Genomic DNA, 56,012 nt, shown 5'->3' with positions numbered 1-56,012 from the left:
GGTCTGGCGTCCAAGCCCGCGCCCGACATGTTCCGCGCCGGCGCCGTGGCGCTCGGCGTCGACCCCGCTCGCAGCGTCGCCGTCGAGGACGCGACCTCGGGCGCGGCATCCGCATCGGCCGCCGGCTACGCGCACGTCGTCGGCGTCGACCGCGGCACCGGGGCCGACGCGCTGCGCGCCGCGGGCGCCACCGTCGTCGTCGACGACCTCGACCGCTTCCTCCCGACCACCCCGAACTCTGCACCGGAGACCACCGCATGATCGACCGCGACCGCTTCCCCGTCGACCCGTGGCGCCTCATCGAGACGCGCTACTCCGAGGAGGGCGTCGGCGAGACGCTGTTCTCGATCGGCAACGGATACCTCGGTCTCCGGGGCAATCACATCGAGGGCCGCGGGGCTCACGAGCACGGCACCTTCATCAACGGGCTGCACGAGACGTGGCCGATCCGTCATGCCGAGCAGGCCTACGGCTTCGCCGAGGTGGGCCAGACCATCGTCAACGCCCCCGACGCCAAGGTCATGCGCGTCTACGTCGACGACGAGCCGATCTCGTTCGACGAGGCGGATGTGCGCGAGTACCGCCGCACCCTCGACATGCGCACGGGTGTGCTCGAGCGTCTCGTCGTGTGGGAGACGCCGTCGGGCAAGCGCGTGCGCATGCGCGACGAGCGCATCGTCAGCTTCGAGGAGCGCCACCTCGCGATCCTGCGCCTCGAGGTCGTCGTCGAGAACTCCGACGCTCCCGTCACGATCAGCTGCCAGATCCTCAATCGCCAGGACGGTGCGGGCGTCTACGCCGGCACCCCGACCCAGGCCCAGAAGCCGGGCTTCGACCCGCGCAAGGCCGAGAAGATCGCCGATCGGGTGCTCGAGCCCGGTGAGCACTGGCAGGACGGCCTGCGCTCGGCGCTGTCGTACCGCGTCGCCGACTCCGGCATGACCGTCGCCGTCGTCGCCGACCACGTCCTCGAGACCGAGAACGAGTACAGCGCCCGCGCCCTCGTCGAGGCCGACATCGCGAAGAACGTCTTCCGGGTGCAGGCCAAGGCCGGAGTGCCGATCACCGTCACCAAGCTCGTGAGCTACCACACCTCGCGCGGGGTGCCTCCGCGCGAGCTCGTCGACCGCTGCCGTCGCTCCCTCGACCGCGTCGCCGTGGAGGGCGTCGAGACGCAGTTCCAGCGCCAGCGCGACTGGCTCGACGCGTTCTGGGAGCGCAGCGACGTGCAGATCGGCGGTCACGACGACCTGCAGCAGGCGACCCGCTGGTGCCTCCTCCAGCTCGCGCAGGCCGCGGCCCGCGCCGACGGCACCGGAGTCCCCGCCAAGGGCGTCTCCGGGTCGGGGTACAGCGGCCACTACTTCTGGGACACCGAGATCTACGTGCTCCCGTTCCTCGCGTACACGTCGCCGCAGTGGGCGCGCAACGCGCTGCGCGCCCGCGTGCTGATGCTGCCGGCGGCGCGTCGGCGTGCGGCCCAGCTCAACGAGGCGGGGGCGCTCTTCCCCTGGCGCACGATCAACGGCGAGGAGGCCTCGGCCTACTACGCCGCGGGCACGGCGCAGTACCACATCAATGCCGACGTGAGCTTCGCGCTCGGCAAGTACGTGCGCGCGACGGGAGACACCGAGTTCCTCCGCCGCGAGGGCGCCGACGTCGCGGTCGAGACCGCGCGCCTGTGGGCGACGCTCGGCTTCTGGCGCTCGGCGCAGGTCGTCGAGAACGCGGATGCCGCCGACGGTCTGCAGACCTTCCACATCCACGGCGTCACCGGTCCCGACGAGTACACGACCGTCGTGAACGACAACCTCTACACGAACGTCATGGCCCGCTACAACCTCCGCTTCGCGGCCGAGGTCGTGCGCGAGATCCGCGAGACGTACCCCGAGGACTACCGCGACCTCGTCGAGCGCACGGGCCTGTTCGAGGGCGAGGCGGAGTCGTGGGAGCGCGCTGCCGAGGCGATGTTCATCCCATACAGCGAGAGCCTGGGCATCCACCCGCAGGACTCCCTGTTCCTCGAGCGCGAGGTCTGGGACCTGGCGCACACGCCGTCGTCGCAGCGTCCGCTGCTGCTGCACTTCCACCCGCTGGTGATCTACCGGTTCCAGGTGCTCAAGCAGGCGGATGTCGTGCTCGCGCTGTTCCTGCAGGGCAACCACTTCTCGCCCGAGGAGAAGCGCGCCGACTTCGACTACTACGACCCGCTCACCACGGGCGACTCGACGCTCTCGGCGGTCGTGCAGTCGATCCTCGCGGCCGAGGTCGGGTATCAGGACCTCGCGCTGAAGTACTTCGAGGAGTCGATCTTCGTCGACCTCCACGACCTGCACAACAACGCGGCCGACGGGGTGCACGTGGCCTCCGCCGGTGGCGTGTGGACCGCGCTCGTGTGCGGTTTCGGCGGCATGCGCGACTACGAGGGCGAGCTGAGCTTCGACCCGCGTCTGCCCGCGGCCTGGCCCTCGCTGACCTTCCCGATGAAGTGGAAGGAGTCCGAGGTCACGGTCACGATCACGGCCCACGAACTGCGTCTGCGGGTTCGCTCCGGCGCACCGGTGCCGTTCACGGTGCGCGACGAGGCCTACATCGCGACCGAGGGCGAAGAGGTCGTCGTCCCGCTCGCCGACCAGGGCCCGCTGATCCCGGGTCGCCCGACGCTGCGCCAGTTCGCGGACGCCCGTCGCGAGGACGGAACGCGCCTCTCGGCATCCGTCCCGGTGATCACCACGTCGATCCCGGTGCTCGCACCGCCGGAGTGATCGCGCGCGGCAGGTGCGTCTCCGGCGACGCACCTGCCGCGATGTCCGTGGCACGCCGTAGGCTGTTCTGGTGACCACAGCCCTCTATCGCCGCTACCGCCCCGAGACGTTCGGCGAGATGATCGGGCAGTCCCAGGTGACCGACCCGCTCATGACCGCGCTGCGCGGCGACCGCGTCGGCCACGCCTACCTCTTCTCCGGCCCGCGCGGGTGCGGCAAGACCACGTCGGCGCGCATCCTCGCGCGGTGCCTGAACTGCGCCGAGGGGCCGACCGATGTCCCCTGCGGCACCTGCCCCAGCTGCGTCGAGCTCTCGCGCGCCGGTGGCGGATCGCTCGACGTGGTCGAGATCGACGCCGCGAGCCACAACGGCGTCGACGACGCGCGCGACCTGCGCGAGCGGGCGACCTTCGCCCCGAGCCGCGACCGGTTCAAGATCTTCATCCTCGACGAGGCGCACATGGTGACGCCGCAGGGCTTCAACGCGCTGCTCAAGCTCGTCGAGGAGCCGCCGCCGCACGTCAAGTTCATCTTCGCGACCACCGAGCCCGAGAAGGTGCTCGGCACGATCCGCTCGCGCACGCACCACTACCCGTTCCGTCTCGTGCCGCCCGCGGCCATGCTCGAGTACGTCGAGAAGCTCTGCGTCGAAGAGGGCGTCGTGGTCGAGCAGGGTGTGCTGCCGCTCGTCGTGCGCGCCGGTGGCGGCTCGCCGCGCGACACGCTCTCGCTGCTCGATCAGCTCATCGCCGGCTCCGACTCGCCCGCGGGCTCCGAGACGGTCACGGTCGCGTACGCGCGCGCCGTCGCCCTCCTCGGCTACACGCACGCGGCCCTGCTCGACGAGATCGTCGACGCCCTGGCGATCGCCGATGCGGCGACGGCGTTCCCCGCCATCGACCGCGTGGTGCAGACCGGTCAGGACCCGCGCCGCTTCGTCGACGACCTGCTCGAGCGCCTGCGCGACCTCATCGTGATCGCGGCCGTCGGCAACGGCGCCTCCGCCGTGCTCCGCGGCATCGCCGATGACGAGCTCGAGCGCATGCGCACGCAGGCGGCCGCCTTCGGCGCCGCACGACTCTCGCGCACCGCCGACGTCGTCAGCGCCGCGCTCGATGACATGTCGGGCGCGACCTCGCCGCGACTGCACCTCGAGCTCATGGTCGCCCGCGTACTGGCCGGGGGAGCGGATGCCGCGGCCGGAGTGGCGCCCGCTGCCGCTGCGCCCGCAGCAGCGACACAGCCGCACGCCGCTCCGCGACCGTCGGCTGCACCTGCACCTGCAGCAGCGCAGGCGCCCGCTCCGGCTGCTCCTGCTCCGGCCGCAGCTGCCCCGGCCGCGCCGGTCGCGGCACCCACCGCAGCCGCAGCCCCGACGTCCGTGCCGGAAGAGGTGGCTGCCTCCGCCGCGCCGGCTGCTGCCGTCGCCGAGCCCGCCGCCGAGCCCCTTGCTGCCGCCGCTGAGCCGGTTGCTCCCGCTGCCGCTGTCGCCGCCGAGCCTACGCCCGCCGCGGCACCGTCGGGTCCGGTGACGCTCGATCGCATCGTCGCCGCGTGGCCGACCGTGCTCACGCGCCTCGAGAGCATCAGCCGCTCGTCGTGGCTGGTCGTCACCACCGTGCAGCCCCTGGCGTACGACACCGAGTCCGAGGTCCTCACGATCGGTTTCGCGAGCCAGCACGATGTCGCGAAGTTCAAGGGAACGACGCCGGGCGCAGGCACGTCCGATCACCTGCGCACCGCTCTCCAGCAGGAGCTCGGTGTGGTCGTCAAGTACCGGCCGGCCCCGCTTCCGGCCGGCGGTGCCGCGTCGACCGGCGGCGCACCGCGTTCGGGTGGATCCTCGGGGTCCGCAGGCGGTGCCCAGGCGCCGGCCGAACCCGCCCCGACGGAGCCTGCCCCTGCGGGTTCCTCCCGACCACCGAGCCCGCGCCCCTCGTCCGCTCCCGCGCCCGCCGCGGTGACCGAGTGGGCCGTCGCCGCGATCCCGACGTCCGACGCCGCGCCCGAAGCGGTGACGACCCCGGTCGGCCCCGGATCCTCCCTGCCGGTCGACGACGAGCCCGAAGAGGTCGAGGCCGCGGCATCCGCGCCCGTCCCTCCGACCGACGGCACGATCGATCGCGACGAGCCGCCGCTTCCCGGCGACGACGAGGCGCCGTTCCCCGACGACGAGCCGCCGTACGACCCCTCGTACGAGCCCGCTCCGCACTCGGCCCCGCCGGCACCGGTCTCCGCCGCGCGGGTGCCCGCCGCGTCCGCGGCACCGGCACCTGCCGCACCTACACCCGCCGGCGCACCATCCTCCGCCGCACCCGCGAGCGCCCCGGCGCGGGTCGCCTCGGCCCACGCCGCTCCGCGCGTGACCGAGCGTGCGCCGGCGCCCGGGGGAGTGCAACGCTACGGCGAGGCCGTGATCCGCCAGGTGCTCGGCGCGACGTTCGTGCGCGAAGAGCCCTATGAGCCCCCGACGAGGTTCGCCTGATGTACGACGGAATCGTTCAAGAGCTGATCGACGAGTTCGGGCGCCTGCCCGGCATCGGTCCGAAGTCCGCGCAGCGGATCGCATTCCACATCCTGCAGACGCCGACGTTCGACGTCGCTCGACTGTCGGAACTGCTCAGCGACATCCGCACGCGCGTGCGCTTCTGCGAGGTGTGCGGCAACGTGGCCGAGCAGGAGCGGTGCGCGATCTGCCGCGACCCGCGCCGCAACCAGGCGCTCATCTGCGTGGTCGAAGATGCGAAGGACGTCGCGGCGATCGAGCGCACGCGCGAGTTCCGCGGGCTCTACCACGTGCTCGGCGGAGCGATCAGCCCGATCGCCGGCATCGGCCCCGACGATCTCCGCATCGCGCAGCTCATGAGCCGCCTCGCCGACGGCACGGTGCAGGAGGTCATCCTCGCCACCAACCCGAACCTCGAGGGCGAGGCCACCGCGAGCTACCTGAGCCGCTACCTCACCACGATGCAGATCACGGTCTCGCGCCTCGCCTCGGGGCTCCCCGTGGGCGGCGATCTCGAGTACGCCGACGAGGTCACCCTCGGCCGCGCCTTCGAAGGGCGGCGCGTGCTGTGACGGCCCCTCGCGCGGTTCGACGATGAACGCGCAGCACACCGGATTCTCGCGACGCGGATGGCTGCTCTTCGGGGCCATGGCTCTGCTGTGGGGCGTGCCGTACCTGTTCATCAGCATCGCGGTCGAGTCGTTCTCGCCGCCCGCGATCGTCGCCGGGCGCACGCTCATCGCCGCGCTCCTGCTGCTGCCCTTCGCGCTGCGCAACGGCGCGTTGAAGGCGGCATGGAAGCACTGGCCCTGGGTGCTCGCCTTCGGCGCCGTCGAGATGGCGGGCCCCTTCCTGCTCCTCGGGCACGCCGAGATGACGCTGCCCTCGGGCATGACCGGCCTCCTCGTCGCGACCGTGCCGCTGTTCGCCGCGCTCATCGCGCTCGGCGGCGGCGATCGCGGAGTGCTCAAGCCGGCGCGATCGATCGGACTGCTCGTCGGTTTCCTCGGTGTCGCGATCGTCGTCGCGGGCCCCGGCCTGTTCGGCGGCGAGGTCAGCCTGCTCGCCGCCGGCGAGGTGCTGCTCGTCGCGGTGCTGTACGCCACCGCCCCGTTCATCGTCGCGCGCAAGCTCGCCGACGTGCCCTCCCTCGGAACGATCACGCTCTCGCTCCTCATGATCGGCGTCTTCTACCTCCCGATCGGCCTGCTCACCCAGCACGAGGTGCCGACCCTCCCCGCGATCGGCGCCCTGCTCGCTCTCGCGGTGATCTGCACCGCGGTCGCGTTCCTCGCCTTCTTCGCGCTCATCCGCGAGGTCGGTCCCGTGCGCGCCCCGCTGTTCACCTACGTGAACCCGATCGTCGCGATCGTGCTCGGCGCGATCGTGCTCGCCGAGCCGCTCACCCCCGGGTTGCTGATCGGCTTCCCGCTCGTGATCGCCGGATGCTGGTTCGCCGCCACCGGCGGACGGCTGCGGCCGCCGGCATCCGCTCTCCCTCCTCCCGCGGTGCCCTGACGACCGGCCCCCGACCGACATCGTCCGGCCCCGGCTGCGGCGTCACATGCACAGCGGAGCATATGGCGCGATCGTAGAATGAGCGGTGGGCGGATCCGCCCGACATCCCCGGGAGTGAACGTGGCCCTCATCGTGCAGAAGTACGGCGGCTCATCCGTCGCCGACGCAGAGAGCATCAAGCGCGTCGCCAAGCGCATCGTCGACACCCGTCGTGCCGGTCACGACGTCGTGGTCGCCGTCAGCGCGATGGGCGACACCACCGATGAGCTCCTCGACCTCGCGAACGAGGTGGCGCCGATCCCGGCACCGCGCGAACTCGACATGCTGCTCTCGAGCGGTGAGCGCATCTCGATGGCGCTGCTCGCGATGGCGATCCACTCGATGGGCTTCGAGGCTCGCTCCTTCACGGGCAGCCAGGCGGGCATGATCACCGACTCGCAGCACGGTGCCGCACGCATCGTCGATGTGACGCCGATCCGTCTGCGCGAGGCTCTCGACGAGGGCGCGATCGTGATCGTCGCCGGATTCCAGGGCTTCAACCGCGACACCCGCGACATCACCACGCTCGGCCGCGGCGGCTCCGACACCACCGCCGTCGCCCTCGCCGCCGCCCTCAAGGCCGACGTCTGCGAGATCTACAGCGACGTCGACGGCATCTTCACCTCCGACCCGCGCGTGGTGCCGGGTGCGCAGAAGCTCGACCACGTCTCGAGCGAGGAGATGCTCGAGCTCGCGGCCAACGGGGCGAAGGTGCTCTACATCCGCGCCGTCGAGTACGCACGCCGCCACGGCGTGCTCATCCACGCCCGGTCGTCGTTCTCGTCGGCCGAGGGTACGTACGTTTTGGGCGAGGGCATGAAGAACCCCCGCGAAGCCGAGGGAGCAGCCATGGAAGAACCGATCGTCGCCGGCGTCGCCACCGACCTCAGCCAGGCCAAGATCACCGTCGCCGGTGTGCCGGACGTGCCGGGCAAGGCGGCGGAGATCTTCAAGATCGTCGCGAAGTCGGGCGCGAACGTCGACATGATCGTGCAGAACGTCTCGGCCACCGGACGCACCGACATCTCGTTCACCGTTCCCAAGGCGGATGCCGCGGCGGCGCTGAAGGCCCTGGCCGGCGACCAGGCCGAGGTGGGCTTCCAGAACCTCGTGCACGACGACCAGATCGGCAAGCTCTCCGTCGTCGGCGCGGGCATGCGCACGCACTCCGGTGTCTCGGCCGTGCTCTTCGAGGCGCTGTCGGCCGGCGGCATCAACATCGAGATGATCTCGACCTCCGAGATCCGCATCTCGGTGGTGCTCCGCGGCAGCGACCTGCTCGAGGCTGCGCGCACGGTGCACACCGCCTACGGCCTCGACGGCGACACCGAAGCGGTCGTCCACGCCGGCACCGGTCGCTGACCCGGCGCCCGGCCGTCCGGCTGAGCGATAGACTCGCCGGAACCCTGACATCGGCGCCAGGCGCGGCATCCGCATCCCGACGCCGCGCCTTGCGCCTCGTACGCAGTACCGCACGACGCCAAGGAACATCATGACCCGCATCTCCGACTCAGGACTCTCCGTCGCCATCGTGGGCGCCACCGGCCAGGTGGGCACCGTGATGCGCGAGATTCTCGCCGAGAGGTCCTTCCCGATCCGCGAGCTGCGCCTGTTCTCGTCGGCCCGGTCGGCCGGCACGTCGATCGAGTACGGCGGCACGTCGGTGATCGTCGAGGACGTCGAGCAGGCGGATGCCGCGGGCATCGACATCGCCCTCTTCTCGGCCGGCGCGACCGCCAGCCGCGCCTACGCGCCGCGCTTCGCCGCCGCCGGGGCCGTCGTGGTCGACAACTCGAGCGCGTGGCGCATGGATCCCGAGGTGCCGCTGGTCGTCAGCGAGGTCAACCCCCACGCGATCGACGAGCGCCCCAAGGGCATCATCGCGAACCCCAACTGCACGACCATGGCCGCGATGCCGGTGTTGAAGGCGCTGCACGCGGAGGCGGGCCTCGAGCGCCTCATCGTCTCGACCTACCAGGCGGTCTCGGGCTCCGGCCTCGCGGGTGCGCAGGAGCTCCTCGGCCAGGTCGAGGGCGTGCTCGCCCAGGGCGACACCCTGCGCCTCGTGCACGACGGTTCGTCGATCGACTTCCCCGAGCCCGAGAAGTACGTCGCCCCGATCGCTTTCGACGTCATCCCCTTCGCGGGCAACCTCGTCGACGACGGCGACAACGAGACCGACGAGGAGAAGAAGCTCCGCAACGAGAGCCGCAAGATCCTCGAGCTGCCCGACCTGCTCGTTGCGGGCACCTGCGTGCGCGTGCCGGTCTTCACCGGGCACTCGCTCTCGATCCACGCCGAGTTCGCGAACGACATCACCCCCGAGCGCGCGACCGAGCTGCTGTCGGCTGCTCCCGGCGTCGTGCTCGACGAGGTGCCGACGCCGCTGCAGGCCGCGGGCAAGGACCCGAGCTTCGTCGGTCGCATCCGCGCCGACCAGTCGGCTCCGGCGGGCAAGGGCCTGGTGCTCTTCGTCAGTAACGACAACCTGCGCAAGGGCGCGGCCCTCAACGCAGTGCAGATCGCGGAGATCCTCGCTGAGCGACTGAGCGCCTGAGCGCCTGAGCGGGTCCGCGCGCGATAGCGCGACGGCATCCCCGCGATGCGGAAGCGGTCTGATCGGGCCGGCCCCGGTGGTCGGCCCGGTCGCGTCCGCGAACTAGACTGTCGTGGTGACCGAAACAGTCGATGTCGTCCTGATCGGCGGTGGCATCATGAGCGCCACCCTGGGTACTCTGCTGCACGAGCTGCAGCCGGAGTGGAAGATCGTCGCCTTCGAGCGACTCTCGGATGTCGCCCAGGAGAGTTCGAACCCCTGGAACAACGCCGGCACGGGGCACGCCGCCCTCTGCGAGCTCAACTACATGCCGCAGGGCACCGGACCCCTCGATCCCGCCAAAGCCGTCTCGATCAACGAGCAGTTCCAGCAGAGCCGCCAGTTCTGGTCGTCGCTCGTCGACAAGGGCGTGCTCGACGCTCCCTCCACCTTCATCAACGCCACGCCGCACATGACCTTCGTGCGTGGTGAGAAGGACGTCGCGTACCTCAAGGATCGCTACGAGGTGCTCAAGAAGCAGCCCCTGTTCGACGGCATCGAGTACAGCGAGGACTCGCGCGTCATCAACCAGTGGGCGCCGCTGCTCATGCAGAAGCGCCGCAAGGGTGAGCCCTTCGCCGCGACGCGCGTGCCCGCCGGCACCGATGTCGACTTCGGAGCCCTCACCCACCAGCTCTTCGACCACCTCACCGATTCGGGCGTCACGCTGCGCACGAACCACGAGGTGCGCTCGCTCAAGCGCCAGAAGGACGGCACCTGGCTCGTCAAGTACCGCACGACGATCGGTCGCACCCCGAACGAGGTCAAGGCGAAGTTCGTGTTCGTCGGCGCCGGTGGATGGGCGCTCAAGCTGCTGCAGAACGCAGGGATCCCCGAGATCAAGGGGTACGGAGTCTTCCCGATCGGCGGACAGTTCCTGAAGACCAGCAACCCGAAGATCGTCGAGCAGCACAAGGCGAAGGTCTACTCGCAGGCATCCGTCGGTGCACCGCCCATGTCGGTGCCGCACCTCGACACGCGCGTGGTCGACGGCGAGGCCTCGCTGATGTTCGGGCCCTTCGCGACGTTCAGCCCCAAGTTCCTCAAGAACGGTTCGATGCTCGACATCGTCTCGCAGGTACGCACGCACAACCTGTGGCCGATGCTGCGCGTCGCCTTCGCGAACCCCGACCTGATCACGTACCTCGTCGGCGAGCTCATGAAGAACCACCGCAAGAAGGTCGACAGCCTGCGCACGTTCATGCCGACGGCGAAGGACGAGGACTGGACGCTCATCGATGCGGGTCAGCGCGCGCAGGTCATGAAGAAGGACCCGAAGAAGGGCGGCATCCTGCAGTTCGGCACCGAGGTCGTCGCCGCGGGCGACGGCTCGATCGCCGGGCTCCTCGGCGCCTCGCCCGGTGCCTCGACGGCCGTGCCGATCATGCTGAACCTGCTGAAGACCTGCTTCCCCGACGACTACGTGGCCTGGGAGCCCAAGCTGCGAGAGCTCATCCCGACGTTCGGCGAGCAGCTCAACAAGGATGCCGCGCTGGCGAAGGAGTCGACGACGGCGACGGCGGCGACCCTCGGCATCAACGTCTGAGGTCGGCCGGTGGCGAAGCTCTACTTCCGCTACGGCGCGATGAACTCGGGCAAGTCGACCGCTCTTCTGCAGGCGGCCTACAACTACGAGGAGCGCGGGCAGCGGGTGCTGCTGGCCAAGCCCGCGATCGACACCAAGGGCGCGTCCGAGATCTCGAGCCGTCTGGGGATGACGCGGGAGGTCGACTTCCTCATCGCTCCCGGCGACGATGCGAAGCAGCTCTTCCTCGCTCGCCGGGACGATGCGCGGGCGCATGCCGATGACATCGCGTGCCTGCTCATCGACGAGGCGCAGTTCCTCACGCCGGAGCAGGTCGACGACCTCTTCCGCATCGCGGTCGAGGAGGGCATCCCGGTGCTCGCCTACGGCATCCGCAACGACTTCCTGACGCATGCCTTCCCCGGGTCGGCTCGCCTGCTGGCGATCGCGCACTCGCTCGAAGAGCTCAAGACCATCTGCCGTTGCGGCCGGAAGGCCGTGTTCAACGGCCGGGTGATCGGCGGGCGCTTCGTGTTCGACGGAGACCAGGTCGCGATCGACGAGGGGGCCGACGGCCAGGCCGCTCCCGAGGTGACGACCTACGAGTCGCTGTGCGGCACCTGCTACCTGCAGGAGTCCGGCGGGCGCCTGGGCTGAGCCCGCCTCCTTCCTTCGCTCTTCCGGAGCGGTGATTTCGCGTACCCGCGTTGCGTGGTCTGACCACACGACGTAGAGTGTGGTCAGACCACAGCGCGGACCACAGATGGCCGCGCGCGGTGCGACCCAGGAGAGAGCGGATGGCGGAGCAGCCGGTGCGCGCGTGGAGAGTCGTGCTCGACCACATCGAGCGCGACCTCCTCGAAGGGCGTCTGAACCCGGGCGACCGGCTCGCCTCCGAGCGCGACCTCGCCACCGACCTGGGTGTCGGCCGCTCCAGCGTGCGCGAGGCGTTCCGCGTGCTCGAGGTCATGGGCCTCATCCGCACCGCGACCGGTTCCGGGCCGCAGGCGGGCGCGATCGTCATCGCGACGCCCACCGGGGGCATGTCGCAGCTCCTGCGCCTGCAGGTGGCCGCGCACGGCTTCCCGCTGGCGGATGTCGTCGCGACCCGACTCGTGCTCGAGGACGCCACAGCCCACGCGCTCGCGACGGCGCACGACCGCGACACCGCCGCCGCCCATCGGATGCTCGCCGCCATGGACGCGCCCGACCTCACCCCCGAGGAGTTCCTCGCCCTCGACGCGCAGCTGCACCTCGCTCTCGCCGAGGCGAGCGGCAACACCGTGATCGCTGCGATGATGGCGGGCCTCCGTTCGTCGATCGAGTCGTACGTGCAGGCCGGCGCCGCGTCGATCCCCGACTGGGACGACATGGCCTCCCGCCTGCGCGAGGAGCACCGCGCCCTCGTCGCGGCGATCGACGCCGGCGACGCGGCATCCGCTCGCGCCCTCGTGCATGCGCACATCACCGGCTACTACACCGCCGCGGGCCTGACCCGCACGGCCTCGACCGACACGATCCCCGACAGCACCCCCGACAACTGAGAGGACCACCATGGTTCAGCGCCAGGTGCCCAAGCCCGCCGAGCTCTTCGACCTGATGAAGTTCAAGAAGCCCGAGTTCAACGGGCGCAAGCGTCGCCTCGACGCCGCGCTCACGATCGACGACCTGCGCCTGATCGCGAAGCGCCGCACTCCGAAGGCCGCGTTCGACTACACCGACGGTGCGGCCGAGGGGGAGCTCTCGCTCACCCGCGCGCGTCAGGCCTTCCAGGACGTCGAGTTCCACCCCGGCATCCTGCGCCCGGCACCGACCGTCGACACGAGCGTCGACATTCTCGGTGGCCCCTCCGCGCTGCCGTTCGGCATCGCCCCGACCGGCTTCACCCGTCTGATGCAGACCGAGGGCGAGTCCGCCGGTGCCGGCGCCGCGGCCGCTGCGGGCATCCCGTTCACGCTGTCGACGCTCGGCACGACCTCGATCGAGGGGGTGAAGGCCGCCACCCTTCGAGAGCCTCAGGGACAGATTCCCGGAAGGAACTGGTTCCAGCTCTACGTCATGCGCGACCGCGAGATCTCCTACGAGCTCACCCGTCGTGCGGCCGCCGCAGGATTCGACACCCTCCAGTTCACGGTCGACACCCCGGTCGCCGGGGCCCGTCTGCGTGACAAGCGCAACGGCTTCAGCATCCCGCCGCAGGTCACCCTCGGCACGATCATCAACGCGATCCCGCGCCCCTGGTGGTGGTACGACTTCCTCACCACCCCGAAGCTCGAGTTCGCCTCGCTGAGCACCACGGGCGGCACCGTCGGCGAGCTGCTCGACGCCGCCATGGACCCGACCATCAGCTACGACGACCTCGCCGTGATCCGCGACATCTGGCCCGGCAAGATCGTCATCAAGGGCGTGCAGAACGTCGAGGACTCCGTGCGCCTGCGCGATGCGGGTGTCGACGGCATCGTGCTCTCGAACCACGGCGGGCGCCAGCTCGACCGCGCCCCGATCCCGTTCCACCTGCTGCCGAGCGTGCGCCAGGCGGTGGGTGAAGACTTCACCGTCATGATCGACACCGGCATCATGAACGGTGCAGACATCGTGGCCGCCGTGGCCCTGGGCGCGGACTTCACGCTCATCGGCCGGGCGTACCTCTACGGTCTGATGGCCGGCGGACGCCAGGGCGTCGACCGAACCATCGCCATCCTGCGCAGCGAGATCGAGCGCACGATGCGTCTGCTCGGCGTCTCGACGCTGGCCGAGCTCGAGCCCGGACACGTCACCCAGCTGCAGCGGCTCATTCCGGTGGCTCGCCCCGCTGCCGAGGCAGTCGTGCGCTGAGGCGCATCCGTTCTACCGAACGACGAAGCGCCGTCGTACCCCGCTCAGGTCTGGGGTGCGACGGCGCTTCGTCGTGGCGCCCAGGGGACGAGCATCGAGGTGGTGCGGCGGTACTCCGCGTACGCGGGGTACTTCGCGGCGGTGATCGACTCGGTGAAGATCGTCGAGCCGATGAACAGGAGCGAGAGCAGCACGGCTCCGACGATCGTCGGGTTCAGGACGCCGCCGACGAGTCCGGCGCCTCCCGAGACGGCCGCGCTCGCGCCCAGCGCGTAGAACGCCCACCACTGCGCCTGCTCGAAGAAGAAGTTGGGGTGGCGGCTGTAACGGAAGAGCCCGGTGGTCGCGAAACCGGGGGAGAGCGTGCCTCCCGCCGCCTTCTTGCGCTGGTGGAAGACCCACTGCTGCTGGTCGGCGATCGTCTCACCGACGAGGAAGGCGAGGAAGGCGGCGATGAAAAGCACGTCCCAGCCGGTCATCGCGGACGGATGCCGGGCGGCCACCATCGCCGGGAGCGTGATGAGTACGAGCAGCGTCATCTGGTAGGCGATGATGAAGAACAGGTTGAAGAGCTGGAACTGCCAGGGGCGCATGCGTCCGCGCAGGATCGCCCAGCGGTAGTCCTCCATGCCGGTGTAGCCGCCCTTGCGGGCGAAGTTGAACGTGAGGCGCGCGCCCCAGGCCGTGGCGAGCAGCCCCATCGCGACGAGCCGCGCCGATCCGTCGCCCTCGGCGAAGGCGACGCCCACGAAGATCCAGACGTAGGCGACCGGGACGATCGACCACGCGCGATCGACCCAGGAGGTGTCGCGGGTGATCAGCGACAGCACCCAGCAGACGAGGCTGGCAGCGGCCGCCACGATGATGACGATGAGCAGAGCGTCCATGCCGCCATGCTAGGCCCGGAGCGGGCGCGAGCGGCGGATGCTGCGAAAGGTCGATCAGAGCGTGGGGAGGAGGGCGTCGAGCTTGTCGGCCGTGTCCTCCCAGCCGTCGACTGCGACCGAGGGCACTCCGATCGCGAGCACGGGGTAGTCGTTGCCCGCCTCGTCGAGACGGTCGCCGAAGAACAGCATGTCGGTGAGGGGGATGCCGGTGAGGTCGGCGAGGCGCGTCATCCCGAACGCCTTATCGATGCCGGCACGGGTGATGTCGATCGACGTCGACCCGCCCGAGCGCACCTCGAGGCCGGGGAGGCGGGCGGCGACGGCGTCACGCAGCGCGGCGCGCTTCGCGCCCGTCGGATCCCACGCGTGCTTGGCGTCGCTCGGCGCGCGCTGCCCAAGGGCCGAGAAGGTGATCTGCGAGCCGCGGTCCTCGAGGATCTCGCCCCAGGGCTCCGCCTCCCACAGATCGAGGCGTTCGGCCTCTTCCCGCAGAGCGGTGAGGGCGGCGGACTTCTCGTCGTCGGTGAGGTCGTGCGCGTAGACGGTGGCGAACTCGGTGCCGTCGTGACGCAGGTACCGGGTGCCGCAGGTGGGCAGGAGGTGCAGTCGGCCGAGCGCGGCGGCATCCGCATCCGTCAGCTGGGCGATCACCTGGGTGCGGAACTGCGTCTCGTTGCCGCCCGAGATGATCGCGACGTCGACCCGATGCAGCAGGGCCTGGAGCAGGGAGGCGATGCGTGGCGTGATCGCCGCCTTCGATGTGGCGAGCGTGTCATCGAGGTCGAAGGCGACGAGGGAGGGCGCGGTCATGATGCTTCCAGCCTACGAGAGGGCGAGGGGCCGGAGAGCACGGCGACGAGGAGTGTGGACAACACGGCGAGGACGACGCCGATCGTCGCTCCGGTCGAGTTCGCGATCACGTCGGAGACGGTCGCCGCGCGGTGCGGAAGCGCCAGACGCTGGAACACCTCGATGCCGATCGAGATCGCGGGACCGACGAGGAAGGCGAGGCCCCAGACCGGGCGGGGGAGCAGCACGAACGCGAGGATTCCCACCGGAACGAAGACGAAGACGTTCGCGAGGATCTCGAGGCGGGTGAAGTCGAGTGACGCCCAGCCGAGACGGTGCGCGGTCGACAGCACGAGGTCGAGCAGGTTGGGCAGACGCTGTTCGACGCGCGACGGCGTGAGGGTGAGCGCGACGAGTCCGGCGAGGAACGGGATGCCGAGGCCCAGAGCCCAGGCGCGCGTGCGGCGACGCGGCGGGGGGAGGAGCGAGCTCATGCCGTCCCTTCGATCCGCGGTCGGGGTACAGAGAAGGCCGCCCCGCAGGGCGGCCTTTCCGGTGTTACTGGTCGGGGTGACAGGATTTGAACCTGCGACCTCTTCGTCCCGAACGAAGCGCGCTACCAAGCTGCGCCACACCCCGTTTTGCAACCCTCCGAGTCTACAAGGAAAAGTCGCGAGCGCCCAATCGAGCGCTCAGGCCCGCGCGGTGAGCGTGAGCAGCGTCGCCTCCGGGCGGCAGGCGAAGCGCACGGGGGCGTAGATCGAGTGCCCGCAGCCCGCGCTGACGTTGAGCGGCACGGCGCGGTCGCCGTGCGTCCAGGTGCTCAGCCCCTTGGCCTGCTTCAGGGGGATGTCGCAGTTCGCGACCAGAGCGCCGAAGCCGGGGAGGCACACCTGGCCGCCGTGCGTGTGGCCGCCGAGGATCGCGTCGGCGCCGAGGTCGATGAACCCATTGAGCACCCGCTGGTAGGGCGCGTGCGTGACCCCGAGCACCGGCGTGCCGGCGGGTGCCGGGCCGAGCGCCGCGATCGCGTCGGGCAGGTCGTCGAGGCGGTCCCAGTCGCGGTGAGCGTCGTTCACGCCGAAGAGGTCGATGTCTCGCCCGGCGACCGAGAGTCGCGCGGCGGTGTTGTTGAGCCCCGTCCACCCGAGTTCATCGGTGAAGTAGCGGTCCATCGCGTCGGTGTCGAGCAGGCGCGGGGCGCTCGTGTGCTTCGACGGCCCGGTGAAGTACTTGAACGGGTTGCGCGGCGAGGGCTCGTTGACGTCGTTCGAGCCGTGCACGAAGACGCCGGGGATGCCGACGAACGGATCGAACGCACGACGGATGCCGTCGAGCCCCTCGCGATGCCCGAGGTTGTCGCCGGTGTTGACGATGAGGTCGGGCTTCAGCTGGGCGAGCGAGGCGAGCCAGTCCTGCTTGCGGTGCTGCCAGGGCGCCATGTGAGCGTCGGACAGGTGCAGGATGCGCAGGGGAGCGGAGCCGGGCGGCAGAGCGGATGCCTCGACCTCGCGCACCGTGAACAGGTAGCGCTCGATGCCGATGCCCCAGACCGCCGCCGCAGCGCCCACGGCCCCCACCGCGCCGAGCGCGATGAGGGCCGGGTGCACCGAAGAGCTGCGGGTCACTCGCAGACCACGGTCACGGTCGTGGTCTTGCTCGCAGCACTGCCCGGGGCCGGGTCGGTGCTGATCACCTTCTTGCCTCCGCCGTTGCAGGAGGCGTCGAACTGGAGCGACTCGAACCCGGCGGCGAAGAGGGAGGCCTGGGCGGCGCTTCGCGACTTACCGATCAGGTCGGCCGGGACCGTCGTGGCCTGTCCGTTGCTGGGCGAGATCGTGACGTTCGCGCCCGTCGGAGCCTGACCGGACGGATCCTGCGCGGCGACGATGTTGGTCGCTTGCGAGCCGTCGACCGGCGCTCCGACCGAAACCGCGAATCCGGCACCTTCAAGGGCGGCGGTCGCCTCTTCGATCGTCATCCCGACAACGCTGGGCACGTCGGTGAGGATCTGGCGGGAGAGGTTCGGGTCGGGCTGTGGGAAGGCGTTACCGCCGTAGATGTCGTTCGCGGCGGCCTGCGCCGCCCTCGCGATGGGGTAGCGGATCTCGTTGAGAAGTCCACCCTTCTGCGAGGGCACCTGGAAGATGTCCGCCTCGCCCTGCCAGCGTCCGGCCCATACCGCGGTCGTGACGTTGGTGCTCGACTCGATCATCATGGTCCCCGAGCGGTTATGGGTACCGGTCTTGCCGATCATCGGCGTTCCGTCGAAGGGGTTGGCCCGTGCACCCGTACCACCGCTCGCCATGACACCCTGCAGCGCGAAGGCGGCGGTCGCGGCGACCTCGGGCGTGAGTACGCCCTCCTTGCAGGCCACCGGCGGAATCGCATGCTCGGTGCCGTCGGCGTTCAGCACCTTCTCGATCGCACGCGGCGCGCAGTAGGTGCCGCCGTTCGCGACGGTCGCGTAGGCCGCGGCCATTGCCATCGGCGAGATGTTCTTCGGCCCGAGCACGTCGTACGGGACGTTCGAGTCGGTGACCTTCTCACCCGTGCCGTACGTGACGCCCATGCGGTCGGCGACCTTGTTGATGTCGCAGATGTCGAGCTTCGCGGCCATCGCGAAGAAGCCACTGTTGAGCGACTGTGCGGTGAAGTTGAGCACGTTGCTCGTGTATCCGCGGTTCCCGCCGAAGTTGCCGATCTCCGCAGTGTTGATCGTCTGCGTTCCGCCGCACACGTTCATCTTGAGGCTTCGCTGCACGGATCCGTTGAGCGTCTCTCTCACCGAGTGCCCCTTCTCGAGCCAGTCGATGAGGGTGAAGATCTTGTACGTCGATCCGACCGGGAAGCCGGTCGAGTTGCCGTGCGTCTTGTCGCCCGCGAACACCAGCGAGGTGAACGCCTGATCGTCGGTCTTCGTCTCGCTGAACGTGGTGTTCTGCGTCATCGCGATGATGTTGCCGTTTGAGGTGTTGAGCGAGACGCCGGCGGCACCGAAGTACTGGTTGTCCATGTTGCCCGGGGCGTTGTCGGCCATGGCCTGGGCGGCCGGTCCCTGCACGCGCAGGTCGAGCGTGGTGTAGATCTTCAGGCCGCCGCGGCGCAGCAGCTCGCTGCGGTCCTGGCGGGTCTCACCGAAGATCGGATCGTTCTCGATGATCGACTTGGCGTACTGGCAGAAGTACGCGTTCTGGCCGGCGGTGGCGCATCCCTGCACGGTTGGGGTGATCTTGGGCTCGATGGGCGAGGCCTTGGCCTCGTCGTGCTCGGCCTGCGTGATCTTGCCGTCGGCGAGCATGCGGCCGAGCACGTAGTCGCGGCGGTTGAGGGTGTCGGCGTAGCCGTCGGCCGCGGAGTTCTCGCCCTCGGTGCGGTCGATGCGCAGGTTGTTCGGGTTCTGCACGATGCCGGCCAGCGTCGCTGCCTGGGCGATCGTGAGGTTCGACGCGGATGCCGAGAAGTAGTACTTGGCGGCGGCCTCGATGCCGTAGACGGTGCCGCCGAAGTTCGCGATGTTGAGGTAGCCGAGCAGGATGTCGTTCTTCGACGACGTCTTCTCGATCTGAATGGCGTAGCGCATCTCCTGCAGCTTGCGCTCGATGCCGTCAGCGCCCTTGGCGTTGGTCGCGTCGAGCCAGCACTGCTGCAGGTCCTCCGAGTAGGTCTCCGAGGCGGCGTCCGCCTTCTGCTCGCACTCCTGGATCTGCACGTTCTTCACGAACTGCTGCGTGATCGTCGACGCACCGCGGCTCGACGTCTTGCGCAGGTTATCGATGACGGCCTTGACGGTGGCGCCGAGGTTGACGCCGCCGTGACTGTAGAAGTTCTTGTCCTCGCTCGAGAGGATGGCGTTGATGAGCGTCGGCGACAGCTGCTCGTACGTCACCGGCACGCGGTTCTGCTCGTAGAACGAGGCGAGGGCGATGTTCTCACCCGTGTTCGGGTCGGTCGCGTAGATGGTCGACTGCTCCATCGGAGCGTTGACGTCGAGGTTCGCGGGGAGGTCTTCGAACAGCGTCACGGCGCTGTTTCCGGCGATGCCGGCCATCGCGAGGACGGGCGTGACGCTGGTGGTGACAAGAAGGCCGGCGACGGCGCTCAGACCGACGAGCCCGAGCAGACCGCCGAGCACGCCTTTCACCGTACGGTTCTTTTGAGGCATACGCTTGATCGTAGGGGAGTTCCCTGAATACCGCCTTTGACGGGCCCGCGTTCGTCCGCTGCGCCCGCACGACGATCCGATGGAGTGCCATGACCACGTGGGAATACCTCACCACGCCGCTGCTGATCCACAACACCGCTGCGATCCTCAACAACTGGGGCAAGCAGGGCTGGGAGCTCGTCCAGGTGGTGCAGGGTCCCGAGGGCGGACTCGTCGCCTACTTCAAGCGCCCCGTCACGCAGGACGGATCCAACGAGACCGGTCTCGCGGCCGCCGCCCAGGCCGCCCGCCAGTTCGAGGGCGGTGCCGCGTGAGCATCTCCGCACGCCTCGCCGAACTCGGCATCGAGCTGCCCGCCGTCGCCGCCCCGGTCGCCGCCTACGTACCCGCCGTCGTCCACGCGGGGCTCGTCTACACCTCGGGCCAGCTCCCGTTCACCGATGGTGCTCTTCCCGCGACCGGCAAGGTCGGCGCGGCGGTCGACGCCGCCGACGCCCAGGCCTACGCCCGCACCTGCGCGCTGAACGCGCTCGCCGCCGCGGCGGATGCCGCCGGCGGTGTCGACCGGATCGCCGGGGTGCTGCGCGTCGGTGGGTTCGTGGCATCCGTTCCCGAGTTCTCGGGCCAGCCCGGCGTCATCAACGGCGCGAGCGAAGTGCTCGGCGAGATCTTCGGCGACGCTGGCCGTCACGCCCGCGCCGCCGTCGGCGTGCCCGTGCTGCCGCTCGACAGCCCCGTCGAGGTCGAGGTCACCTTCCTCCTCGCCTGATCGGCCCGCGGCATCCGCCTCTCTCCCTACCGGGAGGCGAGAGCGTGGCCGCAGCAGATCGATGGCGAGCGCAGCGATGCCCCTGCGCCGGGCGATCGGGGTGCAGGGGTCCCCGTCTCGACCGGCGTAGGGGCATCTCGGAGCGGACCCCGAGAAACTACTTGACCTGCGACGAGATGATCGTCATCACCGCGGTGTCGGCCAGCGTCGTCGTGTCGCCGACCTCGCGACCCTCGGCGACGTCGCGCAGCAGACGGCGCATGATCTTGCCGGAGCGGGTCTTGGGCAGCTCGCCCACGATGTAGACATCGCGCGGGCGGGCGATCGCCCCGATCTGCTCGCCGACCCACAGGCGCAGCTGCTGGGCGAGACCCGCCGGGTCGTGCGCTGAGAGGTAGCTCTCCTTGATGATGACGAAGGCGACGACCGCCTGGCCCGTCGTCTCGTCGGACGCGCCGACCACGGCCGCCTCGGCGGTGGCCTCGTGGGCGACGAGCGACGATTCGATCTCGGCCGTCGAGAGGCGGTGGCCCGAGACGTTCATCACGTCGTCCACGCGCCCGAGCAGCCAGAGGTCGCCGTCGTCGTCGAGGCGTGCGCCGTCGCCGGCGAAGTAGTAGCCCTGGTCCTCGAACTTCTCCCAGTAGGTCTCGCGGAAGCGCTCCGGGTCGCCCCAGATGCCGCGCAGCATGCTCGGCCAGGGTTCGGTCACCACGAGCAGGCCGCCGTTCCCGTTGCCGACCTCTTGACCCTGCTCGTCGACGACGTCGATGCGGATGCCGGGGAGCGGCACCTGCGCCGAGCCCGGTTTCGTGGCGGTGACGCCCGGCAGCGGCGAGACCATGATCGCGCCGGTCTCGGTCTGCCACCACGTGTCGACGATGGGGGCGCGGTTCCCGCCGATGACCTCGCGGTACCACATCCACGCCTCGGGGTTGATGGGCTCTCCCACCGATCCGAGCACCCGCAGCGACGAGAGGTCGAACTTCTGCGGGACGCTGCGTCCGATCTTCATGAACGACCGGATGGCGGTCGGGGCGGTGTAGAAGATCGACACCTTGTACTTCTCGATGATCTCCCACCAGCGGCCGGGGTGCGGGGCATCCGGGGTGCCTTCGTAGATGACCTGCGTCGCTCCGTTCGCGAGCGGGCCGTAGGTCACGTAGGAGTGCCCGGTGATCCAGCCGATGTCGGCCGTGCACCAGTAGACGTCGCTGTCGGCGTGCAGGTCGAAGACGTACTTGTGCGAGTACGCGGCCTGCGTGAGGTAGCCGCCGGACGTGTGCAGGATGCCCTTTGGCTTCCCGGTGGTGCCCGAGGTGTAGAGGATGAAGAGGGGGTTCTCGGCGGGGAACGCCTCGGCCGTGTGCTCGGCGGATGCCGCGGGCACGGCCTCGTGCCACCAGACGTCTCGACCGTCGACCCAGTCGACCTCGTTGCCTCCGCGACGCACGACGAGCACGTGCTCGACGGTGAGCTGCTCGCCGTCTCCGCGGTCGCTCAGCGCTTGGTCGACGGCCGGCTTGAGCGCCGAGACGCGACCCTTGCGGTAACCGCCGTCGGCGGTGATGACGACCTTGGCGCCGGCGTCGTCGATGCGCGCCCGCAGGCTGTCGGCGCTGAATCCGCCGAAGACCACCGAGTGGATGGCGCCGAGACGCGCGACGGCGAGCATCGCGGCGACGGCTTCGGGGATCATCGGCAGGTAGATGGCGACGCGGTCGCCCTGGCCGACGCCGAGATCGGCGAGCACGTTGGCCGTGCGCTTGACCTCGTCGGTCAGCTCGGCGTAGGTGATGCTGCGGCTGTCGCCGGGCTCGCCCTCCCAGTGCAGAGCGACGCGGTCGCCGTTGCCCTGCTCGACATGGCGGTCGAGGCAGTTGTAGGCGACGTTGAGCTCGCCGTCGTCGAACCACTTGGCGAACGGCGGGGCGGACCAGTCGAGAACCCGGGTGAACGGCGTGTGCCAGTGCAGCAGTTCGCGCGACTGATCGGCCCAGAAGCCCTCGCGGTCGGCGGCGGCGCGCTCGTAGAGCTCGGGGGAGGAGATCGACTGGGCGACGAACTCCTCGGACGGCGGGAACTGGCGGTTCTCATCGAGAAGGTGGTCGATCTGACTGCTCATCGGCAGACGCTCCTTTGCGGCTGGGGTCGATCCCGGCGGTGCCTCCGGGACAGGGCGAATCTAGTCTCGCGCACGGGGGATCAATACTGCCGAAAGTCGGTAGTCGCGTCGGTTTTGTCAGGACGGTTGCCTTGCGTACACTCGACCTCAGCCGAATACTCATTCCGGCCTTGGCGCGCCCGATTCCCCCGATCGGTGCCCGCCCCGGGCGGCACCTCATTCCCCCCGTGAGGTGCCGCCTTTCTCGTTACCGGCGAGGCGCTGCGATCGGTTCTGCACGGCGCGGCGATGCCGTGGGTTCTGCACAGCGACCGCATCCGGGGACGGGCGGGGTCCCACCCGTTGCCTAGCGTCGGGGCATGGCCGATCCGTTCATCCTCCAGCCCCGGGGCACCGAGAGCCCGCACGGCGCTTCGGTGCCGATCCCGCCGGCCCCGCTGCGGATCGACCCCGCGTTCGGGATGCTGGCCGAACACTGCGCCGACGACGCCGTCACCGATCTCTTCGTCAACGGCGACGGAGGGCTGTTCCTCGATCGGGGCGAGGGCGCCGAACCCGTCTCGGCGTGGCGGGCATCCGAACGCGAGGTCCGCGATCTCGCGGTCGCCCTCGTCGGACTCGGAGGGCGCCATCTCGACGACCAGTCGCCGTGCGTCGACGTGCGGCTCGACTCCGGCATCCGCGTGCACGCCGTGCTCGCACCCGTCGCGGCCAGCGGCACCGCCATCTCGATCCGCATCCCCCGGGTGCGCGCCGCCGACCTCGATGCGCTCGCGGCGCTCGGCTGCTTCGACGCACGGATGCAGCGGTGGCTGACGAGCCTGGTGCACGAGCGGGCGAATCTGCTGATCACCGGAGGCACGGGCACGGGCAAGACGACGCTGCTCTCCGCCCTGCTCTCGGAGGCGGCGGACTCCGAGCGCCTCGTGACGATCGAAGACGTCGCCGAGCTGCGGCCGCGGCATCCTCACCACGTCGCCCTCGAAGCGCGGCAGGCCAACCTCGAGGGCGCGGGAGGGATCAGCCTGGCGCGTCTGGTGAGGGAGTCGCTGCGCATGCGGCCGGATCGGCTGATCGTGGGCGAGTGCCGCGGTGAGGAGATCCGAGAACTGCTCACCGCGCTCAACACCGGACATGACGGCGGCGCCGGGACCCTGCATGCGAGTGGGCTGACCGATGTGCCGGCGCGACTGGAAGCACTCGGGGCACTCGCGGGGATGGATGCCACGGCGCTGGCGCGGCAGACCGTGAGCGCCTTCAGCACCGTGCTGCATCTCGTGCGCGATCCCGGCGGAACCCGGCGCATCGCGCAGGCGGGGGTGTTCGCGCTCGCGGACGATCGGCTGACGATCGAGGAGGTGCGGCCATGGTGAGGCGGCGAGTGCGGGATGTGACGCACGATGCGGATGCCGCGACCTCCGTGCAGACGCTGGCCGTGCTGTTGCAGGCCGGAGCCATGCCGACGGTGGCCTGGCGGCATCTCGCAGAGACCGGTGACCGGCACGCGATCGCCATCGTGTCGCGCATCGACGCGGGCGAGCCCATCGCCGCCGCGATCGAAGCGGAGGGCGGGGTGTGGGTCGATCTCGCAGCCGCCTGGGAGATCGCGACCACGGTGGGCGCACCGCTCGCCGAGGTGCTGCGCACGCTGGCCGAGACCCTTCGCGACGCCGCCTCCGCGGGCGATGACGTGCGCATCGCCCTCGCCGAGCCCGCCGGCACGGCGCGCCTGCTGCTGTGGATGCCGCTCGCCGGTCTGCTCCTGGGGTTCGCGCTGGGCTTCGACACGATCGGGGTCATCATTCGGAACCCGATCGGCGCCGCCTGTGTGCTCGCCGGGGGAGGGCTCGTGCTCCTCGCGCGGGTCTGGACGGCGAGCCTGCTCCGGCGTGCGCGGCCGTCACCGGGAACACCGGGCATGCGTGCCGAACTCGTCGCGGTGGCCCTGGCGGGCGGAGCCTCGATCGACCGGGCTCTGGGGCTCCTCGACGCGGTCGGATCGATCGCGCACGGGGGAGAGGACCGTGTGCCCGCCGTGCTCGAACTGTCGCGCGCGGCGGGCGTCCCCGCCGTGGAGCTCCTCCGCGCGTCGGCTGCCCAGGAGCGCCACACGTCGCGGGTCGAGGGCAGGTTGCGCGCGTCGCGTCTCTCGACACGGCTGCTCCTCCCGCTCGGCGTCTGCACGCTCCCCGCCTTCCTGCTGCTGGGCGTCGCACCGATGCTCCTCAGCGTCCTGACCTCCACACCGCTCCCGATATGAGCGGAACGACGACGCGACCGCGTCACACCAGAAAGAAGGAACACCATGCACGCACTTCCTCCACTCGACCGGCGTCGGGCCGCATCGCTGTTCGGCGACGAAACCGGAGCGGCGACGGCCGAGTACGCGATCACCACGATGGCCGCCGTGGCCTTCGCGGGTCTACTCGTCGTCATCATGCGCTCCGACGAGGTGCGCGGCATCCTCACCGACCTGGTGCGCCGGGCGCTGACCGTGGCGTGATGCCGCGATCCCGATTCACACGGCTCGGCGGCGACCGGGGATCGGTCGCCGCCGAGTTGGCGCTCGCGCTGCCGGCGGTCGTCCTCGTGCTCGCCCTCGGCGTCGGGGCGCTCGGTGCCGCCACGCGTCAGGTGTCCCTGCAGGATGCGGCGGCCGATGCCGCCCGCCTCCTCGGGCGAGGCGAAGACACGGGGCGCGCCGCCGATGCCGTGGCGCGCGCGGCGCCGGGTGCCACCATGTCGTCCGCGAACTCCGGCGACCTCGTCTGCGTGACGGCGCGCACGGAGGTGGCCGTCGGCAATCTCCTCACCGTGCCGCTGCAGGCATCGAGCTGCGCCCTGGCGGGCGGTCTCTGATGGCCGGATCCGCGCTCGCCACCGGCGTTCTGGTGACAGCGGCCGGCCTCGCCCTCGGGCTCGCCGCGGTCGGCGGCGCCGCCGTCACCGCGCAACGGGTCGCCGGCGCGGCCGATGCCGCGGCGCTCGCCGCGGCGGATGCCGTCAGCGGTGCCGTCGTCGTCGCCGACGAGCCCTGCGCCGTCGCCGCGCGGGTGGCCGGGGCTGCGGGTGCGACCCTCACCGGATGCGCGATCGAGGGCTTCGTGGCGACCGTGCAGGTGGAGTCGGCGTACGCTGGAGTCGTTGCCGTCTCCCGAGCCCGTGCCGGGCCACCCGAGGGCGAATGACGGCAGAACGTACCTCCTCACTGCGACACACCCGGATAGCAGGGGTGTGTATGGTGTGCTTCGAAGAAAGGACGCACCCTTGGCTGAAGGCAAGAAGCTCGTCATCGTCGAGTCTCCGACGAAGATGCGGTCGATTCAGGGATACCTCGGCGACGGCTACGAGGTGCTCAGCTCCGTCGGCCACATCCGCGACCTCGCTGACAAGCGGGACATCCCGGCCGCCGACAAGGAGGCCTACGGGAAGTACTCGATCGACATCGAGAACGGCTTCGACCCCTACTACGTCGTCTCCGATCGCAAGACGAAGACGGTCGCCGAGCTCAAGCGCGCCCTGAAGACCGCCGACGAGCTCCTGCTCGCCACTGATGAGGACCGCGAGGGCGAGGCGATCGCCTGGCACCTGCTCGAGACCCTCAAGCCCAAGGTCCCCGTCAAGCGCATGGTCTTCCACGAGATCACCAAGGACGCGATCCAGGCAGCCGTCGGCAACACCCGCGAGCTCGACCACGCGCTCGTCGACGCGCAGGAGACCCGCCGCATCCTCGACCGCCTGTACGGCTGGGATGTCTCGCCCGTCCTCTGGTACAAGGTCAAGACCGGCATCTCGGCCGGCCGCGTGCAGTCCGCTGCCACCCGTCTGATCGTCGACCGGGAACGCGAGCGCATGGCGTTCGTCTCGGCCGAGTACTGGGACGTCGACGCCGCTGCGGCCGCGACCGGAACGTCGTTCCGCATCCGCCTCGTGCGCGTCGACGGCGGGCAGCTCGCCCGCGGCACCGACTTCGACGACCGCGGTGCCCTGAAGAAGGCCGTCGTCGTCCTCGACGAGGCCAAGGCGCACGCCCTCGCCCAGGCCGTCGAATCGGCCGGGGCCGGTACGGTGACCAAGGTCGAGGCCAAGCCCGGCACCCGCAGCCCCTACGCCCCGTTCACCACCTCCACGATGCAGCAGGAGGCGGGACGCAAGCTCTCGATGGGGGCGAAGCAGGCGATGAGCGTCGCCCAGCGCCTCTACGAGAAGGGGTACATCACTTATATGCGTACCGACTCGACGTCGCTGAGCACCCAGGCGGTGCAGGCTGCGCGGAGCCAGGCGGTCGCGCTCTACGGCGACTCCGCGGTGCCGCTCAAGCCCCGCGTGTACAAGTCGAAGAGCAAGAACGCGCAGGAGGCGCACGAGGCGATCCGTCCCTCGGGCGACAACTTCCGCACCCCCGCGTCGCTCTCGTCCGAGCTCGACCGTGACGAGCAGCGCCTCTACGACCTGATCTGGAAGCGCACTGTCGCCAGCCAGATGGCCGACGCGAAGTACGAGACGACGACCGTCACGATCGCGGTGAACGCCGCTGGGCAGGTCGCGGAGTTCACGGCATCCGGAACCGTCTACACCTTCAAGGGCTTCCTCGACGCGTACGAAGAGGGTCGCGACGAGAAGCGCGGCGATGCGGATGCCGCCGAGAACCAGTCGCTCCCGGCCGTCGCCGTGGGCGATGAGCTGTCGGTCGCCGAAGCCGAGGCCAAGGGGCACCGCACGACCCCGAAGCCGCGGTACACCGAGGCATCGCTCGTGAAGGTCCTCGAGGAGAAGGGCATCGGGCGTCCGTCGACGTTCGCGACGATCCCCGAGACGATCCTCGATCGCGGCTACGCGGTCAAGCGCGGCCAGGCGCTCGTGCCGACGTGGCTCGCCTTCAGCGTCGTCCGCCTGCTCGAAGAGCACTTCGCCGAGCTGGTCGACTACGACTTCACGGCCTCGCTCGAGGACGACCTCGACACGATCGCACGCGGCGAGCAGGACCGCGTCGAGTGGCTGAAGGGCTTCTACTTCGGTTCCGACGCGCACGTCGGCCTGCGCAAGGTCGTCGACAACCTCGGCGAGATCGATGCGCGAGCGCTCAACTCGACACCGATCACCGACACCGCGACCCTGCGCTTCGGCAAGTACGGCCCCTACCTCGAAGTCGCCGACCCCGAGAACCCCGAGGCCAAGCCGCGCATCGTCAACGTCCCGGAAGACCTCGCGCCCGACGAGCTCACGGCCGAGAAGGCGCAGGAGCTCATCGACGCTCCGGTCGCCGGCGACCGCGTTCTCGGAGAGAACCCCGAGAACGGCAAGATCGTCGTCGTCAAGGACGGACGCTTCGGCCCGTACGTGCAGGAGAACGACCCGGTGTCCGAGGACGCCGCGGTCGACGAGACGACCGGTGAGGTCGTCGAAGCTCCGAAGAAGCGCGGTGCCAAGAAGGAGACCGCGCCCAAGCCGCGCACCGCATCGCTCTTCAAGTCGATGTCGGTCGACGCGATCGATCTCGACACCGCCCTGCAGCTGCTCACCCTGCCTCGCGTCGTCGGCGTCGACCCCGAATCGGGTGACGAGATCACCGCCCAGAACGGCCGCTTCGGTCCGTACCTGAAGAAGGGCGCCGATTCGCGCTCGCTCGAGAGCGAATCGCAGATCTTCGACGTGACCCTCGAGCAGGCGCTCGAGATCTACACGCAGCCCAAGTACGGTGCCCGACGGGCATCCAGCGCGCTCGCCGAGTTCGACGCCGACCCGGTCAGTGGCAAGCCGATCCGCATTCGTGACGGTCGATTCGGCGCCTACGTGACCGACGGGGAGACCAACGTCACGATCCCGCGCGGCCAGAAGCCCGAGGACATCACCTTCGAGATCGCCGTGCAGATGCTCGCCGACAAGCGCGCGAAGGGCCCCGCTCCCAAGCGCGGCTCGCGTGCGGCGGCCAAGAAGGCTCCTGCCAAGAAGGCTCCTGCCAAGAAGGCTCCTGCCAAGAAGGCTCCTGCCAAGAAGGCTCCTGCCAAGAAGGCTGCAGCGAAGAAGGCTCCGACGGATGCCGAGAAGGCGGCCGCACGCTCGGCTGCGGCGAAGAAGGCGGCCGCGACGCGCGCCGCGAACGCCGCCGCGAAGAAGGCCGGTTCGTGACGGAAGGCCGCGGTCGCTGGATCACGCTCGAGGGCGGTGACGGCTCGGGCAAGACCACGCAGTCGGATCTGCTCGCCTCCTGGCTGTCGGAGACCGGCAATGAGGTCGTGCGCACGCGCGAGCCCGGCGGGTCGGAGGTCGGCCAGCTGATCCGCGACATCGTGCTCCACCACCGCGGGGACATCGCGCCGCGTGCGGAGGCCCTGCTGTACGCGGCGGACCGGGCGCATCACGTCGCGACCGTCGTGCGCCCCGCGCTCGAGCGGGGCGACATCGTGCTGCAGGATCGCTACCTCGACTCGTCCGTCGCCTACCAGGGCGCAGGCCGGGTGCTCGATGCGACCGAGATCCGCGACCTGTCGCTCTGGGCCGCCGAGGGAGCACTGCCCGACCTCACGGTGCTGCTCGACCTCGACCCGCAGACCGCCCGCACCCGGCTCGACTCGGCCGACAAGCCCTTCGATCGGCTCGAGGCGGAGAAGGCTGAGTTCCACGGTCGCGTGCGCGATGCGTACCTTGCGCTCGCCGCCGCAGAACCGGAGCGCTTCCTCGTGATCGACGCCTCCTCGCCGGTCGACGTGATCGCCGGCGAGATCCGTGCGCGGGTCGCGTCGTTCCTGGCCTGAGCCCGCTCCTCTGCACAGCGCCACGACCGCATGCGGTCGGCGTCGGTGGTGCCGATTAGGCTGAGTGCATGCCTGAGACCATCGCCGCCCCTTTCCCGTGGGCCGATGTGTGGGGGCAGGATGCCGCGGTCGAGACTCTGCGCGACGCGGCATCCGATCCGTCGGCGCTGTCGCACGCCTGGTTGATCACCGGTCCGCCGGGGTCCGGGCGTTCCACCCTCGCTTACGCCTTCGCCGCGGCGCTGGTCGCCGACCGGCCCGATGACGAGGCGACCATGCGGCAGGTTCTCGCGGGCACGCACCCCGATGTGACGGCGCTGCGCACCGACAAGGTCATCATCACGATCGCCGAGGCGCGCGCCCTGGTCGAGCGTTCGTACTTCGCTCCCTCGGCCGGGCGCTACCGCGTCATCGTCGTCGAAGATGCCGATCGCATGGTCGAACGCACCTCGAACGTCCTGCTGAAGGCGCTCGAGGAGCCGCCGGAGAAGACCGTCTGGATCCTCTGCGCCCCCAGCGAGGCCGATCTGCTCCCGACCATCCGTTCGCGCGTGCGTTCGCTGCGGCTCCGCGAACCGGACGTCGCGGACGTCGCGCGGTTGATCAGTCTGCGCACGGGCGTCGACGAGGTCGTGGCCGAACAGGCCGCCCGCCACTCCCAGCGACACATCGGCATGGCGCAGCGACTCGCCACCGATGAGGCCGCCCGTCGTCGGCGCGACGATACGCTCCGCTCGGTGATCGGCGTGCGCGGTGTGGGCGATGCCGTCGAGGTCGCCGGGCGCATCATCCAGGCCGCCACCGAAGACGCGAAGGCCCTGACCGCCGAGCGCGACGCGGCCGAGCGGGCGAACCTGCTGCGCATGGTGGGCGTCGCCGAAGGGCAGGCCGTCCCCCCGGCACTGCGCTCCCAGCTCTCGGCCCTGGAGGACGACCAGAAGAAGCGCGCCACCCGCAGCCTGCGCGACGGCATCGACCGCGTGCTCACCGACATGCAGTCGCTCTTCCGCGACGTCGTGATGCTGCAGTTCGGCCGCACCGACGAACTGATCAACCGTGAGCTCCGGGCCGAGCTGAGCGCGCTCGCCGAAGCCTGGCCCGAGACCCGTACGCTGGTCGTACTCGACCACCTCGCCGACACCCGGCAGGCGCTGGAGCGAAACGTCGCACCGCTGCTCGCCCTCGAGAGCTTGCTCGTGACCATCACGAGCGGGAGGACACCGTGAACATCCGCAAGACTCCCCGCCTCCGCCGTGCCGCCGCACTCGTCGCCGGCCTCGCCGTCGCCGCCGTGGCGCTCTCCGGCTGCCTCTACTCGATGATCCCCGAGGAGACGGCGACGCGCCCGTCGGCGACCAGTGCGCCCGACACCGACGGGGTATCCGAAGAGCTCCTTCCGTTCTACTCGCAGGAGCTGACCTGGGAGTCCTGCGGCAGCGCCGGCTTCGACTGCACGACGGTCACCGCACCGCTCGATTGGGAGAACCCCGCAGAGGGCGAGATCGAGCTCTCCATCATCCGGCACCAGGCCGAGCAGACGCCGATGGGCTCCCTGCTCACCAACCCCGGCGGCCCCGGCGCCAGTGGCGTCGCCCTCATCCGAGACAGCCTCGACTACGCGGTCGGCGCCGACCTCATCGAGAACTACGACGTGATCGGCTTCGACCCGCGCGGCGTGGGCGAGTCGACGGCGGTGCGCTGCTTCGACGCGGCCGAGATGGACGCCTACCTCTACGACGTCCCGACCTCGCCCCGCGGCAGCGCCGAGTGGGAAGCCGAACTCACCGAGCGCAACACGGCGTTCGCCGAGGCGTGCGACGCGAACAGCGACGGCATCCTGCCGTACATCACCACCATCAACGCCGCACGCGACATGGACCTGATCCGTGCCGTGCTCGGCGACTCGCAGCTGAACTACCTCGGTTACTCCTACGGCACCTTCCTCGGCGCGACCTACGCGAACCTCTACCCCGAGAAGGCCGGCCGCCTCGTGCTCGACGGTGCGATCGACCCGTCGGTACCCGGGCTCGAGGTCGGTGCGACGCAGGCTCTCGGATTCGAATCGGCGCTCCGCGCGTACATGCAGGACTGCCTCGATTCCGGGAGCTGCCCCTTCAACGGCTCGGTGGACGACGCCATGGCGGATCTCGGTGCGCTGCTCGCGAGCGTCGATCGCACGCCGCTCGAGAACGGCGACGGACGGATGCTCGGTGCGGATTCCCTGATGACGGGAATCATCGCCGCGCTCTACTCGCAGGACAGCTGGACGTTCCTCACGCAGGCGCTCGACCAGGCGCTGCAGGGCGACCCGTCGACGGCGTTCGTGCTGGCGGACTTCTACAACGGCCGCGAGGCCGGTTCGTACACCGACAACTCGACCGAGGCGTTCCGCGCGTACAACTGCATGGACTACCCGGTCGAAGACGACCCCGCCGCCGAAGCCGCGACCACGAAGAAGATCGAAGAGGGTGCGCCGACCATCGCGCCGTACTGGACCGGCCCCGACTCGTGCGAGGTGTGGCCCTACCCGCCCACGGGAACGCGCGGGGAGATCACGGCCGAGGGTGCCGGACCCATCCTCGTCATCGGTACGACCAACGACCCGGCCACGCCCTACGAGTGGTCGGAGGCGCTCGCGGATCAGCTCGACGAGGGCGTGCTCATCACCCGCGTGGGCGAGGGGCACACCGGCTACAACAAGGGCAACGGATGCGTCGACAACGCCGTGGAGGCGTTCTTCCTCGACGATGTCGTGCCCGAAGACGGCCTCCGCTGCGAGTGACGTCCGCGACTCACGCGCGTGACACGCGCGTGAGTCGCGCTCGATTCGCGAGCGAGCGCGAGACAGGGTAATATCGGTGATCGCGCCGGTTCGTCCGTCGCACGCCGCTTTAGCTCAGTCGGCAGAGCATTTCACTCGTAATGAAAAGGTCGTCAGTTCGATTCTGACAAGCGGCTCCGACAGCCCCCGTGATGCGAAGAACATCACGGGGGCTTTCCTCTTCCCGGCGGCGTAGTCTCGAATCATGAGCAGAGCGCTTCTCATCGTCGATGTCCAGAACGATTTCACCGAGGGCGGTGCCCTGGCGGTCGCGGGCGGTGATGCGGTCGCCGCCGCGGTCTCGGCATACCTCGCCGCCCACGCCGGCGACTACGACGTGATCGTCGCCTCGCGCGACTGGCACGACGCCGAGGGTGACAATGGCGGGCACTTCGCCGAGAGTCCCGACTACGTCGACTCCTGGCCGGTGCACTGCGTAGCGGGCACGCCGGGCGCCGAGTACGACCCGCTGCTCGAGACGGATGCCGTCACCCACCACGTGCGCAAGGGGCAGGGGCTGCCCGCCTACTCGATGTTCGAGGGTGTCACGGATTCCGGCGAGACGGTCGGAGCCGTGCTGACGGCGGCCGGGGTGATCAGCGCCGATGTGGTGGGGATCGCGACGGATCACTGCGTCCGGGCATCCGCTCTGGACGCCGTCGCCCACGGGGTGCGCGTGCGGGTGCTCACCGATCTGGTCGCGGGCGTCGGTGCCGAGTCGAGCGAGGCCGCGCTGATCGAGCTCGCCCACGCGGGCGCCGAGCTCGTCGTGAGCGCCGAGGTGTGAGCCGCAGCGTCCTGCTGCTGCGGGCCGTGAACGTCAGCGGTCGCAATCGCGTGCCGATGGCCGAGCTGCGTTCGGCGCTGAACGATGCCGGGGTGCTCGACGACGTCTCGACGTACATCGCGAGCGGCAACATCGTGTGTCGGCATCCGTCCGATCCGGTCGCGGCCTGCGCGCGCGTGCGGTCGCTCATCCATGACGAGTTCGGAGTCGACACTCCGGTGATCCTGCGCACGCACGATGCGCTCGCGCGAGCCCTCGCGTCGCAGCCGTTCGTCGATCCGGTCGAGAACCTGTTGCACGCGATGTTCCTGGAGGGCGCTCCGCAGAAGGGTGCGGTCGCCGCGCTGCGTGAGCGTCTGGTGCCGGGGGAGGAGATCGCCCTCGTCGGGCACGATCTGTGGATCTCCTACGCCGAGTCCGGAGTGCATGCGTCGAAGCTCACGAAAGCCGTTCTCGATCGCGCGCTCGGGGTCGCGGGCACGGCGCGGAACCTGCGCACCGTGAGAAAGCTCACGGAGCTCACGGCCTGACGTTCGGCGACTCTCCGATGCTGCGGCTCATCGCGATCGGCGGCAGAGAGGTCGACGGCGCAGCGCTCGAGGGGCGCAGATCGATGCGACGTGCGGTGCACGCCCCGCACCGCACGTAGACGACGATGCCCTCGCTCGTCGAATGGCGGGACTCTGTGAGCCAGAAGTGCTCGTGCGCCGTCGGGGCAGTGGTCGGTCGGGGGATCGGGAGGATGTCCGTGGAGGTCATGACACCAGCGTGATGTAATGGCCTTATGCATCTCAACCCTTACGGAGAGTACGCGGTCCTCCTGGCGACCTCGCTCGCCAACGACTGGCCCGCCGACCGTGCCGGGATCGAGGAGCGCACGATCGAGATGGGCATGACGATGACGTTCCCGCCCGCCGCCGAAGACCACGCCCGCGTGCGCGACGTCATCGACGACTGGCTCCGGATCGTCGACGAAGCCGACCCCGACGCGCGTGCAGAACTCCTCAATGCCCAGCTCGCGGAGGCGGCCGCGTACCCGCGGCTCACGAATCACGACGGAGAGGGCTGGCACCTGCACTACCGCGACGACGTGCCCTCGCTTCCGTATGTGCTGCGGGCGATCATCAACCTGGGCACCTCGCTCCACCTGGTCACTCGTGGCATGAGCAGGCTCGGCCGCTGCGCGGCATCCCCCTGCACGAACGTGGTCGCGGACGTCACCCGGAACGGCCGCCAACGATTCTGTTCGGTGCGATGCGCGAACCGGGCCGCGGTACGACGGCATCGTGCCCGGGGAGGTGCCTGATCCTGCCCCGGGCGCGATGGTGATGCGGGTCAGGCGGTCTGGCCCTCGTGGCGACCCTCGCCGATCTCCTCGACGACCTTCGCGTTGAACGCCGGCAGGTCGTCGGGGGTGCGGCTCGAGACGAGGCCCGCGTCGACGACGACCTCCTCGTCGACCCAGGTCGCTCCGGCGTTGCGCAGGTCGGTCTTGAGACTCGGGTAGCTGGTCAGCGTGCGCCCGTCGACGACATCCGCCTCGATGAGGATCCAGGCGCCGTGGCAGATGACTCCGACGGGCTTGTGCTGTGCGAAGAACTCCTTCGCGAGGGCGACGGATGCCTCGTCGAGCCGCAGGTGGTCGGCGTTCACCACGCCGCCCGGCAGAACGAGCGCCTCGAACTCATCGGCGCTCGTGTCGCCGGAGATGAGGTCGACGGCCTGCTCGTGTCCGTTCTTGCCGGTGATGCTGCCCGCCGCCGGGGCGATCAACGTGGCGCTCGCACCCGCGGCCGTCACCGCCTCCCACGGGCTGGTCAGCTCGCTGTCCTCGAAGCCGTCGGTCGCCAGGAATGCCACGCGGTTTCCGGTGAGAGTCGCCATGGTCGTCGTCCTTTCAGGAGGGGGAAGTGGATGCTCCGACTCTGCCGCGAGGGGCGGATGCCGTGAAGGGGGTGGCCAGTGCGCGGCAGGGGTGATAGCGGCCGCGCCGCTAGGCTCGCACCATGTCGACCCCCGCGCCCGTCTCCGCCCTCGCCGACCGTCTGCTCGTGCCGCCCACGGCGGCGTCGGAGCGTGCGCTGGAGGTCGCGCGGCAGTGGTGCACGCCCGCCGTGCTGAACCACTCCCTCCGCTCGTGGGTCTGGGCGAAAGCCCTCGCCGACTCGCGGGGCCTCGAAATCGACGAGGAACTGCTCTTCGTGGCATCCGTCCTGCACGACGTCGGGATCGTGCCCGCTTTCGACAGCCACACGGTGGCCTTCGAAGATGCGGGGGCGGCAGTCTCGGAGGTCTTCGCTGCCGGAGCCGGGTGGTCGCAGCACCGCCGCGAGCGGCTCGGCCAGGTGATCCAGCGGCACATGTGGGTGAGCGTCGACGTCGACGAGGATCCCGAGGGCTACCTGCTGGAGGCGGCGACCAGCCTCGATGTCGCGCACGCTGCGGCAGATCTGTGGGATGCGCAGCTCATCGCCGAGATCGTGCGGCGGGTGCCGCGGTTGACGTTCGCCGAGGAGTTCTCGGCCGCGATCGCCGACCAGGCGGCGCGCAAACCCGCGACGGCCGCAGCGAGGCTCAACGCCTCGAAGCGAATCGCCACGGGTGAGGATGCGTGGAAGGTCTCTCCCGACCGATGAACGGCGAGGGGAATGCGGTGGGCCCCGTGGGGCTCGAACCCACGACCCGCGGATTAAAAGTCCGATGCTCTGCCAACTGAGCTAGAGGCCCGTGCTCCCAGTCTAGGGCGCAGAAAGAGGGCCGTTGACGACACAGCTATCGTCAACGGCCCTCTTCAGCCCCGCGTCATCCCTCCCCGGATGACGGAGGTCGTCGTGCCGAGGTCCCCATCGGCACTATCCCGCTCTTACTCAGCCGGGGGCATCAGCACCGTGTCGATGAGGTACACGGTGGCGTTCGCGGTCTGGACACCGCCGCAGATGACGTTGGCGCCGTTGACCTGCAGCTCGTCGCCGCTACCGGTGACCTCGAGGTCGGCTCCGTTGACGGTCGGGTGCGTGCCCACGATGTCGTCCGGCGTGATCTGGCCGGGGACGACGTGGTACGTCAGGATCGAGCTCAGCGTGGCGCTGTCGGTCTTGAGGGCGTCGATGGTGGCCGGGTCGATCTTCGCGAAGGCGTCGTCGACCGGTGCGAAGACCGTGAACTCGTCACCGTTGAGCGTGTCGACGAGGTCGACGTCGGGGTTGAGCTGTCCGCTGACCGCTGCGGTGAGCGTGGTGAGGATCGGGTTGTTGGATGCCGCGACCGCGACCGGGTCCTTCGACATGCCCTCGACCGAACCCGCTCCGTCCGGAACCTGCTCGGCGTACGCCGCGCAACCGGGGCCCACGAGGTTGGCCGCGGGGTCCATCTCCATGGGCTCGGACGACTGCGAGCTCTCCGGCGCCATGGGCTCCTCGGATTCGGTGGTGCTTTCGCCGCTGCCCATGGAACATGCCGAGAGCAGGAACGCGCTCGCCACCGTGAGCGTCAGTGCTGCGGTGACCTTCTTCTTGGTGCTGAACATTTCGAGCTCCTTCAGATGAACTACCACCACGGCCTCTCCGTGGCGTTGACAGGTGTTCGGAACCCCTCGCCGATCGGATGGGAAGAATTCGAGATTTCTTCGAGATCCGTCTCGAACGGCCCCGCCAATCCGATCGGCGTACCAGCACGAACGACATCCGACGGAAAAGGAGCACGCGCGCGAGCGTGACGCGATCGTGATGCGGGGCGCGGGCCGCGGAATCTTCGAGAATTCCGCGAGGAATCAGCGGATATCGGGCGTCGGATGCAGAGCAGGAGGGGTGGAATACGGCATGCTTGTGGAGATGGTCATCGATGGGATGGATGTTCCCGAGGACGGCGCGGCGCGGGATGCCGTCGCCGACCTCCTCCTCGCCATCGCCGCCGGCGACCAGCGCGCCTTCGCGGAGCTCTACGACCTCCTCTCCTCCCGCGTGTTCGGGCTCATCCTCCGAGTCCTCGTGAACCGCTCGCAGAGCGAGGAAGTGCTCCAGGAGGTCTTTCTCGAGATCTGGCAATCCGCTTCGCGCTTCGCTCCGAACAAGGGGCAAGGACGAACATGGATCATGACGATGGCGCACCGCCGGGCGGTGGACCGCGTCCGATCCTCGCAGTCCAGTTCGGATCGAGATGTCCGGGCGGGACTGCGGGACATCGGGGTGGCCCATGACAGCGTGGCGGAGCAGGTCGAGTTGAGCATGGAAGGTGAGCGCGTCGTCGGCGCACTCTCCGGCCTACCCGAAGCTCAACGTGAAGCGATCGTCCTCGCCTACTACGGCGGTTACAGTCAGAACGAGATCGCGGCGCTCCTGGGGGCGCCGCTGGGGACGATCAAGACACGGATGCGGGATGGACTCACCCGGCTCCGGTCGGCGATGGGGGTGATGGCATGAACGAGAAGGACTTCGCAGAGCTCGCGGCTGGCGCCGCCCTGCACGCGCTCTCTCCTGAGGACGAGGCGCGCTTCCGTCGTACCCTCGACGAGCACCCCGAGTGGGAGCGCATCGTCGAGGCGGATGCCGCCACCGCCGCTACCCTCTCGGCCCCGTTCACCGGTGAAGTGCCCCGGCCCGACATCCGCGCCGCGCTGCTCTCGCAGATCGCGCAGACGCCGCAGGTGCAGGGCGCGCAGACGCCGCAGGACGGCCGCACGGACGACGAGCAGGCCGCGCCTGCCGCAGCGTCCTCCGAATCGGCTGATACCTCGACGGTCGACAGCATCCGCCCGCCCCGCCGCTGGTCACGGGCGATCTTCGCGCTCGCGGCGTGCCTCGCACTCCTGGTCGGCGTCGGCATCGGCTCCGTCGCGCTGAACGATTACCTCAACCGCCCGGCGAGCGTCGTGGCCCTCGAGCAGATCACGGGAGCGTCGGATGCCGCGCAGGCGAGTGTCACGCTCGACGACGGCACCACGGCCACGGCCCACTGGTCGGCATCGCTCGGCTCCGCCGTGCTCGTGACCGACGGTCTCGCGGCTCCGGCCGACGGCAAGACGTACGAGATGTGGTTCGTGCGCGGCGAGACCCCGGTTCCGGCCGGTGTGTTCGACGCCGATGGCACGACCGCCACCGCCGTGCTCTCCGGCTCGATGCACGAGGGCGACGTCATCGCCGTCACGGTCGAGGAAGAGGGCGGCTCGCCGAGCGGCCTGCCCACGACCGACCCGATCATCGCGATCCCCACGGCCTGAGCGTCACCGATCGCGCGTACCCTGGTGGGATGCCCGAGCAGCACCACCGCCCCGTGCGACGCCCCTCCGCCTCCTTCGATAACCTCGTCGGGGCGCACGATCCCGCCGAGGAGACGCGCATCGCTCACGCCACGGCATCCGCCCTGCTGGCGCGGGTGCGCGCCGACGAGAGCGGTGCGAGTGCCGATCGCCTGGTGGCGTTCACGGCCGAGCACGGAATCGACGAGATCGCGGAACTGTGGTCCAAGGCGCCCTCGCGCACGCTTCCCGGTGCGCTCTGGCGGCTGTACCTGCTGCAGCTGGCGATCCACACCGATCCGCAGACCTCGGCGCTGCTGTACGAGCGCGGACGGATCGAGCTTCCCTCGGTCGACGCCGCCATCGCCGGTGCTCCGGCCCCGGCGAGCCCGGAGGAGATCGTCGCGCTGGTTGACACGATCCTGCGCGGAGCGTTCCGCGGCGACTTCGCGGTGGCGCTCGAGCGCGCGGCCGCGTTCTGCCGCGTACAGGCGTCCGGAGCGACGCATACGGCCGACGACTACGAGGCGACCGAGCCGGGGCGGGCCAGTGAACTGACGACCCGAGCGCTGCGACTGAGCAGCTATGCGCAGGACCTCTCCGCGGCGAGTGTGCTGTGGCGGTCGGGCGCGCTGGCCTGAGCGGACGAGTGCGGCCCGGAGGGAGAAGTCCGGGCAAGAAGTCCGGGCAAGAAAAAAGACCGGGCCGCAAGAACGCCTCTCGGCGGAAGGCCGCTCGCAGCGGCGAAAAATGGAGCCCGGGGTTATGCGGCCCGGCCTGTACCAGTGTAACGCGAGACGAGCGAAGGTATTCCCGGCACTCTAGGCTCGGATCATGAACCGGCGCTTCGCACTCATGATCGATCCCGTCACCGCCGACGAGCAGCGTGCCGACTACGGTGACACGTTCACCCACGTCGACGCGGCGGCTCCCGCCCTCAGCGTGGGCGAGTTGAGCACGCAGCGCGGCGACGGCGTGTTCGAGTCGATCGGAGTGGTCGACGGACACGCCCAGGAGGTCGTGCCGCACCTCGAGCGTCTCGCGCACTCCGCACGCCTGTGCGACCTGCCCGCGCCGAACCTGGCGCAGTGGCGGCAGGCGATCGATCAGGCCGCCGACGAGTGCGGCGAAGGCGAGGCCGTCATCAAGCTCATCCTCAGCAGGGGAGTGGAGCAGGGGCCGACCCCGACGGCATGGGTCACTGCGGCCCCGGCGGCGGACTTCCGTGCCGTGCGCGCGAACGGTGTGCGTGTGGTGACCCTCGACCGCGGCTACGACCTCGGCGCCGCCGAACGGGCCCCCTGGCTGCTGCTGGGGGCGAAGACCCTCTCGTACGCCGTGAACATGGCCGCACTGCGGGAGGCGCACCGCCGCGACGCGGACGACGCGATCTTCCTCTCCAGCGACGGTTTCGTGCTCGAGGCGCCGACCGCCTCGCTGATCCTCCGGTTCGGAGACCGTTTCGTCACCCCGGCACCGAACGGCGGCATCCTGCACGGCACCACGCAGCTGAGCGTCTTCGAGCACCTCTCCGCCCGCGGTTTCGAGGTCGGGTACGACCGGATCCCGGCATCCGATCTTCCCCGTGCGGATGCCGCGTGGCTCGTGTCGAGCGTGCGTCTCGCGGCGGCGATCAGCGCCGTCGACGGCGCCCCTCTCCCGGTCGACCAGCCTCTGACCGACGAGCTGAACACGTACCTGCTCTCGCCCCGCGACTGATGCGGGCCGGGGCGACTCGCGCGAGAAAGCGGAGATCGCTCGACGTGATGGAGGCGTGTCGCGCCGCGACGCGCCTCGCCTGCGCTGCCTTGTCTCCGTTTTCTCGAGGCGGTCAGGGCGCGAGGTGCGCGCCCCGCGCCATCATGCCCAGGATGGCGGCCTCCACAACGGACCACTCTCCGACGACGAGTACGTACGTGAACCGGAGCGTCGTGTACCCCGCGGCGGCGGCGAGGGCGTCGCGCCTGAGGTCCTTCTGCCTCTCCCGCTCCCGTTCGTGGTTCTCGCGGCCGTCCGCTTCGACGATCAGTCGGTCGCCGATCACGAAGTCGACCTCGCCGACTCGATCCACGGCGACCTGGGTACGGACGGTGATGCCGAGGTGGTGGAGACGGAGACGGATCAACGATTCGAGTCCGCTATCCGCATCCGATCGTGCGAAGGCGAGCAACCATCTCATCTCGGCCGGGAGGCGCCGTTCCAGCCAGCGACGTCCAGCGATCGGGAGGAGCGCGCGGCGGAGGGCGGACTCGAGTGCGGCGAAGAAAGCCTCGGTGCCGCAGCACGTTGCCATCTGCAGGAGCACGTTCGCGACCGGGGGAAGCTCGCCCACCGCGACATGCCCTGAATCCCAATGGAGCACGCAGCCGGCACAGCCGGAGCGTGGGGTGCCTGCCCGCCCCATCCACACGTGGTGCAGGACGGGGAGCTCGAGGACCCACAGGCCGTGGAGGGCAGCGGCTTCGGCGCACCCGATCGTTCCCCCGTGGGATGCTGCGTGTGTCAGGCACTCGGGTGTGTCGGGGAGCGCGTAGACGCCTTGGCGTGGCCGAGTCACCACTCCCTCGCGAACCGCGCGGGTCAGCTCGTGCGCTGTGACGCCCCGTTCGAGTAGCTCGGAGGTTCTCGCCATGCGGCCGAGTCGTCGAAGTACGGAGTCTGCTCGAGCGAACGACATCCTTCGAGCATGAGTGACACCGCCGGGCCGCGAGAGCGTGAACTCCGCGAGTGTGAGCAACTCGCGGAATCCACCTTCCGTGCAGTGGAGGTGACAAAACGTGAAAACCCAGACCATTCCGATTCGGAACCGTGTGTCTCTCGACAACACGCCGCCCCGAACTCGAACGGTCTGGGTTTTCCAGACGGCCGACGGCGTCAGATCATCCGAAGCGGCCCGAGACGTAGTCCTCGGTGGCCTGCACGGACGGGGTGGTGAAGATCGACGTGGTGTCGTCGTACTCGATCAGCTTGCCGGGCTTGCCGGTGCCGGCGATGTTGAAGAACGCGGTCTTGTCGGAGACGCGCGACGCCTGCTGCATGTTGTGCGTGACGATGACGATCGTGAACTCGTTCTTGAGCTCGCCGATCAGCTCCTCGATCGCGTAGGTCGAGATCGGGTCGAGGGCCGAGCACGGCTCGTCCATCAGCAGCACCTCGGGCGAGACGGCGATCGCGCGGGCGATGCAGAGACGCTGCTGCTGTCCGCCCGAGAGGCCGGAACCCGGACGGTCGAGGCGGTCCTTGACCTCGTTCCACAGGTTCGCGCCGGTGAGCGACTTCTCGACGAGGTCGTCCTGGTCGCTCTTCGACATGCGGCTGTTGTTGAGCTTGACGCCTGCGAGCACGTTCTCCTTGATCGACATCGTGGGGAACGGGTTGGGGCGCTGGAAGACCATGCCCACCTGGCGACGCACGAGCACGGGGTCGACGCCGGGGCCGTAGAGGTCCTTGCCGTCGAGGAGCACCTCGCCCTCGACGCGAGCGCCGGGGATGACCTCGTGCATGCGGTTGAGGGTGCGGAGGAACGTGGACTTGCCGCAGCCCGAGGGGCCGATGAACGCGGTGACGCTGCGCGGCTGGATGTCGAGGGAGACGCCCTCCACGGCGAGGAAGTTGCCGTAGTAGACGTTGAGGTCGTTGACTTCGATGCTCTTGGACACGTGTTTCCTGTTCTGAGTGGTCGGGCGCTCAGCGGCCGGAGGTCTTCGGGGCGAACAGCTTCGCGACGAGGCGCGCGAGCAGGTTCAGCACCATGACGATGAGGATGAGGGTGAGAGCAGCGGCCCAGGCCCGGGCGAGCGAAGCGTCCGGGTTGGTGCCCTGATTCATGTACTGGTTGTAGGCGAACACCGGCAGGGTCATCATCTGGCCGTTGAAGATGTTCGTGTTCAGGCTCTGCGTGAACCCGGCGGTGAGCAGCAGGGGAGCCGTCTCGCCGATCACGCGCGAGATCGCGAGCATGACCGAGGTCGTGATGCCGGCGATCGACGTCGGGAGGACGACCTTGAGGATGGTCAGCCATTTCGGCACACCGAGTGCGTACGACGCCTCACGGAGCTCGTTCGGCACGATCTTGAGCAGCTCCTCGCTGCCTCGCACGACGACCGGGGTCATCAGCACGGCCAGGGCGAGGGCGCCCATGATGCCCATCGAGATGCCCGGCTTGAAGATCAGCGCGAAGACCGCGTAGATGAACAGACCCGCGACGATCGAGGGGATGCCGGTCATGACGTCGACGAAGAACGTGATCGCCTTCGCGATCTTGCCGCGACCGTACTCGACGAGGTAGATCGAGGTCATGAGTCCGATCGGCACGGCGATGACCGTCGCCGTGAGGGTGATGAGGAGCGTGCCCCAGATCGCGTGGACGATGCCGCCACCGTCGCCGATCACGTTGCGCATCGAGTAGCTGAAGAACTCGGCGTCGAAGCGCTCGATGCCGTTGGAGACGACCGTCCAGAGCAGCGAGATCAGCGGCAGCAGCGCGATGAGGAACGCGGTCGCGACGAGCGCCGTCATGAGGCGGTCGACGGCCTTGCGGCGGCTCTCGACGATCGAGGAGATGACCGTGATGAGCACCATGTAGAGCAGGAGCCCGATGATGACGGTGCCGGCGATGTTGAAGTCCGCGAGGCTGGTGCCGATCGCGGCGACGCCGAAGACGGCGGCGCTGACCGCGAGCGATCCGCCGAGCAGGGCCCAGGGGGTCCACCGGGGGAGCTTGCCCGCGGTGAGCGACGCTGCCGGGGCCGAGGCGACGGCGGTCGGGGTGGGGGTGAGGACGGTCATGTCAGTTCGCTCCCGAGAACTCGGCGCGGCGGGCGACGATCCATCGCGCCAACGCGTTGACCGCGAAGGTCACGATGAAGAGGATGAGGCCGGTCGCGATGAGCGTGTTGACTCCGGTGCCGTGCGCTTCGGGGAAGGCCAGGGCGATGTTGGCGGGGATCGGCGTCGGGTTCGTCGCGGTGAGCACGAGGAAGCTGACGACGGCCGAGGGCGACAGCACCATGGTCACGGCCATGGTCTCGCCGAGTGCGCGGCCGAGGGCGAGCATCGCCGCCGAGACCATACCGCCGCGGGCGAACGGCAGAACGGCCATTCGCACCATCTCCCAGCGGGTGGAGCCGAGCGCGAGCGCCGCCTCCTCGTGGAGCTTCGGCGTCTGCAGGAAGACCTCGCGGCAGATGGCGGTCATGATCGGGATGCACATCACGGCGAGCACGAGGGATGCCGTGAGGATCGTCTTTCCCGTCGACGACACCTGGCCGCCGAAGAACGGCACCCAGGAGGCGTGGGTGTTGAGCCAGGCGTAGATCGGCTGGAGGAGGGGGGCGAGCACGAGGCCGCCCCAGAGGCCGAAGACGACGGAGGGGACCGCGGCGAGCAGGTCGATCACGTAGCCGAGGAAGGCGGCGAGGCGACGGTGCGCGTAGTGCGAGATGAAGAGCGCGATGCCGATGGAGATCGGTGCGGCGATGAGCAGCGCGATGAACGAGGCCCAGAGCGTTCCGAAGACGAGGGGCCAGACGTACACCCAGAAGGATTCGCCCTTGAGGATGTGGTTGCCGGTGGTGTCGAGCTGGAACGCCGGGATGCTCTGGATGATGAGGAAGGCGGCGACCAGCGCGAGGACGACGAGGATGATGATCCCCGCTCCGAGAGCGGTACCGGAAAACACCCGGTCGCCGAGACGCTGCTTGGCCTTGATCGGTGCGTGCGGCGCTGCGGGCGCCTGCGCGGTCGTGCTCATGGTCTCCCTGTTTCGGGGCGGGGTGGAACGGGGGCTGACCGGGCGGAGCCCCCGCGTCCGATCGGGACGCGGGGGCACTGCCATCAGTCGATCGGCTGGATCAGCCGACCTGGATCAGGTCGATCGCGGCCTGGACCTGCTCGCGCAGCGAGTCCGAGATCGGGGCGCTGCCGGCGTTGTCCGCGGCAGCTTCCTGGCCCTCGGCGCTGGCGATGTAGGTGAGGTACTCCTTGACGACCTCGGCGACGTTGGTGTCCTCGTACTGCTCGCACGCGATCAGGTAGCTGACCAGGGCGATCGGGTAGGAACCCTCGGCAGCGGATGCCGGGTCGACGTCGAAGACGAGGTCTCCGGCGCCACGTCCCTCGACGAGGGGTGAGCCCTCGACGAGCGCGGCAGCGGCCTCGGCCGAGTAGGCGACGAAGTCGCCGCCCACGCCGACGTGCACCTGGCCGAGGTCGCCGACCTGCGAGGCGTCGGCGAAGCCGATCGCGCCGTTGCCCGCGGTGATGGCCTGGACGACACCCGAGGTGCCCTGAGCGGCCTCGCCACCCTCGATCGGCCAGACATCGGCCGGCTCGTAGGTCCAGACGTCACCGGCGGTCGCCGAGAGGTACTTGGTGAAGGTCTCCTGCGTGCCCGAGGGGTCGGAGCGGTGGACCGGCGAGATCGCCAGGTCGGGCAGCTCGACGCCGTCGTTCAGCGCGGCGATCTCGGGAGCGTTCCAGTTGGTGATCGTGCCGGCGAAGATGCCCGCGATCGTGGCGGCGTCGAGGTTGAGCGTGTCGATGCCCTCGATGTTGAACGCGACGGCGACCGGCGAGATGTAGAGCGGGACCTCGACGATGTCGTCGGTCACGCAGGCGCCGAAGCCGCCGGCGGCGATCTCCTCGTCGTTGAACGCACGGTCGGAGCCGATGAAGTTGCTGCCGCCCTCGAGGAAGTTCTCGCGGCCGGTGCCGGAGCCGGTGGGCTCGTAGTTGACGGTGACGTCGGGGTTCGCGGTCTGGAACGCGGCGACCCACGCCTCCTGCGCAGCGGTCTGCGACGACGCGCCGGTGGCGTCGATGGTGCCCGAGAGCGTGGAGTCGGAGGGGGCGTCGGACGAGCCGCCGGTGCCGCCTTCGTTCGCGGCGCAACCGGCCAGGGCGAGAGCAGCGACGGCGCCGATGGCGCCGATGCGAGCGATTCGGGAGATCTTCACTGTGGATCCGTTCGATCGTGGGAGGGGTTGAGGCCCGGTGCAGGGCACACAGTGACGCTAAGCGCGGCGGTTAACGAGACTCTCCCGCGCGGGTGAACGGAAGGTGAACGGCTGTCGACTCTCTGGGGTGCGAACCCCGGAATTCCGGGCCGCGTCAGACCTTCGGAATGTGCGTCTCGATCGAGATGATGCCGGATCCGGGGTTCGTGGCCGAGAGGTGAACCACGGAGAACGCCGCCGGCTCGAGGTCGGCCGCGCTGCTGAGGTAGGAGCCCTGGATCGTGGCGGTCGCGAGCGCGATCTCGGACAGGAGGCCGGGCAGAACGGGCCCGTGGCTGCAGAGCACGGCGGGCTTGCCGGAGCGTACGCGCCGCCCGACCACCGAGCGCAGATCGGAGGTGCCGTCCTCCCAGGCGTCCTGGCTGATGAGCTCGGTGCGCACGGCCTTGCGATCGAGCGCCTTGGCGAGCGGCTTCACGGTCTCGACGCATCGGACGGCGTCGCTCGTCACGATCTTCCGCACGCCGAACGCGCGCAGAGGGCCGACGATCGACTTCGCCTGTCGGCGCCCGCGATCGGCGAGCGGGCGCTCGGCATCCGTACCGTCCCATTCGGAACGCGACAACGCCTTGGCGTGCCGCAGCACGATCAGTGGGAACGTACGCAGCGCGCCGTCCTCGACCAGACGGGCGAAGAAATCGAGGATCTCGTGGTCGACCGGGTAGCTGAGGCGCTCCCTGGCCTTCTTCACGCTGGCCCACTCGATCGCCGCGATCTCCCGGTTGGGCACGAACGTCGACGCGCGGATCGCGTCGTCGGTGGCCTCGGCGGCCCAGTAGTGCACGACCTTCTGCTTCATCGACGCGAGGTTGTAGCGGCTCACGCCCACGGGAACGCCCAGGGAGACGCGGATGCCGGTCTCCTCCTGCACCTCGCGCACGGCGGTCTCGGCGAGCATCTCGCCGGGATCGACCTTGCCCTTGGGCAGAGTGACGTCACGGTATTTGGTGCGGTGGATCAGCAGGATGCGCAGCTTGCCGTCGACGATGCGCCAGACGACGGCACCGGCCGCGTAGACGGCCTTGTCCGTCCACTTCGACCGCTCTGCGAAGGTCTGTCCGACCGTCATCGAACCGCCCGCGCACGCCGGCGTCGCTGAATCTGACCCATGGTCTTATCCTGCAGGTCGATCAGCGGCTTGCCGTCGGCATCCGCGGCGTGGCGCTCCCACACGCCGGCCGCGCCGAGGTGCCAGGAACTCGTCCCCGGATCCATCGCGAGGTCGAAGAACGCCAGGAGCTCCTTCAGGTGCGCGGGTTCGGTGACGCGGACGAGCGCCTCGACTCGTCGGTCGAGGTTGCGGTGCATCATGTCGGCGCTGCCGATGTAGATCTGCGGATCGCCGCCGTTCTCGAAGGCGAAGATGCGCGAGTGCTCGAGATAGCGACCCAGGATGCTGCGCACCGTGATGTTGTCACTGATTCCGTCGAGATCCGTGCGGAGGCTGCAGATGCCGCGCACCCACACGTCGACCTTCACCCCGGCCACGCTGGCACGGTAGAGCGCGTCGATGATCTCCTCGTCGACCATCGAGTTGACCTTGATGCGGATGTGCGCGGGCTTGCCGGCGACGGCGTTGGCGCGCTCGTTGTCGATCTGGCGCACGAGTCCCTTGCGCAGGTGCAGGGGCGCGACGAGCAGACGCTTGAACTTCTTCTCGATCGCGTAGCCGCTCAGCTCGTTGAAGAGGCGGGTGAGGTCTTTTCCGACCTGCGCGTCCGCGGTGAACAGCCCGAAGTCCTCGTAGATGCGGCTGGTCTTCGGGTTGTAGTTTCCGGTGCCGACGTGCGAGTAGTGCTGGAGCTTGCCGTCTTCCTCGCGGATCACGAGGGCGAGCTTGCAGTGCGTCTTGAGCCCGACCAAGCCGTACACGACGTGCACGCCGGCCTTCTCGAGCTTGCGCGCCCAGACGATGTTGTTCGCCTCGTCGAACCGTGCCTTGACCTCGACCAGGGCGAGCACCTGCTTGCCCGCTTCGGCGGCGTCGATCAGCGCCTGCACGACGGGGCTGTCTCCCGAGGTGCGGTACAGGGTCTGCTTGATGGCGAGCACGTGCGGATCACGGGCAGCCTGTTCGAGGAACGCCTGCACGCTCGTGGTGAACGACTCGTACGGGTGGTGCACGAGCACGTCGGACTTGCGGATGGCCTTGAACATGTCGGCACGCGTGCTGCTGTCGCCGGGCTGGAACGCGACCGCCGTGGTCGGAACGTGCGGCGGGTACCGCAGATCGGGGCGCTCGATGCGCGAGAGCCCGAAGAGTCCGCGCAGGTCGAGCGGTCCGGGGAGGCGGTAGACCTCCTGGTCGGTGATGTCGAGCTCCTTCACCAGCAGCTCGAGGGTCACGTCGTCCATGTCGTCGGTGATCTCGAGGCGGATCGGCGGTCCGAACCGGCGGCGCAGCAGCTCGGCCTCGAGCGCCTGGATGAGGTTCTCGCTCTCGTCCTCCTCGATCTCGACGTCTTCGTTGCGGGTGAGGCGGAAGGCGTGGTGGTCGAGCACCTCCATACCGGGGAAGAGGTCTCCGAGGTGGTTGGCGATGAGCTCTTCGAGGCGCAGGTAGCGCGAGATCTCGCTGTTGCCCGGCACCTCCACGAACCGAGGCAGCATCGGCGGCACCTTGAGGCGCGCGAACTCCTGGCGACCCGTGCGTGCGTTGCGGATGCGGATCGCTAGGTTGAGCGACAGCCCCGAGATGTAGGGGAACGGATGCGCCGGATCGACCGCGAGGGGCATGAGCACCGGGAACACCTGGGCCTGGAAGTAGTCGGTCAGGCCCGCGCGCTCGTCGTCGGTCAGCTCGTCCCACTCCGTGATCTCGACGCCGGCGTCGGCGAGGGCCGGGCGCACGAGCGACGTCCAGGCATCCGCGTGCCGCAGCTGCAGCGCATGCGCCTCGCGCGAGATGTCGGCGAGGGCGTCGGAGGGGGAGCGGCCGATGTTGGTCGGCACGGCGAGGCCGGTGATGATGCGCCGTTTGAGGCCGGCGACGCGCACCATGAAGAACTCGTCGAGGTTGCTGGCGAAGATGGCCAGGAAGTTCGCGCGCTCGAGTTCGGGGAGCGAGGGATCCTCGGCCAGCTCGAGCACGCGCTGGTTGAACGCGAGCCAACTCAGCTCGCGATCGAGGTACCGGTGGTCCGGGAGGAGCGAGTCGGGGGCCTCGACGGCATCGAAGTCGTCGTCTTCGGCGTCGCCGAGACCTGCGTCGGCGAGAGCGGGATCCATCATGGGGTACATCTAAGCACCGAGAGGTGACACGCGCGTGAACGGATGCCCTCGGTTACCGCGAGCCGACCAGGGTGTCGTCCTCGTACACGTTGAAGCGGTAGCCGACGTTGCGGACCGTTCCGATGATCTGATCGGCGTCGCCGAGCTTGGCCCGCAGGCGCCGCACGTGCACGTCGACCGTGCGCGTGCCGCCGAAGTAGTCGTAGCCCCAGACCTCGCTGAGCAGCTGCTCGCGCGTGAACACCCGCGAGGGGTGCGTGGCGAGGAAGTGCAGGAGCTGGAACTCCTTGTAGGTGAGGTCGAGCGGCTTGCCGTGCAGCTTGGCGGAGTACGACTGCTCGTCGATCGTGACGCCGGATGCCTGCACACGCGTCGGAGCCGCGGCGTCGTCGCGGCGCGCGATCGCGAGCCGCAGGCGGGCGTCGGTCTCGGCGGGGCCGGCGGTCGAGAGCAGCACGTCGTCGATGCCCCAGTCGCCGGAGACGGCGCTCATGCCGCCTTCGGTGACGATGAGCAGCAGCGGCGCCTCCTGGCCGGTCGCGCGGAGCAGACGGCACAGCGACTTGGCGCCCGCGAGGTCGGTGCGGGCATCGACGATCACGATGTCGTACTCGGGGGCGCTCACGAGCCGCGCGGGCTCTGCGGGGATCTGGCGGACGGTGTGGCTGAGCAGCTCCAGCGCGGGCAGGACCGGCTCCTCGGCAGGAGCATTCGTCAAGACCAGGATCTGGGGCACGCGTACTCCTCACCGGCGCGCGGGTCAACGCCGTGCGGCAATAATACCGGGGTCGATGAGTGACAATGGACGCATGACGCAACCCGCACTCGCTCCGCGCAGCCCGCTCGCCGGCGTGGTCGCCGTCTGGGCGGTCGCTCTGGTGGGCGCCGTGGCGATCGGCATCCTGGTCGGTGAGGAGTGGCGCATCCCGTGGATGCTGGTGGCCTTCGGCGGCGCCGTGCTCCTCTCTTTCGCCGTGCAGCTCTGGTACGGCCGCACCGAGGGATTCATCTTCCGGGTGGCGGGGAGCGTGATCGGCGCGCTGCTGCTCATGGGCGTGATCTCGGTCGGATTCGGGCTCGCCGCCCTCGCCACCGCCTCCGCCTCCGCCTGACAGTCGCGCTAACGCGCGGTAGGGTGGGAGCCATGGATCTCATGGCGCTCGAACTCTTCTTCATCGGCCTGCTGGGTCTGGCGAGCCTCGCGATCGTCTTCGTCTCGGCGGTCGTGCTGCGCAACCTCTTCCGCGGCCAGCGCTGAGCCGATCGTGCTCGAGCTTCCCACCGACCTCCCGGCCGACCTCGCCCCGCTCTCGTGGCTGATCGGCGTCTGGGAGGGAACTGGTGTCATCGACTACCCCGTCGGGGATGAGCGGCTGCAGGGCGAGTTCACGCATCGCGTGAGCTTCAGCCATGACGGCGGCCCGTTCCTGAACTACTCGGCCACCGCCACCTTCCTCACGGAGGAGGGCTCCCCGGCCTCCGCCCTGCTGGCCGAGACCGGTTTCTGGCGTCTCGCGCGCCCGGCGACGGACGCGGATGCCGGTCCGGCACTGCTGCCCCCGACCGCGGACGCCGTGGCCCGCACGGTCGACGACGTCGAGGAGCTGCGCGCCGAGAGCGGCGGCTTCCCGATCGAGGTGTCGCTCGCCCACGCCGACGGTGCGCTCGAGCTGTACCTGGGTGAGATCAACGGCCCGCGCATCGATATCGCCACGGATGCCGTGGTGCGCAGCTCCGGAGCCAAGGTGCACACCGCCTCCTCCCGGATGTACGGCCTGGTCGACGGCCACCTGCTGTGGGCCTGGGACATCGCGGCCCTCGGCACCCCGTTGCGCTCGCACGCCTCCGCGCGACTGGCCAAGGTCTGACGTGGGCGCATTCGCCGAGATCGACGGCGCCGTCTCCGATGGAGACGTGATCGCGCACTTCGGCGACGCGTTCCGCGAGCAGCGCCGCCTCGCCGAGGGTGCTGCCTTCGTCCCGCTCGGTGATCGGGTCGTGATCGAGGTCGCGGGGCCCGAGCGGCTGAGCTGGCTCGACTCCATCACCTCGCAGGCGCTCGGCCGTCTCGCTCCGGGTGAGAGCACCGAGTTGCTGATCCTCGACCCGCAGGGTCGGGTCGAGCACGCGGCCGGAGTCCTCGACGACGGCGCATCGACCTGGTTGCTGGCGGATGCCGGTGACGCCGAGGCGCTCGCCGGATGGCTGACCCGCATGAAGTTCCGCGCGCAGGCCTCCGTCGGCATCCGTCCGGATCTCGTTCCGATCGGATTCCTCGACGGCGGTGCGATCGCGTCGGAGGTGGCCACGGCGGCGGCCGCACCGAGCGGTGCGCCCCTGATCTGGGCCGATCCGTGGCAGCGCGTGTCCGCGGGCGGGCACCAGTACGCCGAGGTCGCAGCGCACCCCGCCGCCGACTACGCGTGGCGGGTCGCGCTGCTGACGACCGAGGCCGCGGATGCTCTCGCGGTGTCGGCCGATCGCGACGCGCTGGCCGGGCTCCTCGCGGCAGAGGCGTTGCGCGTCGCCGCCTGGCGTCCGCGCTGGGCGACCGAGGTCGATGAGCGCTCCCTGCCGCACGAGTCCGATTGGATCCGCAGCGCCGTGCACCTGAACAAGGGCTGCTACCGCGGGCAGGAGACGGTCGCCAAGGTGCACAACCTCGGGCACCCGCCGCGGCGTCTGGCCGCGCTGCAGCTCGACGGCAGCGATGCGGTGCTGCCGGAGGTCGGGGCATCCGTCTTCGCGGGCGACGACGAGGTCGGGCACCTGACCTCCGTGGCCCGGCACTTCGAGGACGGGCCGATCGCGCTCGCGATCCTCAGCCGCCGCGCACCGGTCGGCGACCTCGTCGTGCGAGCCGACGGCCTCGAGATCGCGGCTTCGCAGCAGGTCATCGTTCCGGCGGATGCCGGTGCGACCGCCGACATCCCGCGCCTCACCCGTCTGTCCCGTCGCCCGTCGGCGCCGGACCCCCGCGCGCAGGTCTAGACCGACCGGGCTCCCGTTCAGGTCGCGGGCGCGACCGCCGACCACGGCAGCGTGAGCTCGCCCAGTCGCCACCGCGTCCGGCCGCCGAGCACGGGCCACCCCTGTGCGCGCAGCGCGCCCGCGGCGGCGAGGAAGCGCTGGGTCGCCCCGAACGTCGACAGTCCGGCGGCCCGATCCCACTCGCGGTCGAGGTCGGTCAGGAGGGCGTGAATGCGTTCGCCGGGGACGTTGCGGTGGATCAGAGCCTTCGGGAGACGCTCCGCGACGATGCTCGGACGGTCGAGATCGGCGAGCCGGAGCGAGAGGGTGAAGCGCAGCGGCACAGCGTCCGGGGCGACGTCGATCCAGCTCGCGATGCGCCCGATCTCATCGCACGTGCCCTCGAACAACAGCCCACCGGGCGCGAGGCGCGAGGTCATGCGCGCCCAGGCATCCGGCACGTCCTGCTCGTCGTACTGGCGGAGCACGTTCATCGACCGGATGACCGCCGCGCGGCGTCCGTCGGGAAGCGGCACCTCGAACCCGCCGCGGCCGAAAGAGACGGGAAGGTCGGCGGCGAACGGCGTGCGGCGCGCGCGCACCTCCGCGAGCTGCGTCTCGGCGGTCGCGACGCGCGCGGGATCGATCTCGAGCCCGCGCACCTCGGCGTCGGGCCGCACACGCACGAGGCGGGTCGCGAGCTCGAACGCGGTCACGCCGCTCGCCCCGTACCCGAGGTCGACGACGAGGGGATCGGATGCTCGACGGAGAGCGTCGCTGGCGGCGATCCAGCGGTCGTTGCGCCGCAGCCGGTTGGTCCCGGTGGTGCCGCGCGTGGGCCTGCCGAGGGGAGATGACGCCATGTCTCCATCCTCCCAGCATCCTGTTCGGTCGCACCGTCCGGGCGGATAAACTGACGACATGACTGCGAAGCGCACCCTCATCCTGCTCCGTCACGGCCGGAGCGAGTGGAACGAACTGAACCTCTTCACCGGCTGGGTGGACGTCCGCCTGAACGAGCAGGGGCAGAAGGAGGCACGCCGCGGCGGAGAGCTGCTCGCCGAGTCCGGCATCCTGCCCGACGTGCTGCACACCTCGCTGCTGAGCCGCGCGATCCAGACCGCGAACATCGCCCTCGACGCCGCCGACCGGCTGTGGATCCCGGTGACGCGCTCGTGGCGCCTCAACGAGCGTCACTACGGTGCGCTGCAGGGCAAGGACAAGGCGCAGACGCTCGAGGAGTTCGGTCCCGAGCAGTTCCAGCTGTGGCGTCGCTCGTTCGACGTGCCGCCGCCCGTGCTCGACGACGACAGCAAATTCAGCCAGGTGCACGACGTCCGCTATGCGGGCATCGACGGCGAGGTGCCGCGCACCGAGTCGCTCAAGCTCGTCATCGATCGACTCCTCCCGTACTGGGAGAGCGCGATCGTCCCCGACCTCGAGGCCGGCAAGACCGTGCTCGTCACGGCGCACGGCAACTCGCTGCGCGGCCTCGTGAAGCACCTCGAGGGCATCAGCGACGAAGACATCGCCGAGTTGAACATCCCCACCGGCATCCCGCTCGTCTACGAACTCGACGAGAACAACGTGCCCACCGGTCCCGGCCGCTACCTCGACCCCGAGGCCGCCGCCGCCGGTGCCGCTGCGGTCGCCGCGCAGGGCAAGAAGTAACCTCCACGCACGACACGACGAAGCCCCCGGTGCTCAGGCGCCGGGGGCTTCGTCGTGGGGATGCTGCGGGTCAGGCGTGACCGAGCTCCTGCTGCTGCTCGACGGCGAGGGCGATGTCGTCCTCGGCGACGGCCCAGTCTCCGGTCGACAGGTAGACGTACTTCTTCGCGACGGCCACGGCGTGGTCGGCGAAGCGCTCGTGATAGCGGCTGGCGAGCGTGGCGTCGACCGTGGCCGTGGCCTCGCCCTTCCAGTTGTCGCTGAGGACCTTCTCGAAGACGGTGGCGTGCAGTTCGTCGACGTCGTCGTCCGCATTGCGGATCGCGTCGGCGAAACGGAGGTCCTGGGTGCGCAGCAGCTCGGAGAGCGTCCGCGAGATCTCGACGTCGAGCTCGCCCATCTTCACGAAGGTGCCCTTGAGGCCCTTCGGGATGGCGCGCTCCGGGAAGCGGAGGCGTGCGAGCTGGGCGATGTGCTCGGACATGTCGCCCATGCGCTCGAGCGACGCGCTGACGCGCAGCGCCGTGACGACGATGCGCAGGTCGCGGGCGACCGGCTGCTGGCGGGCGAGGATCTCGATGGCCTGCTCGTCGAGGGCGACGGCGAGCTCGTCGATCTTGGCGTCGTCGGCGATGACCTCTTCGGCCAAAGCGACGTCGCTCGTCGCGAACGCACGTGTCGCCTTGTCGATCGAGACCGTGACGAGGTCGGCGATCTCCACGAGGCGGGACTGCAGGTCCTCGAGGGACTGGTGGAAGACTTCGCGCATGGTGGGGCGCAACCTTTCATGTGAATCTCGACTGGTGTCAGCGCGAGACGGCGGGGTCGTCCGCACGGGAGGAGCAGGACCGCGCTCCCGCACAGGCCCGAAGCGATTGTCTGCTCCGAAGGTTAACGAACGGTGCCCAGCACGTGAATAGTACTTCTCTCGTTGCCGCTGTGGCCCGGAAACCCGCCGGAGAGAGGGTGAACGCACTCTACGCTGGAGACATGACCGAGACGCAGATCGCCTTGATCGCCCTGGCCGTCGGCCTGGCGATCGGTATCGGCCTCTCGCTCCTTCTCGCCTGGGCGTACCGTGCGCGGGCCCGTGTCGCGGAGGAGACCTCGAGCGCCGTTCCCGAGGGGATCGTCGACGTTCTCGCGAGCATGGACGATGCCGCCTGCGTGGTCGACACGTCGGGGCTCGTGCTCGCCGCATCGGTCGCCGCCTCGCGGTTCGGGATCGACGTGGGCTCGACCCTCGACAACCCGGAACTGCGTCTGCTCGTGCGCGGCGTGCGCGCCGACGGCGGCACGGCGACGGAGTCGATGCGCATCACCCGCGGGGGGCTGAGCCTCGACCCGCGTCTCGTCTCGGCGCGGGCGAGCGTGCTCGGACCGCGTCTGACCCTGCTGATCATCCGGGATGTCACGGAGCAGGAACGCCTCGACCAGATGCGGCGCGATTTCGTCGCGAACACCAGCCATGAGCTCAAGACTCCGGTCGGTGCGGTGACTCTGCTCGCGGAGGCGATCGAGTCGGCCGCCGACGACCCGGCCCAGGTGCGCATCTTCGCGACGCGCATCTCGGCGGAGGCGGGCCGTCTCGCGCAGCTGACCGGTCGCATCATGAGCCTCTCCCGGCTCCAGGCCGACGACGGCCTGGGCGACGTCACCCCCGTCGCGATCGACGAGGTCATCGCGAAGTCCATCGAGGCGCACGTCGTGCAGGCCGACGCCGCGGGCGTCGAGATCACGCGCGGCGGAGACCGCGGGATCTGGGTGCGCGGTGACGCGCAGATCCTCGTCGAAGCCGTCGGGAACCTCATCGTGAACGCGATCGTGTACTCGCCGCGCGGATCCCGCGTCGGGGTCGGCGTGCGCGCCGAGGACGGCGTCGTGGAGATCGCGGTTTCGGACCAGGGCATCGGCATCGCCGAGACCGATCGCGAGCGCATCTTCGAGCGTTTCTACCGCGCGGACGAGGCGCGCTCGCGCCGCACCGGCGGCACCGGCCTCGGCCTGTCGATCGTCAAGCACGCCACGCAGCGGCACGGCGGCGAGGTGCGCCTGTGGTCGCGCCCGGGGCGCGGCTCGACGTTCACGATGCGGCTTCCCCTGATCGACGCACCGCCGAACGCGGATGCCGGCAAGAAGAGCAAGAAGAAGCGCGAACGGAAGGCCGCCAAGGCCGGCGCCGTTCGCGTACGGAAAGGTGACCGCGCATGACCCGCATCCTCCTCGTCGAAGACGAGCCCGATCTCGCCGATCCGCTGGCGTACCTGTTGCGTCGGGAGGGGTACGAGGTCGAGATCGCCGAGGACGGCCCGACGGCGCTCACGGCATTCCGCGAGCGCGGTGCCGACATCGTTCTGCTCGACCTGATGCTGCCGGGGATGCCGGGAACCGAGGTGTGCCGTCAGATCCGCTCGTCGTCGGCGGTGCCGATCATCATGCTCACGGCGAAGGACTCCGAGGTCGACATCGTGGTGGGTCTCGAGCTCGGAGCCGACGACTACATCACGAAGCCGTACTCCTCGCGCGAGCTGCTCGCCCGTATGCGGGCGGTGCTGCGCCGGGTGGTGCAGGCCGACAGCGAGCTCGACGAGCGCGTGCTCGACGGCGGGCGCGTGTCGCTCGACATCGACCGGCACACGGTGTCGGTGGCGGGGCAGCTGATCAACATGCCGCTGAAGGAGTTCGAACTGCTGGAGGTGCTGATGCGCAACGCGGGTCGCGTGCTCACCCGCGGACAGCTCATCGACCGGGTCTGGGGCAGCGACTACTTCGGCGACACGAAGACCCTCGACGTGCACATCAAGCGCATCCGCTCGCGCATCGAGGTCAACCCCAGCGAGCCGGTCATGCTCGTCACCGTGCGGGGTCTCGGCTACCGCTTCGAGGCCTGAGCCACCGCTTCCCGAGCGCACCGGACGGTCTCCGGACAGCGAGAAGGGGGGGGGCCCGGGGGGGGGGCCGGGGCCGGGGGGGGGGGGGGGGGGTGGTGTGGGGGGGACAACGCCCCAG

55 protein-coding genes, 3 tRNA genes and 1 pseudogene (1 of these 59 running past the window's edge) are annotated in these 56,012 nt (G+C 69.6%); 37 read left to right on the top strand and 22 right to left on the bottom strand.

What is annotated here, in order from left to right; translation table 11 throughout:
- The 11 genes from WFJ97_RS15300 to WFJ97_RS15250 all read left to right on the top strand — a co-directional run.
- Positions 1-261 carry the 3' end of a beta-phosphoglucomutase family hydrolase gene (locus tag WFJ97_RS15300; protein WP_336642131.1) on the top strand. The gene continues 501 nt to the left of window position 1, outside the view, so only the last 261 of its 762 coding nucleotides appear in the window; the start codon falls outside the window, past its left edge; its stop codon occupies positions 259-261.
- Positions 258-2,765: a glycoside hydrolase family 65 protein gene (locus tag WFJ97_RS15295; RefSeq protein ID WP_336642130.1), complete on the top strand. Its 2,508-nt coding sequence runs from the start codon at positions 258-260 to the stop codon at positions 2,763-2,765. Before WFJ97_RS15300 ends, WFJ97_RS15295 begins: the two co-directional genes overlap by 4 nt.
- A 70-nt stretch (positions 2,766-2,835) precedes the next feature.
- Positions 2,836-5,250: a DNA polymerase III subunit gamma and tau gene (locus tag WFJ97_RS15290; protein ID WP_336642129.1), complete on the top strand. Its 2,415-nt coding sequence runs from the start codon at positions 2,836-2,838 to the stop codon at positions 5,248-5,250.
- A complete protein-coding gene (gene recR, locus WFJ97_RS15285; RefSeq protein ID WP_247625088.1) occupies positions 5,250-5,843 on the top strand; it encodes a recombination mediator RecR in 594 nt (197 codons plus the stop codon). Before WFJ97_RS15290 ends, recR begins: the two co-directional genes overlap by 1 nt.
- A gap of 22 nt (positions 5,844-5,865) precedes the next feature.
- Entirely contained in the window at positions 5,866-6,789 is a 924-nt protein-coding gene (locus tag WFJ97_RS15280) for a DMT family transporter (protein ID WP_247634157.1), read from the top strand.
- A gap of 120 nt (positions 6,790-6,909) precedes the next feature.
- Complete coding sequence (locus WFJ97_RS15275) at positions 6,910-8,190, top strand: aspartate kinase (protein ID WP_247625086.1); 1,281 nt, start codon at positions 6,910-6,912, stop codon at positions 8,188-8,190.
- A 130-nt stretch (positions 8,191-8,320) separates the two neighbouring features.
- Entirely contained in the window at positions 8,321-9,385 is a 1,065-nt protein-coding gene (locus WFJ97_RS15270; RefSeq protein ID WP_247634158.1) for an aspartate-semialdehyde dehydrogenase, read from the top strand.
- 157 nt (positions 9,386-9,542) lie between these two features.
- Positions 9,543-10,970: a malate dehydrogenase (quinone) gene (mqo, locus tag WFJ97_RS15265; protein ID WP_336642173.1), complete on the top strand. Its 1,428-nt coding sequence runs from the start codon at positions 9,543-9,545 to the stop codon at positions 10,968-10,970.
- 9 nt (positions 10,971-10,979) lie between these two features.
- Positions 10,980-11,606 carry a thymidine kinase gene (locus WFJ97_RS15260; RefSeq protein WP_247625084.1) on the top strand — a complete coding sequence of 209 codons (627 nt, stop codon included), beginning with the start codon at positions 10,980-10,982 and terminating at the stop codon, positions 11,604-11,606.
- A 140-nt stretch (positions 11,607-11,746) separates the two neighbouring features.
- Positions 11,747-12,493 carry a FadR/GntR family transcriptional regulator gene (locus WFJ97_RS15255; protein WP_336642128.1) on the top strand — a complete coding sequence of 249 codons (747 nt, stop codon included), beginning with the start codon at positions 11,747-11,749 and terminating at the stop codon, positions 12,491-12,493.
- A 10-nt stretch (positions 12,494-12,503) separates the two neighbouring features.
- Complete coding sequence (locus WFJ97_RS15250; RefSeq protein ID WP_336642127.1) at positions 12,504-13,784, top strand: alpha-hydroxy acid oxidase; 1,281 nt, start codon at positions 12,504-12,506, stop codon at positions 13,782-13,784.
- Between the two features lie 44 nt (positions 13,785-13,828).
- Here the strand turns inward: WFJ97_RS15250 and WFJ97_RS15245 are convergent, their stop codons facing one another.
- The 6 genes from WFJ97_RS15245 to WFJ97_RS15220 all read right to left on the bottom strand — a co-directional run bounded on the left by WFJ97_RS15245 (position 13,829) and on the right by WFJ97_RS15220 (position 19,625).
- A complete protein-coding gene (locus WFJ97_RS15245; RefSeq protein ID WP_336642126.1) occupies positions 13,829-14,671 on the bottom strand; it encodes a DUF1295 domain-containing protein in 843 nt (280 codons plus the stop codon).
- Between the two features lie 54 nt (positions 14,672-14,725).
- Positions 14,726-15,481, bottom strand: a complete 756-nt coding sequence (locus WFJ97_RS15240) for an HAD-IIB family hydrolase (protein ID WP_336642125.1) — start codon at positions 15,479-15,481, stop codon at positions 14,726-14,728.
- Positions 15,478-15,954 (bottom strand): VanZ family protein, encoded by a 477-nt coding sequence (locus tag WFJ97_RS15235; RefSeq protein ID WP_336642124.1) that lies wholly within the window; start codon positions 15,952-15,954, stop codon positions 15,478-15,480. The genes WFJ97_RS15240 and WFJ97_RS15235 overlap by 4 nt, the downstream gene beginning before the upstream one ends.
- A gap of 68 nt (positions 15,955-16,022) precedes the next feature.
- Positions 16,023-16,099: transfer RNA gene (locus tag WFJ97_RS15230), tRNA-Pro, on the bottom strand.
- 53 nt (positions 16,100-16,152) lie between these two features.
- A complete protein-coding gene (locus WFJ97_RS15225) occupies positions 16,153-17,088 on the bottom strand; it encodes a metallophosphoesterase (protein ID WP_336642123.1) in 936 nt (311 codons plus the stop codon).
- A complete protein-coding gene (locus tag WFJ97_RS15220; protein WP_336642122.1) occupies positions 17,085-19,625 on the bottom strand; it encodes a transglycosylase domain-containing protein in 2,541 nt (846 codons plus the stop codon). Before WFJ97_RS15220 ends, WFJ97_RS15225 begins: the two co-directional genes overlap by 4 nt.
- A gap of 89 nt (positions 19,626-19,714) precedes the next feature.
- Here WFJ97_RS15220 and WFJ97_RS15215 point away from each other — a divergent pair, with 89 nt between their 5' ends.
- Complete coding sequence (locus WFJ97_RS15215) at positions 19,715-19,939, top strand: DUF4177 domain-containing protein (RefSeq protein ID WP_247625076.1); 225 nt, start codon at positions 19,715-19,717, stop codon at positions 19,937-19,939.
- Positions 19,936-20,394 carry a RidA family protein gene (locus WFJ97_RS15210; protein ID WP_247634167.1) on the top strand — a complete coding sequence of 153 codons (459 nt, stop codon included), beginning with the start codon at positions 19,936-19,938 and terminating at the stop codon, positions 20,392-20,394. The genes WFJ97_RS15215 and WFJ97_RS15210 overlap by 4 nt, the downstream gene beginning before the upstream one ends.
- A gap of 157 nt (positions 20,395-20,551) precedes the next feature.
- Here the strand turns inward: WFJ97_RS15210 and acs are convergent, their stop codons facing one another.
- Entirely contained in the window at positions 20,552-22,519 is a 1,968-nt protein-coding gene (gene acs / locus WFJ97_RS15205; RefSeq protein WP_336642121.1) for an acetate--CoA ligase, read from the bottom strand.
- Between the two features lie 359 nt (positions 22,520-22,878).
- Here acs and WFJ97_RS15200 point away from each other — a divergent pair, with 359 nt between their 5' ends.
- The 12 genes from WFJ97_RS15200 (at position 22,879) to WFJ97_RS15145 (ending at position 33,412) form a co-directional block, all read left to right on the top strand.
- Complete coding sequence (locus WFJ97_RS15200; protein WP_336642120.1) at positions 22,879-23,892, top strand: TadA family conjugal transfer-associated ATPase; 1,014 nt, start codon at positions 22,879-22,881, stop codon at positions 23,890-23,892.
- Positions 23,886-24,779, top strand: a complete 894-nt coding sequence (locus WFJ97_RS15195; RefSeq protein ID WP_336642119.1) for a type II secretion system F family protein — start codon at positions 23,886-23,888, stop codon at positions 24,777-24,779. Before WFJ97_RS15200 ends, WFJ97_RS15195 begins: the two co-directional genes overlap by 7 nt.
- A 45-nt stretch (positions 24,780-24,824) precedes the next feature.
- The gene (locus WFJ97_RS15190) at positions 24,825-25,022 is read left to right on the top strand and encodes a DUF4244 domain-containing protein (RefSeq protein ID WP_247634171.1); all 198 of its coding nucleotides are present in this window, start codon (positions 24,825-24,827) and stop codon (positions 25,020-25,022) included.
- On the top strand, positions 25,022-25,378 hold the full coding sequence (locus WFJ97_RS15185; RefSeq protein WP_336642118.1) for a TadE family type IV pilus minor pilin: 357 nt from the start codon (positions 25,022-25,024) through the stop codon (positions 25,376-25,378). The genes WFJ97_RS15190 and WFJ97_RS15185 overlap by 1 nt, the downstream gene beginning before the upstream one ends.
- Positions 25,378-25,707, top strand: a complete 330-nt coding sequence (locus tag WFJ97_RS15180) for a helicase (RefSeq protein ID WP_336642117.1) — start codon at positions 25,378-25,380, stop codon at positions 25,705-25,707. The genes WFJ97_RS15185 and WFJ97_RS15180 overlap by 1 nt, the downstream gene beginning before the upstream one ends.
- Positions 25,708-25,786: 79 nt before the next feature.
- Entirely contained in the window at positions 25,787-28,648 is a 2,862-nt protein-coding gene (gene topA / locus WFJ97_RS15175; RefSeq protein WP_336642116.1) for a type I DNA topoisomerase, read from the top strand.
- Positions 28,645-29,274 (top strand): dTMP kinase, encoded by a 630-nt coding sequence (gene tmk, locus WFJ97_RS15170; protein ID WP_336642115.1) that lies wholly within the window; start codon positions 28,645-28,647, stop codon positions 29,272-29,274. The genes topA and tmk overlap by 4 nt, the downstream gene beginning before the upstream one ends.
- Positions 29,275-29,342: 68 nt before the next feature.
- Positions 29,343-30,500 carry a DNA polymerase III subunit delta' gene (locus WFJ97_RS15165; protein ID WP_247625045.1) on the top strand — a complete coding sequence of 386 codons (1,158 nt, stop codon included), beginning with the start codon at positions 29,343-29,345 and terminating at the stop codon, positions 30,498-30,500.
- Positions 30,497-32,056 (top strand): alpha/beta hydrolase, encoded by a 1,560-nt coding sequence (locus WFJ97_RS15160; RefSeq protein ID WP_336642114.1) that lies wholly within the window; start codon positions 30,497-30,499, stop codon positions 32,054-32,056. The genes WFJ97_RS15165 and WFJ97_RS15160 overlap by 4 nt, the downstream gene beginning before the upstream one ends.
- Positions 32,057-32,159: 103 nt before the next feature.
- Positions 32,160-32,232, top strand: a tRNA-Thr gene (locus tag WFJ97_RS15155).
- 68 nt (positions 32,233-32,300) lie between these two features.
- Entirely contained in the window at positions 32,301-32,882 is a 582-nt protein-coding gene (locus tag WFJ97_RS15150) for an isochorismatase family protein (RefSeq protein ID WP_336642113.1), read from the top strand.
- Positions 32,879-33,412: a DUF1697 domain-containing protein gene (locus WFJ97_RS15145; RefSeq protein ID WP_336642112.1), complete on the top strand. Its 534-nt coding sequence runs from the start codon at positions 32,879-32,881 to the stop codon at positions 33,410-33,412. Before WFJ97_RS15150 ends, WFJ97_RS15145 begins: the two co-directional genes overlap by 4 nt.
- On the opposite strand, the gene WFJ97_RS15140 is transcribed toward WFJ97_RS15145, so the two are convergent.
- Positions 33,402-33,641: a hypothetical protein gene (locus tag WFJ97_RS15140; protein ID WP_336642111.1), complete on the bottom strand. Its 240-nt coding sequence runs from the start codon at positions 33,639-33,641 to the stop codon at positions 33,402-33,404. The genes WFJ97_RS15145 and WFJ97_RS15140 overlap by 11 nt on opposite strands.
- 25 nt (positions 33,642-33,666) lie before the next feature.
- On the opposite strand from WFJ97_RS15140, the gene WFJ97_RS15135 reads away from it, so the two are divergent.
- Positions 33,667-34,188, top strand: a complete 522-nt coding sequence (locus tag WFJ97_RS15135; RefSeq protein ID WP_336642110.1) for a CGNR zinc finger domain-containing protein — start codon at positions 33,667-33,669, stop codon at positions 34,186-34,188.
- Between the two features lie 29 nt (positions 34,189-34,217).
- Here the strand turns inward: WFJ97_RS15135 and WFJ97_RS15130 are convergent, their stop codons facing one another.
- Positions 34,218-34,766, bottom strand: coding sequence for a type 1 glutamine amidotransferase domain-containing protein (locus WFJ97_RS15130; RefSeq protein ID WP_247625039.1), 549 nt, complete (start codon positions 34,764-34,766; stop codon positions 34,218-34,220).
- Positions 34,767-34,888: 122 nt separating this feature from the next.
- Between WFJ97_RS15130 and WFJ97_RS15125 the strand changes: the two genes are divergently transcribed.
- Positions 34,889-35,518 carry an HD domain-containing protein gene (locus WFJ97_RS15125; RefSeq protein WP_336642109.1) on the top strand — a complete coding sequence of 210 codons (630 nt, stop codon included), beginning with the start codon at positions 34,889-34,891 and terminating at the stop codon, positions 35,516-35,518.
- Between the two features lie 18 nt (positions 35,519-35,536).
- On the opposite strand, the gene WFJ97_RS15120 is transcribed toward WFJ97_RS15125, so the two are convergent.
- Both WFJ97_RS15120 and WFJ97_RS15115 read right to left on the bottom strand, forming a co-directional pair.
- A tRNA-Lys gene (locus WFJ97_RS15120) sits at positions 35,537-35,609 on the bottom strand.
- Between the two features lie 136 nt (positions 35,610-35,745).
- A complete protein-coding gene (locus WFJ97_RS15115; RefSeq protein ID WP_247634185.1) occupies positions 35,746-36,408 on the bottom strand; it encodes a fasciclin domain-containing protein in 663 nt (220 codons plus the stop codon).
- A 292-nt stretch (positions 36,409-36,700) separates the two neighbouring features.
- On the opposite strand from WFJ97_RS15115, the gene sigK reads away from it, so the two are divergent.
- The 4 genes from sigK (at position 36,701) to WFJ97_RS15095 (ending at position 39,834) form a co-directional block, all read left to right on the top strand.
- A complete protein-coding gene (gene sigK, locus WFJ97_RS15110; RefSeq protein ID WP_336642172.1) occupies positions 36,701-37,300 on the top strand; it encodes an ECF RNA polymerase sigma factor SigK in 600 nt (199 codons plus the stop codon).
- Positions 37,297-38,097 carry an anti-sigma factor gene (locus WFJ97_RS15105; protein WP_336642108.1) on the top strand — a complete coding sequence of 267 codons (801 nt, stop codon included), beginning with the start codon at positions 37,297-37,299 and terminating at the stop codon, positions 38,095-38,097. Before sigK ends, WFJ97_RS15105 begins: the two co-directional genes overlap by 4 nt.
- 29 nt (positions 38,098-38,126) lie before the next feature.
- The gene (locus tag WFJ97_RS15100) at positions 38,127-38,756 is read left to right on the top strand and encodes a DNA-directed RNA polymerase subunit beta (RefSeq protein WP_336642107.1); all 630 of its coding nucleotides are present in this window, start codon (positions 38,127-38,129) and stop codon (positions 38,754-38,756) included.
- Positions 38,757-38,949: 193 nt separating this feature from the next.
- Positions 38,950-39,834, top strand: coding sequence for an aminodeoxychorismate lyase (locus WFJ97_RS15095; RefSeq protein ID WP_336642106.1), 885 nt, complete (start codon positions 38,950-38,952; stop codon positions 39,832-39,834).
- A 112-nt stretch (positions 39,835-39,946) separates the two neighbouring features.
- On the opposite strand, the gene WFJ97_RS15090 is transcribed toward WFJ97_RS15095, so the two are convergent.
- The 9 genes and pseudogenes from WFJ97_RS15090 to WFJ97_RS15050 form a co-directional block, all read right to left on the bottom strand.
- Complete coding sequence (locus tag WFJ97_RS15090; RefSeq protein WP_336642171.1) at positions 39,947-40,447, bottom strand: DUF559 domain-containing protein; 501 nt, start codon at positions 40,445-40,447, stop codon at positions 39,947-39,949.
- Positions 40,448-40,648: 201 nt separating this feature from the next.
- A pseudogene (locus tag WFJ97_RS15085) lies at positions 40,649-40,792 on the bottom strand (type IV toxin-antitoxin system AbiEi family antitoxin domain-containing protein); the annotation flags it as partial.
- A 202-nt stretch (positions 40,793-40,994) separates the two neighbouring features.
- Positions 40,995-41,774, bottom strand: coding sequence for a phosphate ABC transporter ATP-binding protein PstB (pstB, locus tag WFJ97_RS15080; protein ID WP_247625033.1), 780 nt, complete (start codon positions 41,772-41,774; stop codon positions 40,995-40,997).
- Positions 41,775-41,802: 28 nt separating this feature from the next.
- Positions 41,803-42,903 (bottom strand): phosphate ABC transporter permease PstA, encoded by a 1,101-nt coding sequence (pstA, locus tag WFJ97_RS15075; RefSeq protein WP_247634190.1) that lies wholly within the window; start codon positions 42,901-42,903, stop codon positions 41,803-41,805.
- A gap of 1 nt (position 42,904) precedes the next feature.
- Complete coding sequence (gene pstC / locus WFJ97_RS15070) at positions 42,905-43,867, bottom strand: phosphate ABC transporter permease subunit PstC (RefSeq protein WP_247625031.1); 963 nt, start codon at positions 43,865-43,867, stop codon at positions 42,905-42,907.
- Between the two features lie 100 nt (positions 43,868-43,967).
- The gene (locus WFJ97_RS15065) at positions 43,968-45,071 is read right to left on the bottom strand and encodes a phosphate ABC transporter substrate-binding protein PstS (RefSeq protein ID WP_336642105.1); all 1,104 of its coding nucleotides are present in this window, start codon (positions 45,069-45,071) and stop codon (positions 43,968-43,970) included.
- A gap of 154 nt (positions 45,072-45,225) precedes the next feature.
- Positions 45,226-46,200: an NUDIX hydrolase gene (locus WFJ97_RS15060; RefSeq protein ID WP_247625029.1), complete on the bottom strand. Its 975-nt coding sequence runs from the start codon at positions 46,198-46,200 to the stop codon at positions 45,226-45,228.
- A complete protein-coding gene (locus WFJ97_RS15055; RefSeq protein WP_247956680.1) occupies positions 46,197-48,362 on the bottom strand; it encodes an RNA degradosome polyphosphate kinase in 2,166 nt (721 codons plus the stop codon). Before WFJ97_RS15055 ends, WFJ97_RS15060 begins: the two co-directional genes overlap by 4 nt.
- Positions 48,363-48,414: 52 nt before the next feature.
- On the bottom strand, positions 48,415-49,098 hold the full coding sequence (locus tag WFJ97_RS15050; protein WP_336642104.1) for a winged helix-turn-helix transcriptional regulator: 684 nt from the start codon (positions 49,096-49,098) through the stop codon (positions 48,415-48,417).
- Positions 49,099-49,171: 73 nt separating this feature from the next.
- Here WFJ97_RS15050 and WFJ97_RS15045 point away from each other — a divergent pair, with 73 nt between their 5' ends.
- From WFJ97_RS15045 to ygfZ, 3 genes are all read left to right on the top strand, one after another.
- Positions 49,172-49,474, top strand: a complete 303-nt coding sequence (locus WFJ97_RS15045; RefSeq protein WP_336642103.1) for a hypothetical protein — start codon at positions 49,172-49,174, stop codon at positions 49,472-49,474.
- Between the two features lie 153 nt (positions 49,475-49,627).
- The gene (locus tag WFJ97_RS15040) at positions 49,628-50,230 is read left to right on the top strand and encodes an FABP family protein (RefSeq protein ID WP_247625025.1); all 603 of its coding nucleotides are present in this window, start codon (positions 49,628-49,630) and stop codon (positions 50,228-50,230) included.
- A 1-nt stretch (position 50,231) separates the two neighbouring features.
- Complete coding sequence (ygfZ, locus tag WFJ97_RS15035) at positions 50,232-51,353, top strand: CAF17-like 4Fe-4S cluster assembly/insertion protein YgfZ (RefSeq protein ID WP_336642102.1); 1,122 nt, start codon at positions 50,232-50,234, stop codon at positions 51,351-51,353.
- Between the two features lie 17 nt (positions 51,354-51,370).
- Here ygfZ and WFJ97_RS15030 read toward each other — a convergent pair whose 3' ends face one another.
- Positions 51,371-52,195, bottom strand: a complete 825-nt coding sequence (locus tag WFJ97_RS15030; RefSeq protein ID WP_336642101.1) for a class I SAM-dependent methyltransferase — start codon at positions 52,193-52,195, stop codon at positions 51,371-51,373.
- A gap of 58 nt (positions 52,196-52,253) precedes the next feature.
- On the opposite strand from WFJ97_RS15030, the gene WFJ97_RS15025 reads away from it, so the two are divergent.
- Positions 52,254-53,003: a phosphoglyceromutase gene (locus WFJ97_RS15025; protein ID WP_336642100.1), complete on the top strand. Its 750-nt coding sequence runs from the start codon at positions 52,254-52,256 to the stop codon at positions 53,001-53,003.
- A gap of 70 nt (positions 53,004-53,073) precedes the next feature.
- Here WFJ97_RS15025 and phoU read toward each other — a convergent pair whose 3' ends face one another.
- Positions 53,074-53,772, bottom strand: a complete 699-nt coding sequence (gene phoU, locus WFJ97_RS15020; protein WP_247625021.1) for a phosphate signaling complex protein PhoU — start codon at positions 53,770-53,772, stop codon at positions 53,074-53,076.
- A 221-nt stretch (positions 53,773-53,993) separates the two neighbouring features.
- Here phoU and WFJ97_RS15015 point away from each other — a divergent pair, with 221 nt between their 5' ends.
- On the top strand, positions 53,994-55,214 hold the full coding sequence (locus WFJ97_RS15015; RefSeq protein WP_336642099.1) for a sensor histidine kinase: 1,221 nt from the start codon (positions 53,994-53,996) through the stop codon (positions 55,212-55,214).
- The gene (locus WFJ97_RS15010; RefSeq protein ID WP_247625019.1) at positions 55,211-55,894 is read left to right on the top strand and encodes a response regulator transcription factor; all 684 of its coding nucleotides are present in this window, start codon (positions 55,211-55,213) and stop codon (positions 55,892-55,894) included. Before WFJ97_RS15015 ends, WFJ97_RS15010 begins: the two co-directional genes overlap by 4 nt.
- The last annotated feature ends 118 nt before the right edge of the window (positions 55,895-56,012 follow it).

This window comes from Microbacterium sp. USHLN272 (assembly GCF_037149655.1).
Classification (GTDB): domain Bacteria; phylum Actinomycetota; class Actinomycetes; order Actinomycetales; family Microbacteriaceae; genus Microbacterium; species Microbacterium galbinum.
The sequence above is the reverse complement of the archived record's forward strand: the minus strand, read 5'-3'. Positions and strand labels throughout refer to the sequence as shown.

Bases quoted from the DNA above. Each gene is read 5' to 3' on its own strand.
- recR (WP_247625088.1), top strand. From the start codon at position 5,250: ATGTACGACGGAATCGTTCAAGAGCTGATCGACGAGTTCGGGCGCCTG.
- WFJ97_RS15010 (WP_247625019.1), top strand. From the start codon at position 55,211: ATGACCCGCATCCTCCTCGTCGAAGACGAGCCCGATCTCGCCGATCCG.
- WFJ97_RS15140 (WP_336642111.1), bottom strand. From the start codon at position 33,641: ATGACCTCCACGGACATCCTCCCGATCCCCCGACCGACCACTGCCCCG.
- WFJ97_RS15215 (WP_247625076.1), top strand. From the start codon at position 19,715: ATGACCACGTGGGAATACCTCACCACGCCGCTGCTGATCCACAACACC.
- WFJ97_RS15185 (WP_336642118.1), top strand. From the start codon at position 25,022: ATGCCGCGATCCCGATTCACACGGCTCGGCGGCGACCGGGGATCGGTC.
- WFJ97_RS15280 (WP_247634157.1), top strand. From the start codon at position 5,866: ATGAACGCGCAGCACACCGGATTCTCGCGACGCGGATGGCTGCTCTTC.
- WFJ97_RS15245 (WP_336642126.1), bottom strand. From the start codon at position 14,671: ATGGACGCTCTGCTCATCGTCATCATCGTGGCGGCCGCTGCCAGCCTC.
- WFJ97_RS15240 (WP_336642125.1), bottom strand. From the start codon at position 15,481: ATGACCGCGCCCTCCCTCGTCGCCTTCGACCTCGATGACACGCTCGCC.
- WFJ97_RS15180 (WP_336642117.1), top strand. From the start codon at position 25,378: ATGGCCGGATCCGCGCTCGCCACCGGCGTTCTGGTGACAGCGGCCGGC.
- phoU (WP_247625021.1), bottom strand. From the start codon at position 53,772: ATGCGCGAAGTCTTCCACCAGTCCCTCGAGGACCTGCAGTCCCGCCTC.
- mqo (WP_336642173.1), top strand. From the start codon at position 9,543: ATGAGCGCCACCCTGGGTACTCTGCTGCACGAGCTGCAGCCGGAGTGG.
- WFJ97_RS15220 (WP_336642122.1), bottom strand. From the start codon at position 19,625: ATGCCTCAAAAGAACCGTACGGTGAAAGGCGTGCTCGGCGGTCTGCTC.
- WFJ97_RS15165 (WP_247625045.1), top strand. From the start codon at position 29,343: ATGCCTGAGACCATCGCCGCCCCTTTCCCGTGGGCCGATGTGTGGGGG.
- WFJ97_RS15100 (WP_336642107.1), top strand. From the start codon at position 38,127: ATGCCCGAGCAGCACCACCGCCCCGTGCGACGCCCCTCCGCCTCCTTC.
- WFJ97_RS15115 (WP_247634185.1), bottom strand. From the start codon at position 36,408: ATGTTCAGCACCAAGAAGAAGGTCACCGCAGCACTGACGCTCACGGTG.
- WFJ97_RS15200 (WP_336642120.1), top strand. From the start codon at position 22,879: ATGGCCGATCCGTTCATCCTCCAGCCCCGGGGCACCGAGAGCCCGCAC.
- WFJ97_RS15125 (WP_336642109.1), top strand. From the start codon at position 34,889: ATGTCGACCCCCGCGCCCGTCTCCGCCCTCGCCGACCGTCTGCTCGTG.
- WFJ97_RS15150 (WP_336642113.1), top strand. From the start codon at position 32,301: ATGAGCAGAGCGCTTCTCATCGTCGATGTCCAGAACGATTTCACCGAG.
- WFJ97_RS15135 (WP_336642110.1), top strand. From the start codon at position 33,667: ATGCATCTCAACCCTTACGGAGAGTACGCGGTCCTCCTGGCGACCTCG.
- WFJ97_RS15045 (WP_336642103.1), top strand. From the start codon at position 49,172: ATGACGCAACCCGCACTCGCTCCGCGCAGCCCGCTCGCCGGCGTGGTC.
- WFJ97_RS15055 (WP_247956680.1), bottom strand. From the start codon at position 48,362: ATGATGGATCCCGCTCTCGCCGACGCAGGTCTCGGCGACGCCGAAGAC.
- WFJ97_RS15270 (WP_247634158.1), top strand. From the start codon at position 8,321: ATGACCCGCATCTCCGACTCAGGACTCTCCGTCGCCATCGTGGGCGCC.
- pstA (WP_247634190.1), bottom strand. From the start codon at position 42,903: ATGACCGTCCTCACCCCCACCCCGACCGCCGTCGCCTCGGCCCCGGCA.
- WFJ97_RS15235 (WP_336642124.1), bottom strand. From the start codon at position 15,954: ATGAGCTCGCTCCTCCCCCCGCCGCGTCGCCGCACGCGCGCCTGGGCT.
- WFJ97_RS15195 (WP_336642119.1), top strand. From the start codon at position 23,886: ATGGTGAGGCGGCGAGTGCGGGATGTGACGCACGATGCGGATGCCGCG.
- WFJ97_RS15255 (WP_336642128.1), top strand. From the start codon at position 11,747: ATGGCGGAGCAGCCGGTGCGCGCGTGGAGAGTCGTGCTCGACCACATC.
- WFJ97_RS15130 (WP_247625039.1), bottom strand. From the start codon at position 34,766: ATGGCGACTCTCACCGGAAACCGCGTGGCATTCCTGGCGACCGACGGC.
- acs (WP_336642121.1), bottom strand. From the start codon at position 22,519: ATGAGCAGTCAGATCGACCACCTTCTCGATGAGAACCGCCAGTTCCCG.
- pstC (WP_247625031.1), bottom strand. From the start codon at position 43,867: ATGAGCACGACCGCGCAGGCGCCCGCAGCGCCGCACGCACCGATCAAG.
- WFJ97_RS15060 (WP_247625029.1), bottom strand. From the start codon at position 46,200: ATGACGGTCGGACAGACCTTCGCAGAGCGGTCGAAGTGGACGGACAAG.
- WFJ97_RS15015 (WP_336642099.1), top strand. From the start codon at position 53,994: ATGACCGAGACGCAGATCGCCTTGATCGCCCTGGCCGTCGGCCTGGCG.
- WFJ97_RS15190 (WP_247634171.1), top strand. From the start codon at position 24,825: ATGCACGCACTTCCTCCACTCGACCGGCGTCGGGCCGCATCGCTGTTC.
- WFJ97_RS15095 (WP_336642106.1), top strand. From the start codon at position 38,950: ATGAACCGGCGCTTCGCACTCATGATCGATCCCGTCACCGCCGACGAG.
- WFJ97_RS15250 (WP_336642127.1), top strand. From the start codon at position 12,504: ATGGTTCAGCGCCAGGTGCCCAAGCCCGCCGAGCTCTTCGACCTGATG.
- WFJ97_RS15025 (WP_336642100.1), top strand. From the start codon at position 52,254: ATGACTGCGAAGCGCACCCTCATCCTGCTCCGTCACGGCCGGAGCGAG.
- WFJ97_RS15030 (WP_336642101.1), bottom strand. From the start codon at position 52,195: ATGGCGTCATCTCCCCTCGGCAGGCCCACGCGCGGCACCACCGGGACC.
- WFJ97_RS15295 (WP_336642130.1), top strand. From the start codon at position 258: ATGATCGACCGCGACCGCTTCCCCGTCGACCCGTGGCGCCTCATCGAG.
- sigK (WP_336642172.1), top strand. From the start codon at position 36,701: ATGCTTGTGGAGATGGTCATCGATGGGATGGATGTTCCCGAGGACGGC.
- WFJ97_RS15105 (WP_336642108.1), top strand. From the start codon at position 37,297: ATGAACGAGAAGGACTTCGCAGAGCTCGCGGCTGGCGCCGCCCTGCAC.